Origin of the sequence: Arcanobacterium hippocoleae (assembly GCF_040360365.1) — a bacterium.
Classification (GTDB): domain Bacteria; phylum Actinomycetota; class Actinomycetes; order Actinomycetales; family Actinomycetaceae; genus Arcanobacterium_A; species Arcanobacterium_A hippocoleae_A.
Map to the genome: position 1 here is coordinate 1671511 of NZ_CP136412.1, position 57671 is coordinate 1729181.

40 protein-coding genes, 2 tRNA genes, 1 other RNA gene and 3 pseudogenes (2 of these 46 only partly in view) are annotated in these 57671 nt (G+C 49.5%); 32 read left to right on the forward strand and 14 right to left on the reverse strand.

All coding sequences use genetic code 11. The features are described 5' to 3' along the window. From RQN30_RS08705 to RQN30_RS08735, 7 genes are all read left to right on the forward strand, one after another. A protein-coding gene (locus tag RQN30_RS08705) for a hypothetical protein (protein ID WP_353060140.1) crosses the window boundary here: on the forward strand, positions 1 to 8 show its end. It extends 295 nt beyond the left edge of the window; only the last 8 of its 303 coding nucleotides appear in the window; its start codon lies beyond the left edge, outside the window; its stop codon occupies positions 6 to 8. An 84-nt stretch (positions 9 to 92) separates the two neighbouring features. Then, the gene (locus tag RQN30_RS08710) at positions 93 to 866 is read left to right on the forward strand and encodes a CAT RNA binding domain-containing protein (protein ID WP_353060141.1); all 774 of its coding nucleotides are present in this window, start codon (positions 93 to 95) and stop codon (positions 864 to 866) included. Between the two features lie 59 nt (positions 867 to 925). Continuing rightward, positions 926 to 2521 carry an N-acetylglucosamine-specific PTS transporter subunit IIBC gene (gene nagE, locus RQN30_RS08715; protein ID WP_353060142.1) on the forward strand — a complete coding sequence of 532 codons (1596 nt, stop codon included), beginning with the start codon at positions 926 to 928 and terminating at the stop codon, positions 2519 to 2521. 181 nt (positions 2522 to 2702) lie between these two features. After that, positions 2703 to 3161: a PTS sugar transporter subunit IIA gene (locus RQN30_RS08720; RefSeq protein ID WP_353061822.1), complete on the forward strand. Its 459-nt coding sequence runs from the start codon at positions 2703 to 2705 to the stop codon at positions 3159 to 3161. A 21-nt stretch (positions 3162 to 3182) separates the two neighbouring features. Beyond that, positions 3183 to 3437, forward strand: a complete 255-nt coding sequence (locus RQN30_RS08725; RefSeq protein WP_353060143.1) for an HPr family phosphocarrier protein — start codon at positions 3183 to 3185, stop codon at positions 3435 to 3437. A 5-nt stretch (positions 3438 to 3442) separates the two neighbouring features. After that, positions 3443 to 4711 carry a putative PEP-binding protein gene (locus RQN30_RS08730; protein ID WP_353061823.1) on the forward strand — a complete coding sequence of 423 codons (1269 nt, stop codon included), beginning with the start codon at positions 3443 to 3445 and terminating at the stop codon, positions 4709 to 4711. After that, the gene (locus RQN30_RS08735) at positions 4669 to 5124 is read left to right on the forward strand and encodes a putative PEP-binding protein (protein ID WP_353060144.1); all 456 of its coding nucleotides are present in this window, start codon (positions 4669 to 4671) and stop codon (positions 5122 to 5124) included. Before RQN30_RS08730 ends, RQN30_RS08735 begins: the two co-directional genes overlap by 43 nt. Positions 5125 to 5629: 505 nt before the next feature. Here RQN30_RS08735 and RQN30_RS08740 read toward each other — a convergent pair. The 5 genes from RQN30_RS08740 to RQN30_RS08760 form a co-directional block, all read right to left on the reverse strand. Then, a complete protein-coding gene (locus tag RQN30_RS08740; protein WP_353060145.1) occupies positions 5630 to 5905 on the reverse strand; it encodes a hypothetical protein in 276 nt (91 codons plus the stop codon). 32 nt (positions 5906 to 5937) lie between these two features. Then, the gene (locus RQN30_RS08745; RefSeq protein WP_353060146.1) at positions 5938 to 6273 is read right to left on the reverse strand and encodes a hypothetical protein; all 336 of its coding nucleotides are present in this window, start codon (positions 6271 to 6273) and stop codon (positions 5938 to 5940) included. Between the two features lie 867 nt (positions 6274 to 7140). Then, entirely contained in the window at positions 7141 to 9090 is a 1950-nt protein-coding gene (locus RQN30_RS08750; protein WP_353060147.1) for an HtaA domain-containing protein, read from the reverse strand. Beyond that, positions 9006 to 10139 (reverse strand): HtaA domain-containing protein, encoded by a 1134-nt coding sequence (locus RQN30_RS08755; protein WP_353060148.1) that lies wholly within the window; start codon positions 10137 to 10139, stop codon positions 9006 to 9008. The genes RQN30_RS08750 and RQN30_RS08755 overlap by 85 nt, the downstream gene beginning before the upstream one ends. Beyond that, positions 10034 to 10438 (reverse strand): hypothetical protein, encoded by a 405-nt coding sequence (locus RQN30_RS08760; protein WP_353060149.1) that lies wholly within the window; start codon positions 10436 to 10438, stop codon positions 10034 to 10036. Before RQN30_RS08760 ends, RQN30_RS08755 begins: the two co-directional genes overlap by 106 nt. 585 nt (positions 10439 to 11023) lie before the next feature. Here RQN30_RS08760 and RQN30_RS08765 point away from each other — a divergent pair. Continuing rightward, positions 11024 to 11467 carry a type III secretion system chaperone family protein gene (locus RQN30_RS08765; protein ID WP_353060150.1) on the forward strand — a complete coding sequence of 148 codons (444 nt, stop codon included), beginning with the start codon at positions 11024 to 11026 and terminating at the stop codon, positions 11465 to 11467. Beyond that, positions 11460 to 12014 carry a type III secretion system chaperone family protein gene (locus RQN30_RS08770; protein WP_353060151.1) on the forward strand — a complete coding sequence of 185 codons (555 nt, stop codon included), beginning with the start codon at positions 11460 to 11462 and terminating at the stop codon, positions 12012 to 12014. The genes RQN30_RS08765 and RQN30_RS08770 overlap by 8 nt, the downstream gene beginning before the upstream one ends. A gap of 128 nt (positions 12015 to 12142) precedes the next feature. On the opposite strand, the pseudogene RQN30_RS08775 reads toward RQN30_RS08770, so the two are convergent. Then, positions 12143 to 13822 (reverse strand): annotated as a pseudogene (locus RQN30_RS08775) (BCCT family transporter). A 734-nt stretch (positions 13823 to 14556) separates the two neighbouring features. Between RQN30_RS08775 and RQN30_RS08780 the strand changes: the two are divergent. Beyond that, positions 14557 to 16122, forward strand: a complete 1566-nt coding sequence (locus tag RQN30_RS08780; protein ID WP_353060152.1) for an LPXTG cell wall anchor domain-containing protein — start codon at positions 14557 to 14559, stop codon at positions 16120 to 16122. A gap of 223 nt (positions 16123 to 16345) precedes the next feature. Here RQN30_RS08780 and ahpF read toward each other — a convergent pair whose 3' ends face one another. After that, on the reverse strand, positions 16346 to 17899 hold the full coding sequence (gene ahpF / locus RQN30_RS08785) for an alkyl hydroperoxide reductase subunit F (protein WP_353060153.1): 1554 nt from the start codon (positions 17897 to 17899) through the stop codon (positions 16346 to 16348). Positions 17900 to 18004: 105 nt separating this feature from the next. Beyond that, positions 18005 to 18568, reverse strand: a complete 564-nt coding sequence (gene ahpC / locus RQN30_RS08790) for an alkyl hydroperoxide reductase subunit C (RefSeq protein WP_353060154.1) — start codon at positions 18566 to 18568, stop codon at positions 18005 to 18007. A gap of 932 nt (positions 18569 to 19500) precedes the next feature. On the opposite strand from ahpC, the gene RQN30_RS08795 reads away from it, so the two are divergent. From RQN30_RS08795 to RQN30_RS08805, 3 genes are all read left to right on the forward strand, one after another. Beyond that, complete coding sequence (locus tag RQN30_RS08795; protein WP_353060155.1) at positions 19501 to 20301, forward strand: S8 family serine peptidase; 801 nt, start codon at positions 19501 to 19503, stop codon at positions 20299 to 20301. Next, positions 20298 to 25070, forward strand: a complete 4773-nt coding sequence (locus RQN30_RS08800) for a S8 family serine peptidase (RefSeq protein WP_353060156.1) — start codon at positions 20298 to 20300, stop codon at positions 25068 to 25070. The genes RQN30_RS08795 and RQN30_RS08800 overlap by 4 nt, the downstream gene beginning before the upstream one ends. 547 nt (positions 25071 to 25617) lie before the next feature. Further along, positions 25618 to 26697 (forward strand): phosphotransferase enzyme family protein, encoded by a 1080-nt coding sequence (locus RQN30_RS08805; protein ID WP_353060157.1) that lies wholly within the window; start codon positions 25618 to 25620, stop codon positions 26695 to 26697. A gap of 488 nt (positions 26698 to 27185) precedes the next feature. Here the strand turns inward: RQN30_RS08805 and RQN30_RS08810 are convergent, their stop codons facing one another. After that, on the reverse strand, positions 27186 to 30086 hold the full coding sequence (locus RQN30_RS08810) for an exo-alpha-sialidase (protein ID WP_353060158.1): 2901 nt from the start codon (positions 30084 to 30086) through the stop codon (positions 27186 to 27188). 90 nt (positions 30087 to 30176) lie between these two features. Then, a complete protein-coding gene (locus tag RQN30_RS08815; RefSeq protein ID WP_353060159.1) occupies positions 30177 to 30527 on the reverse strand; it encodes a hypothetical protein in 351 nt (116 codons plus the stop codon). 35 nt (positions 30528 to 30562) lie between these two features. Between RQN30_RS08815 and RQN30_RS08820 the strand changes: the two genes are divergently transcribed. From RQN30_RS08820 to RQN30_RS08830, 3 genes and pseudogenes are all read left to right on the forward strand, one after another. Further along, the gene (locus RQN30_RS08820) at positions 30563 to 30910 is read left to right on the forward strand and encodes a hypothetical protein (protein WP_353060160.1); all 348 of its coding nucleotides are present in this window, start codon (positions 30563 to 30565) and stop codon (positions 30908 to 30910) included. Between the two features lie 41 nt (positions 30911 to 30951). Next, entirely contained in the window at positions 30952 to 34968 is a 4017-nt protein-coding gene (locus RQN30_RS08825; RefSeq protein ID WP_353060161.1) for an alpha-L-fucosidase, read from the forward strand. A gap of 567 nt (positions 34969 to 35535) precedes the next feature. After that, positions 35536 to 37571, forward strand: a pseudogene (locus RQN30_RS08830) (OPT family oligopeptide transporter). Positions 37572 to 38501: 930 nt separating this feature from the next. On the opposite strand, the gene RQN30_RS08835 reads toward RQN30_RS08830, so the two are convergent. Beyond that, positions 38502 to 38585, reverse strand: a tRNA-Ser gene (locus RQN30_RS08835). A 186-nt stretch (positions 38586 to 38771) separates the two neighbouring features. Between RQN30_RS08835 and ffs the strand changes: the two genes are divergently transcribed. Further along, positions 38772 to 38865: signal recognition particle sRNA small type (ffs, locus tag RQN30_RS08840), an RNA gene on the forward strand. Between the two features lie 431 nt (positions 38866 to 39296). Here the strand turns inward: ffs and RQN30_RS08845 are convergent. Further along, complete coding sequence (locus RQN30_RS08845) at positions 39297 to 39485, reverse strand: hypothetical protein (RefSeq protein ID WP_353060162.1); 189 nt, start codon at positions 39483 to 39485, stop codon at positions 39297 to 39299. A 409-nt stretch (positions 39486 to 39894) separates the two neighbouring features. Here RQN30_RS08845 and RQN30_RS08850 point away from each other — a divergent pair, with 409 nt between their 5' ends. The 8 genes and pseudogenes from RQN30_RS08850 to recR all read left to right on the forward strand — a co-directional run bounded on the left by RQN30_RS08850 (position 39895) and on the right by recR (position 47535). Then, positions 39895 to 40329, forward strand: coding sequence for a GntR family transcriptional regulator (locus RQN30_RS08850; protein ID WP_353060163.1), 435 nt, complete (start codon positions 39895 to 39897; stop codon positions 40327 to 40329). A gap of 11 nt (positions 40330 to 40340) precedes the next feature. Next, positions 40341 to 41138 carry an ABC transporter ATP-binding protein gene (locus RQN30_RS08855; protein ID WP_491608726.1) on the forward strand — a complete coding sequence of 266 codons (798 nt, stop codon included), beginning with the start codon at positions 40341 to 40343 and terminating at the stop codon, positions 41136 to 41138. After that, on the forward strand, positions 41128 to 42057 hold the full coding sequence (locus RQN30_RS08860) for a hypothetical protein (protein ID WP_353060164.1): 930 nt from the start codon (positions 41128 to 41130) through the stop codon (positions 42055 to 42057). Before RQN30_RS08855 ends, RQN30_RS08860 begins: the two co-directional genes overlap by 11 nt. 152 nt (positions 42058 to 42209) lie before the next feature. Then, entirely contained in the window at positions 42210 to 43262 is a 1053-nt protein-coding gene (gene tsaD, locus RQN30_RS08865; protein WP_353060165.1) for a tRNA (adenosine(37)-N6)-threonylcarbamoyltransferase complex transferase subunit TsaD, read from the forward strand. A gap of 437 nt (positions 43263 to 43699) precedes the next feature. Beyond that, positions 43700 to 45376: a DNA polymerase III subunit gamma and tau gene (locus RQN30_RS08870; RefSeq protein WP_491608665.1), complete on the forward strand. Its 1677-nt coding sequence runs from the start codon at positions 43700 to 43702 to the stop codon at positions 45374 to 45376. A gap of 11 nt (positions 45377 to 45387) precedes the next feature. Beyond that, entirely contained in the window at positions 45388 to 45639 is a 252-nt protein-coding gene (locus RQN30_RS08875) for a hypothetical protein (protein WP_353060166.1), read from the forward strand. 65 nt (positions 45640 to 45704) lie between these two features. Next, complete coding sequence (locus RQN30_RS08880) at positions 45705 to 46751, forward strand: hypothetical protein (RefSeq protein ID WP_353060167.1); 1047 nt, start codon at positions 45705 to 45707, stop codon at positions 46749 to 46751. A 161-nt stretch (positions 46752 to 46912) separates the two neighbouring features. Next, positions 46913 to 47535 (forward strand): annotated as a pseudogene (gene recR / locus RQN30_RS08885) (recombination mediator RecR). Between the two features lie 17 nt (positions 47536 to 47552). Here the strand turns inward: recR and RQN30_RS08890 are convergent. Continuing rightward, complete coding sequence (locus RQN30_RS08890; protein ID WP_353060168.1) at positions 47553 to 48824, reverse strand: DUF4032 domain-containing protein; 1272 nt, start codon at positions 48822 to 48824, stop codon at positions 47553 to 47555. Positions 48825 to 49130: 306 nt separating this feature from the next. Further along, positions 49131 to 50255: an ABC transporter ATP-binding protein gene (locus RQN30_RS08895; RefSeq protein WP_353060169.1), complete on the reverse strand. Its 1125-nt coding sequence runs from the start codon at positions 50253 to 50255 to the stop codon at positions 49131 to 49133. A 247-nt stretch (positions 50256 to 50502) separates the two neighbouring features. On the opposite strand from RQN30_RS08895, the gene RQN30_RS12595 reads away from it, so the two are divergent. The 7 genes from RQN30_RS12595 to RQN30_RS08925 form a co-directional block, all read left to right on the forward strand. Continuing rightward, positions 50503 to 50805, forward strand: a complete 303-nt coding sequence (locus RQN30_RS12595; protein ID WP_491608666.1) for a protein kinase domain-containing protein — start codon at positions 50503 to 50505, stop codon at positions 50803 to 50805. A gap of 26 nt (positions 50806 to 50831) precedes the next feature. Then, on the forward strand, positions 50832 to 51131 hold the full coding sequence (locus RQN30_RS12600; protein ID WP_491608667.1) for a protein kinase domain-containing protein: 300 nt from the start codon (positions 50832 to 50834) through the stop codon (positions 51129 to 51131). Then, a complete protein-coding gene (locus RQN30_RS08905) occupies positions 51074 to 52114 on the forward strand; it encodes a hypothetical protein (protein ID WP_353060170.1) in 1041 nt (346 codons plus the stop codon). The genes RQN30_RS12600 and RQN30_RS08905 overlap by 58 nt, the downstream gene beginning before the upstream one ends. After that, a complete protein-coding gene (locus RQN30_RS08910; RefSeq protein ID WP_353060171.1) occupies positions 52111 to 52458 on the forward strand; it encodes a hypothetical protein in 348 nt (115 codons plus the stop codon). The genes RQN30_RS08905 and RQN30_RS08910 overlap by 4 nt, the downstream gene beginning before the upstream one ends. Positions 52459 to 52849: 391 nt before the next feature. Further along, a complete protein-coding gene (locus tag RQN30_RS08915) occupies positions 52850 to 53581 on the forward strand; it encodes a DsbA family protein (RefSeq protein WP_353060172.1) in 732 nt (243 codons plus the stop codon). Between the two features lie 441 nt (positions 53582 to 54022). Further along, a tRNA-Thr gene (locus tag RQN30_RS08920) sits at positions 54023 to 54094 on the forward strand. Positions 54095 to 54460: 366 nt separating this feature from the next. Further along, positions 54461 to 57671, forward strand: partial view of a beta-N-acetylglucosaminidase domain-containing protein gene (locus tag RQN30_RS08925; protein ID WP_353060173.1) — the 5' portion only. 401 nt of this gene lie beyond the right edge of the window; only the first 3211 of its 3612 coding nucleotides appear in the window; it begins with the start codon at positions 54461 to 54463; the stop codon falls past the right edge of the window.

Here is a 57671-nt window from a genome sequence, read left to right on the forward strand (position 1 = left end):
AGGCATGACTGAAGATTTCGGGTTTTCGTTATTCCGATAGTTCACAAGTGCGTGTTCGGGCGTGCTAGTGTGCTCAAAGGAGAGCTCAGGTCGTGCAAGATTTACCTCGCATCATTCGTGTGTTGTCAAACAACGCGGTTGTCGCTCGCTCGCGCGATTCAGAAATGGTTCTCGTTGGGCGGGGTATTGGTTTTGCGCGAAAACCCGGCGACCTCATCAATAAAGAAACCATTCAGCATCGTTTCGTAGAAGTGAGTCCCGATCGGGCAGCGTTTATGCAGTCAGCATCAAACCTTTCCCCGATTATTCTCACTACGATTAACGCCGCGCTTGATCTCGCTGGAGATTTGCTCGGCGAGTTGCATCCTTCGGTTTACCTAGTACTTGCTGATCATATTGCGTTCGCTGTGCAGCGGCACAGCAAAGGGCAGCTAATCAAATCGAAAGTACTTGGTGAAGTGAAGGCTGCCTTTCCGGCAGAATTTGCGGCGGCGGAACTGATGGTGACTTACCTGAATGCGCATCTAGATTCTGCGCTGCCAATTGATGAAGCCGCATTCATCGCCCTCCACCTCAACGCTGCGATTACTGGTAAAACGGTGAAAGCTCCGCTTGAGCAGACGAATTTGCTCTCTGAGCTGGTCGAATTTCTCGAAGACGAGCTGGGAATTGCGCGCGGCGGAGCCGATGACGACATGATTACAAGCCTGATGCGTCTCTCACGGCGTGTTCGTAATGGTCAATTCCGTCGTAATGATGCGAAAATGTGTATAACGACGGCAATCCCGCACGAAACTGCTGCTGCACGTCAGGTGATAAAAAACTTGCTGGCGGTGAGATTCCGAAACAGGCGGAAGGAGAAGTAGCCTATTTCGCAATGAAACTCCACGGCTGGCTTGATACACACAATGAAAGGAATTGAATCGTGAAGGGTTCATTTATGGAGAGCCTCCAACGGCTCGGTAAGGCGCTCATGGGTGCAGTGGCAGTGATGCCAGTGGCTGCAATCCTCATGGGTGTTGGTTACTGGATTGATCCGAGTGGCTGGGGCGCCAACAACGTTGCTGCTGCAGTCCTAATTAAAGCTGGCGCAGCAGTTCTTGATAATCTTGGCTGGATTTTCGCAGTCGCAATCGCTTTCGGTCTTGCAAAAGATTCAAACGGCGCTGCTGCACTTTCCGGTTTCCTTGGTTACGCTACTGTAAAGCTGCTGTTGGGCGAAAGCACCGTTGCCGGCTACCAGGGTGTAGATTTAGCAAAACTGAAGGAAGAGGGCGGCCAGGCGCTGCTCGACTGGAACTCCCATGGCTGGGCTGCAATCAACGATAAGAACGTGCTTATCGGAATCCTCGTCGGTATCCTCGCAGCTTGGGTTTACAACCGTTTCCACCGCACCAAGCTTCCGGATTTCCTAGCATTCTTCTCCGGCCGCCGTCTCGTGCCGATTATGACCTCGATTCTGGCAATCGCACTTTCCGGCATTCTCTACATTGTCTGGCCGCTCGTTTACGGTGCGCTTTTCTCATTCGGTCAGTGGATTTACGGCTTGGGTGCTGCAGGCGCCGGTCTTTACGGTGTCGCTAACCGGCTCCTGATTCCAACCGGCCTGCACCACGCACTGAATCAGATTTTCTGGTTCAACGTTATCGGCATTGACGATATCAACAAGTTCCTCGGCGGCGGGCAAACCATTGAAGCTGCAAAGGCTGCTACTGACGCTGCTTCCTGCCCAGGAGTTTGGGCAGACGGTGTTTGTACCGTAATCGGTGAAGTTGGCCGTTACCAGGGCGGTTTCTTCCCAGTAATGATGTTCGGCCTCCCAGCTGCAGCACTTGCAATCTACCTGCGTGCAGATAAGAGCAAGAAGAAGGCAATCGGTTCGCTGATGGCTGCCGGCGCACTTGCTTCAATCTTCACCGGCGTTACCGAACCGCTCGAATTCTCCTTCATGTTCGTTGCTCCGCTGCTCTACGGAATTCACGCAATCCTCACCGGCCTTGCAGTATTCATTGCAGCAACCTTCAAGTGGACTGCCGGCTTCGGCTTCTCCGCTGGTTTCGTTGATTTCTTGCTCTCCACCCAGAACCCGATTGCAAATCAGTGGTGGATGCTCCTCCTGCAAGGTCTCATCTTCGCGGTAATCTACTTCGTAATCTTCTACTTCCTCATTGGCGCACTTAACCTGAAGACCCCAGGCCGCGGCAATGATGATGATGCAAGCGCACAGCTCAGTTCGGATGCTCCGCTTTCCGATACAGCTTCAAAGATTATTTCTGGTCTCGGCGGTATCGAAAACGTTGATACACTCGACTACTGCGCTACCCGTCTGCGGACAATCGTGAAGGATTACACCAAGGTTAATGAAAAGACCATCAAAGATGCCGGTGTTGCTGGTGTGATTCGCCCGTCGCAGAAGTCAGTGCAAATAGTTATCGGTCCGAAAGTCCAATTCATGTACGATGAAGTGGCTGATCAGCTGCGTGCAAGCGACGCAAAACTAAATGGTGAGCAGGAAGTCTAATTTGACTCATGCTGATTCAGTTAGCGAAACAGCTGTTTCACTAACTCACATTTAGGCATAATAGCCGCTAAAATTCAGAGTAATATTTCCGGGTTGAGCTTGTCTTTTCGGCAGAGCGTCACAGCGAGCCTTGATGAGCTCAACCCGAAATAACCTCGCAAATCGAAAGGGGACATTAGCGATGTTGTTTGGTCGGAGCAAAAAAGTACAGTTAATCCAGCCTTTCGCAGGCAAAATCGTGGGCTTGAGTGAAGTCCCGGACGAAATGTTTGCGCAAAAGATGCTTGGCGACGGTTTCGCAGTAGAACCAAGTGAAGATTCATTTAACGTGGTAGCGCCGGTTTCCGGCACATTACTGAAGGTGTTCGGCACGCTTCATGCTTTCGCAATGAAGAGCGACGAAGGTCTTGAGATTCTCGTGCATATTGGTCTCGAAACCGTTGAACTCAAAGGCGACGGCTTTACTGAGCTTACACACACAGGCGATCACGTCGAAGCGGGAACCCCGGTAGTGGGTGTAGATGCAGCAAAAGTAAAAGCTGCCGGATACAATCTCGTGACTCCAGTGGTACTTACAAACCCAGGGCAAGTAAAGAGTATCAATATCAATTCTCAGGGTGCCGAAGTGGTGCTCGCATAATTTTTTTGAAGGGAAACATCTATGTTTTCAAAGCAAGCAACCGTTGCAGCAAAACTTGGGCTTCACGCACGCCCGGCAGCGGCATTTTCACGTACCGCTGCTGAAACAGGCAAGGATATTACGATCAGCCTTGGCGATAACTCGGCAGATGCGGCAAGCCTGCTTGAAGTAATGACGCTTGGTGCGAACTGCGGTGACGTGGTAACTCTTTCGGGTGATGACGATGCCGCACAGGCAATCGAAGCACTAGTTGAATTTATTGAGAATCAGGAGTGAATGAAATGGGCAGCGGCGAACTAGCAGCAGATTTTCGCGGTATTGGTGTATCTCCGGGCACAAAGTTTGGCCCTGCCTACTTGGTTTCTGAGCCTGCAGGCGTAGACCCAAATGAGCCTGCAGGCAGTGCGCAGGATGCGCCGCGAGTAAAAGCGGCTTTCGATACTGTAGCTGACGAACTTTCTGCCCTTGCAGCGAATCGTGAGGGAGAATTTTCGGAAATTTTGGCAATGACTGCCGACCTTGCACGTGATAAAGGGCTAATCAAAGCGACTTTAAAGAAACTTGAGCAGGGTCTTGGGGTAACTGCTGCAGTGCAGGCAGCCGTCGGTGATTATGCGATGATGCTTGAAAGCCTTGGCGGATACATGGCTGAACGCGTGACCGATTTGGAGTCGATTCGAGATCGGGTGATTGCGAAGCTTCGCGGCGTGCCTGCCCCCGGTGTTGCTGTTTTTAATGAACCAGGTGTGGTGGTAGCGAAAGATCTTTCTCCGGCGCAGACTGCAGATTTCGATCTTTCGAAAGTGCTTGCAATAGTTACTGAACTGGGAGGGCCGACTTCACACACCGCAATTTTAGCGGCGACTCTTGGGATTCCGGCGGTGGTGGCCGCTTCCGGGATTTCGGATGTGCATGAAGGGCAGCAAATTCTGATTGACGGACGCACGGGATCGATTTGGGTTGATCCGGCGGATGACTTTGTGGAAGCCGAATTAGCTTCAGCTGCAAAACGTGAAAAGTTCTTGGCGTCTACAAGCGGTGCAGGAAAAACTGCCGACGGTGTGCCGATTGCGTTGAAAGCCAATATTGGCACACTGGCAGATGCGCAAAAGCTGCATGAAGCTGATCTTGAAGGTGTCGGACTGCTGCGCACAGAGTTCATGTTCTTAAACGGCGCTGAAGCTCCGACAGAAGCAGAGCAGGAAGCGAACTTTCGCGGCATTATTGAGGCTTTCGACGGAAAATCTGTTACAGTGCGCACTCTCGATATTGGGGCAGATAAACCAGTACCATTTATTGATCAGAGCGGTGAAGAAAACCCGGCACTCGGGCAGCGCGGGATTCGGCTGTGCCAGGCACATGAAGAATTGCTGGACACACAGCTTGCAGCGCTGGGTGCAGCAGCAAAACCAGATACGCGTGTGATGGCGCCGATGATTGCGACTGTGGCGGAAGCAAAATGGTTCGCTGATCTTGCTCGGTCAAAGGGATATCAAATGTGGGAATCATGGTGGAGACGCCAGCTGCTGCGATTCATGCGCGCCGGCTGATTGAAGGAGCTGCGCTCGATTTTGTTTCGATTGGTACCAATGATTTGACCCAGTATGTGATGGCAGCTGATCGGTTACATCCGGCACTTACAGATTTGAACAATCCGTGGCAGGTTGCAGTGCTTGAATTGATTAAAGATGTTTGTGAAGCTGGGAAAGCTGCGGGAGCAAATGTTGGGGTTTGCGGTGAAGCTGGCGGGCATCCGCTTCTTGCCCTGGTGCTTGTCGGGCTTGGCGTAGATTCACTTTCAATGTCAGCTGCAAAAGTGCCGGCTGTGCGGGCAGCTCTCGCGCGCCATACTTTTGCAGAGTGTCAAGAGCTGGCGCAGATTGCGCTCGCTGCTGACTCTGCGGAAGAAGCAAGAGCAGCAGTGTTTGCAAAAATTCCGGAAACTGCAGATCTTTGCGGGTAAGCCGCGGATTTTGCGGTGAGACTGCGGATTTTTGCTGGCAGCTGCGGATTTTGCCGCCAGTTACGTAAGTTCGCAGGCATTATGCCATCACTTACGTGCGCTGGCGCGAACTTTGCCGCCAGTTACGTAAACTGATACCCCGGCACAAGCAAAATGTGCAGAGCCTTTTTGGTTGGGTTTAGTTTTGCCGGTTCCAAGCGGTGTTTTTGCATAGCGGTCAGGATTGATCTATGCAAAAACGCCGCTTTCCACCCGAACAGCTACCGGCTTTTTATTCCACTAAGCCAAACAAAAATACGAAGAGCTGTCAAAGCCGATTCTGCCACCAGTTATGTTAGTCCACGAGCACTTTGCCGCCAGTTACGTTACTTCGCGCCCGTTATGCTACCGACTTACACACTCTCACAGCTCAAGTAGCCCAGCCGCTTGCAATCCTTTACTGGAAAACTTCTCCGGATTCCGCATAATTGCGGATACCCGATACTCAGTTCTCATCTCGAAAAGCTCAGATTTTTGAGATTTGCACATAGACTTGATGACTGCGCGGAAATTCTCGCGCACACGCATCTTTCAACTCACGTTTGAGTGAATCGGTACAGCTGCTCAGCGTAATATCGCGGTTTTCATACCCGTCTTCGCGCAAATGAATCGTCCCGCCTTGAATAACGATACTCACTGACCGGTCACGCTTCCATGTAAGCAGAGTGACTTTTGTGTCGTGTCTGCGCTGCACTGCAGTGATAAGAGTTTGCTGTGCCTGCTTCAAGGGAAGTAATTTCATGCGGTTACCTCAAACACTTCAGATAGAAAACTTTAGGACAAGAATTTGTCGATTGCACGGGAAAAATCTGATTTTTGAATTTGATTCGACATAAAAACCACAGTCACCCGCTGATTTTGCACAATGAATCCCACCCGTACCGGAGGTAACAGTCCGAGATTTACTCGACATTCATAGACTTTACATCCAGCAAACAACAGTCGGCTGGCAATTTTCGTCTTTGAAAAATTATTCGCAAGCTGTTCTGCTAACTGCGACTCCACAGCCCGACGGATTTCAGTAATCTGTTTTGGATATTTTCGCAATAACTTCCGCGTGCCTGCCTCATGGTAAACCACCTCCATATTGCCGGCTGCTATATTACGCATTATCGGCACCCTACACCTTCATTAGAAACCCGCTATCTGCAGAAAATGTTAGCGCGGATAGTTTCATAAAGCTATCGCAGTTTCATAAAGCTATCAGTATCGGTTTTGCGGAAATATTTACATTCCTGATAATTTCAGGAGCAAAATGCGCACATTTTCGTTGGCTCGGGTACTTGCCGTGTATTGAAGTATTGCTGCAGAGATTAAATTCTTTGGAGATGCTGCTCGGTGGGCTTAGTAAATTCCTATTATCTTCGATATTACTTAATGCTAATTTTGCAAATTCGTTTTGCGCAGGTTTCGTGCATGCCGTTTGTGTACTGCCGTGTACCGTTCGTGTACTGCCGTCTGCCGTGCGCCATGTAATTGCGTGCTGAACATTTTGTATTGCGTGCTGAGCATTGAATATTGGTTAAGGCGGGATACGCTTGCTTCGCAGTACGAGATATTTATTTTCCGCTTTTTCCTTTTCGCTTTGTTATTTTCCATTTCCAGCTTTCCAGCTTTTCAGTTTTCCGGCGTTCCGCATTTCTCTTCCGAAGTTCCGGCGTTCCAGCTTCCGGCGTTCCGCATTTCTCTTCCGAAGTTCCGGCGTTCCAGCTTCCGGCGTTCCGCATTTCTCTTCCGAAGTTCCGGCGTTCCAGCTTCCGGCGTTCCGCATTTCTCTTCCGAAGTTCCGGCGTTCCAGCTTCCGGCGTTCCGTGTTCCGGAGGCAGAAAACGGCGGCTGCAGAACATTAATAATATTCTCAGCCGCCGTAATAAGCGGGCGATACCGCCGTTGTTTGCATAATCAGCAGCAACAGCACCACGGCAAGCCCCGAAATATGCGGGCGATACCGCCGTTATCTGCAATCAGTTGTGATGTTTAGGCGTTTTCCGCTTGGTATATGTTCTTGCGGCGGCGGTATGCCGGAGTAAGAATCCCTGCACCCATAAGCGCAATCAGGAGCGACCAGATAATCAAATTTCCTGCAGCAGCGCCGGTACGGGCAAGTGTGTTGCCGAAAGCGTCATATTCAACCAAATTGCCGTCCTTATCGCACGTAGTTGCCGAAACTAGAGCAACGGAGGAAGACATCGGCGCTAATTTTTCACCTGCTTTGTAGAAGCCGGCAAATGCTTTTGCACCGTCAGCGGTGAGTCTGACTGCTGCTCCAGAGAAGCTCAGGCGGGAATCGGTAACTTTAATTCCGTTGAAAGTAACGGTTGCGAAATTGACTCGGCCCAGGCTGAACTTATTTCCGCTCATATCGGATCCGGAAACATTCATATAGAGGCTTGCGGTGTTTCCGTTAATAACGAGAGCCGGGCTGCTGATACGGATGTCGAGAACGCCGTTATGGCCGGTAAAGTGAACTGAACCGCTGTAGTAAATTTTACCGGTGCGGGTTGCGGTGTTGTAGAGTCCGCCGGTTGCCGGGAAGCTGAACTGCGCCCCGTCCCAGGAAGCGCCAGCGAGATCCCATTTACCATGCGCAATCGGGCCGCGCAGGTAGGATGTGAAAGAGGAGCGCAGCGCCCAGCTTAGCGATCCGTTGGTAATGCGCTTCTTGTGCGGGTCAGCTTCGCACTTCTGAAGCTGTTCATGCTGCGTCGGCGGTTGAGGCTGAAGCTGCGGTTGAGGCGGAGCCTGCGGTTGGGGCTGAATTTGCTTTTCAGATTCGCCATTCTCTGTGCGGTTCGGCTTTTCGCCTCCAGCGGTGAAAGTGATCGTAATCGGATCCAGTGCCTGCCCCTCATCGTAGAAGTTAGCAAATGCTTTCGCGCCGTCGGCAGTGAGGTTCACATCAGCAAAGTGAATCTTCTTTGCTGCGCCTTCGCCGGTGATTTGCGGTTCGGAAAGCTCTGCGAGAGCTACGGTGGCAGTTACCCGCTTGCTCTCATCTGCAGCCGGATTTTGCTTGCCGGAGAGGATTGCGTGGATGTTTTTCTGGTCGAATGGCAGGTAGGACATAGTTGCAATTAGCTGCCGCCCCTGATTGTTATTTACGATACGCGGATTCGAGATGGTCATATCAAGCAATCCGTTGTGGGCGGTGAAGTGCACTTTTCCGGCGAACTGGAGATCTTGCAGCTTGTTCAGATCGAAAGCTGCCGCATCCTTGATTGGGAAGGTAAATTCGCCTGCAGCGCCTTCAGAAAGCTCCCATTTGCCGTGAGCGAAATTGCCTGAAACGTATTTCCGGAAGCTCGCTTTCAGACCCCAGTTCAGCATTGGAACGAGAGTGTTCTGCTTCGGATTGTCTTTCTTTGCGTCGTTTTGTTTCGGGTCGTCTTTCTTTGCGTCGTTTTGTTTCGGGTCATCTTTCTTTGCGTCGTTCTGCTGCTTTAACTGCGCAAAGAAATCGGTAACGTTCTTGTCGAGCTGATTATTTTCAGCACGAACCTGCTCGATCGTCTTCGGGTTTAGCAGAGTCTGAGCTTCGGCTGCGTCTGCTGGGAAGTGCCTGATAATTTTCCCTAATCTTTCGCTGCTGTATCCGTTATCATCAAACTCTTTATCAAACTTTTCTTTTAACGCCGACCAGTCGGTGAATGAGTTGTAATTGATTTTCAAAGAACGAAGCAGTGCGGTAATAGCGCCTGCTGTTAGCGGATTCGGATCTTTGATGAAGTTATGTTCAAGATTGAGTTTGTGAACTGCGTTCTTTTGCGGGAGCGTGCCAAGATCTTCAATCAGGTTATGCGAGAGATTAAGATCCAGCATAATCGGAAGATCTTTCATGACGCTTAAATCAGCAATTCGGTTATGGGAAAGATCAATTTTATGAATATTTTCTTTCTCCACTCCCGTTTTTCGATTTCCCGATCCCACTTCAACTGGGAAAGATTGGAGATCCGGTTATTAGTTAAAATCAGCTTGTCGATTTTTGGGAGAACGCCGACGGCAGAGATGTCTGTGATCCAGTTATCTTCTGCTTCAATCGTTTCGATCTTCGGTGACTTTTCGAGTCCTTTCAGCGAAACAAGCTTGTTTTTGCCGAAAATTACTTCGCGCAGTTTCGGCAATCCGGTTAACGGAGTTAAATCGGTAATTTGATTGTTATAAAAATCGACGGTGTTCAAGTTTAATCCATGCTGCAGGCCTTCAAGATTTTTAATCCCTCTTGAAGCGCATTTGAGAGTAAAAATTCCTTCGATGGTTTTATTGGTAATCGGAAGCCCGGCAACCAGATCTGTTTCAAAGCGGATACACTTTTCTAATTCTTTATCCGGGATTTGCAGCACCTGTATCGGTGCGTCGCTGTATTCCGGTGCTACTTTCGGGTTCTTGAAATTTTCCGGGAAAAGCTCCCAGAGAACCGGCATCTGCACATTTTCCGCATTTCCATCCGCTGGAATCGTCATGGCAAACGGGGCGCCTGGTTCGTTCTCGTAAAAACCAACTAAGGATTTAACATTGCTCGAAAGTACGGTCTTTAAAGCGGAAACAATAACTGTATTGTTTTTGCGTTCAATCTTGAGGTCTTTTAACTCAGCGATTTCTTTTTGCTTGAATTCAACTTTTCCTTCTTTTGCCATCGTTCCGGCAGTGTAGCCGTCGGCAAGTAAAAGGCCTTTCTTAAAGTCAATGGTCGGGTTGGCAATCCATAAATCAAGAATTCCGCCATATTTCCGCCAGCTAACTTTCCCCTGCAGCTTCAGCATTCCGGTTTTACCTGTTAGGTCAAGAGTTTGCCCTGGAACCGGCGACCAGAGAAGTTCATTATTTCCAGAAGTGAGAACTTTAACATGCTCGCCTCGGTTTTCACCTTCTTTTAGCGCCGTATTCCAGGTGCGGCCGACGTAATCGCGGAATGAACGGCGGAAATCCCAGTTAGCGAAACCGGTATTGACGGTAAGAACATTGCTGTTATTTTGCACGGCAGCTGTTTCAGTTTTTCATTCCTGGTTTCCGGCTTTGGCTCGGCAGCCTTATTTGCCGTATCTGCTGCAGATTTCGCAGCTCTTTCAGACTGAGGTCCTGCAGTTTCGTGAACCGATCCAGCTGCTTTCGCGCCGGAATCAGGTTTCTGTTCTGTTTTCGCTGCAGGTGTTTCGGCACTAATTTCTGCTGCGGCAGAATCGGCGCCCTCGATGCTGAATGCTGGTGTGATTCCTCCGAGCAGTAATGCTGATACTGCTATTGCGGAGGTAAGCACCTTAATTAATGATTTCCTCATAGTTCTCCGAATCAAATAATCTGATAAATATCAGACTTAGGCTACCCTAACTTAATGGATGAAAACAATATGCTTTCCGTTCGAATCGAGATTGGGAAGCGGCTGATCTTCGGAGACGTTTCGTGGAAGCATAATCTTGGGCGGTGACAGCAAAAGGTTTACGCGAAATGAGCATAGAATATCTTTGGCGTGAGATTTTATCCGGAAACTGAAAAGTTTACGCAAATACAATCTTTACGACGGCAGATATGCAATGCCCTGTCTCTATCAGTGATTTCCGCAGCGTATAGTTAAATCTCTTAGATAAGAACGGTTGCAGGAATTACCTTATCAGAATATATGTTTTGTGAGGAGATTTTATTTTGCTATGTCGCTAACATGCGGAGTGTTGTGAGATGTTTCAGGTAACTGCGGGATGATTCAATATCGAGCATTTTGCGAAACGCCGGAAAAGGAAATGAAAAGAAACCGGAAAGGCGGGGAAATTTTCGGGGTAGGGGCATGTAAAGTTGCATTAAAGGCAAATTTTCAGATTTTCATGGAGAATAGGAATATCTCTCCTGATACGCAAGAGCAAGGAAAACAATGGATACATTATTTCAACGGGTTGCTCCGCTATCGCAAGAGCGCATAATCGAAGCGTTGAAACGGATGGACGTGGTTTATCATGTCGATTCTGCCGGCGATTTAGGAATGTTCTTCAACGAGTGTGTGATTTGGTTCGATATCGCTGGTACGGATGAAGATGTTTTGATGATTCATGCCGATCCTTTCCGCGATATCCCAATGGAAGAAATAATGCCATTCCGAAAGTTTATTAACTATTGGAATGCAACGAGTTTCTGGCCGCGGGTCTATCCGTCAATTAATGATGACGGTATTGTGCGTGCGCACTGCGACCACGCCGTGAACTGTATTAATGGAATTACTGATGCGCAGCTTGAAGCAAATATCGTACTGTTTATCTCGATGATTCGAGATTTTTATACCGAACTTGATAAAAAAGAAAGCATGGCTGGCAATGAATGATTTAGAATTTTCGAACGCCTCCGGAGATAAGCCGGATTCGGGAAATTCCGCTGCCCCGCAGCAGAAAGAAAATAGTTCTGGGCGCGGAAAAAACAATCTAAAGTACGGCGAAATTACTGCACCGGTTTCAATCGAACGTATCTGTGCAATATTTGACGCGGCAGGGTGGAAATATAATTTAGCAGATTCAGAACTCCAAAGCGGTTTTGGTGGAAAACCTTTTATCATCACCTACAATACGGAAAGTAATTGCCTTGATTTAACTTCACTGCTGATTTCCGGTGTGTCTGAGATACCTGAAAATGACGTACTTGGTTTTATTGAAGAATGGCACCACACAAAAATCTTGCCAAAAGCATATCTTTTCCGCACTGAAGATGGGGAAGCGTTAATTCGCCTTGAACATATGCTATTGTTCGCAGATGCGGAAGAGCGGATTTTCGGTGCGACTGATGCGCAATTAGCTGGCTATCTGGAACAGTTCATTTTTTCCGCACTCGCGTTCTTTGAAGAATTTAATAACTTTTTCGGGAAAGGCGAGATTTAATGCGGCAGGCAGCGCTGTTCCGCATGGAAACAGCGCAGGTGAGAAAGATTCCCTGTGCTTGTTCTTCGGTGCTCCTGGTTCGGCTCGGCTGCTTTCCCGCTATTGAGTCCGTGATTTCGCTATTGAGTCTATAATTTCGCTGGCGGTCTCGTGCGCTTCCAAATCTTTTTGATTCGTTTCGCTTTTGTTTTATTTATCCGTCGGCGTTTGAAAATCTGGCGGTGCTGCGTCCTGCTAGTGCGGGGAAGCGAATCAAGATGTACTGTCGGCAGAATATCTTCCTCGGCAAGCTCGTGATCCGTCGTTCGCAGCTCCTTTACGAAACCGTACATTGCCAGTGCAAGCACAAAAGCAAACGGCAGCCCCATAATCACTGCCGCATGTTGGAGTGCTGGGATTCCGCCGACAAGCAGCATTCCAACAGTCAAGACTCCCGTAACACTCGCCCAAAAACCCGCAGCCACGGACGCCCGTCTTGCGCCGGATCGTCAAAACGCGAACAAAGATTTGCCATCACCAACGCGCCAGAATCTGCAGAAGTTACATAGAACAATAATCCGATAACCGTCGCCAAAACAATCACGACGGGTGCCAATGGAAGCTGTGCCAGCAGCGAATAAAATCCCATCTCGGGGGACGCCAGGGTGAGCTCTCCAAATTCTGTTCCGCTCAGTCCGCCGTTATTCGCTGTATTGCTGCGGATATAGTCGATTGCGGCATTGCCGAAAATTGAGATCCATAAAACAATATAGAAAAGCGGAATTGATACGGCACCGAGTACAAACTGGCGAATCGTGCGTCCGTAGGAAATCCGGGCAAGAAACATTCCCACAAACGATGCCCAGGCAACCCACCACGCCCAGAAGAAAAGCGTCCAGGAATTCTTCCAAATATCCGCATCGGCATAAGTCATTGTGTCCATCGTCATCGACGGAAACATTGCAGCTAAATCCCCAATATTCATTACAATCGCGTTAAGCAGCAAATCCGTGCGGGAAAAAGTAAAACCCAAACGAGCAGCGCAAAAGCGCCGTAAACGTTCAAATTAGAAATTAACTTCATTCCGCGCGAGATTCCGATAAACGCCGATGCCGTCGCCATAATAATTGCCAATGCAATCAATAAAACCTGTACTGGTAAGCCTTGCGCAACGCCGAAAATCAGGTTTAGACCAACATTGATTTGCACCACGCCAATCCCGAGAGTGGCAGCAACCCCGAATACTGCTCCGATAATCGCGGCGCTATCTACCAAATCGCCGGCAAACCCGGCCATGCGCTCTTTCCCGAAAATCGGCTCAAGCGTGGTGCGGGCGGCAATCGGGCGGTGGCGGCGATAAGTGTAATACCCCAGAGCCATACCCATTAGTGCATACATTGCCCAGCCGGTTATCCCATAATGGAAAATTGCCCAGATGGGTGCCTGCTTTGCCGCTAAATCAGTGCCTCCGGAAATCAGCGGCGGCCGTAAATATTGTGCTACTGGTTCGGCGACGGCAAAAACATTAAATCTGTGCCGATACCGGCGGCAAAAAGCATTGCTCCCCAAGAGAGGTTCGAATATTCCGGTTTTGCATTTTCCGGACCAAAGCGAAGCCGGCCGTACTTTGAAAACGCAACTGCAAACACAAATATTACAATTACGGTGCCGAGCAGAATGTAGAACCAGCCAAACCATTTCCCAATCCATGCCGTTACAATCTGCAGCAGACCGGCAGCTGCGGCGGGGCTGATTAAAGTCCACAGTGCCAGCGCAATAATAAATGTGCCAGCGCTGATGAAAACTGTCTTGCGAAGTGATCCGGGCAATTAGTTTCCTTAAATTGGGTGCGGATTCGTCAATCTGCTTAAACCGCGTTATACGGAGGCCTGCAACAAACTGTCAGGTAAAAATACTGCAAGAATCGACGAAAATAACATCATGAGTCTACAGTAAACCTTACTGCGTACGTAGTATGTTGGTGTGTTTTTGCGGGAAAAGGTGCGTTCAGTGCTGTTCCCGGTGCGGGATACTTCCGGTTATTCCGGTTGGAATATTTAATATTTTTCCTCCGCTCTCACCGCTATTGCGGCGGCGGAATATTTTGCAGCACCGGCAGTGGGATAGGAAAAAGCCCTAGATACTGAAAAGCGTTCTGAATAATATTTTCGTGATATATCTACTGGTAAAAGAGTTGTCTGTAAAATTTTGGCAAAGTTAATTAGTGGCACTTAGGAAAAAGACCTATTTGAAAAGTGTAAGGGGAGAGGTATACAGTTGTGCTGTGTTCCCCAGCGGGAATGCTGATGTTGCGAGATATCGAGCGGTGTGAATCAAAAATAACCGCCGATTGAAAAATACGGCGGGGGCACGGCAAGAGCCTGCTCCTCGTTCCTTGTTTGTTTCGGTTATAAAAGCAACAAAACGGAGGAGTCCGGATGTTTGAAAAAACAAGCAAAAAGAAACACTGAATCGAGTGCGCCGACTGCAGGAAATTCACTGCGCTGCCAATAAGCGTTTTGCGTTTGGGATAGCGGCGGTGATGGTGGGAAGCATATCTGTATTGGGGATTCCGACTGCGCCGATTAGTGCTGCAGAAGAATCGGCAGCAGCGGCTGGATCCGCTGCGAATACTGCTGTTAACGCCAGTGATTATGAACTGATGTGGGATGCGGAGAGCGGCGGAAAATCCGCAGCTTCCGCAGCTTCCGCAGCGCAAAACGGCAGAAAAGATCCGGGGTTCAAGCAAATCGATGATCGTAACTATGTGTATTATTACGATTTTGGCGGTACGTCGAGCTTTGATTTTGGGGAGATGATGAAACATCTCAAAGCGGTTCCGAAAGATCCGGCTCGTAAATTGCCAACGTGCTACGGGAAAAATTTTTCGATAAATGAAGAATCTTCCGGGAGTAATGCGGATTCGCACGGAACTTCCTGCGAAATTTACCTTGATCGCGACGGTATTAAAAACGGAATAATGCCGGTAGTCGGTACCGCTTCCGGGCATTACGATTCGATCTTTAATGACCGGACCAAAGACGGCAGCACAATTAAGGCTGTGAATGGCGCGACTTACGGCGGAAAAATCGTGCTTCGCGCCAGTGCTGCGAAGCACGGGAAAAAGTCCGGAGGTGTTGCTCTGAGCAAGAACGCAGAACAAAGCTGGAAGTTTAGGCTGCAAGGCGCCGATGTCCGCCCGCCGAAAGTTGATGCGGAGAAAACAAAACAGAAGCTGCAGCTAACGGACTTGCATATCGCCTCGCCGGAATCTCTTCGCGCACAATTCGCTGCAGCAAAAATCGTTGCAAGCGATAATGTCACGCCGGCAGATAAGCTGAAAAAGAAAATCAAGTTTACTAATTTACGGGTAAAGCGGGAATTGACTCTAGAGCAAATTCAAGCAAGTGCGAAAACCGGCGGACCGAAGCTGTATAGTGTACAGCTGGAAGTGAAAGACGAAGCCGGTTTAACGGCGAAAGAAATCATTAAGCAAACGCTGATTGTGGCGCCGGAAATCAAAACTCCGAATCCGGTTCTAAAAGAAATCGTGCAGGATTTGCAGAACTTAACGCTGGCAGAAAAAGCGAAAATCCGTACTTTGCTGCAGAAAGTCAACCCGGAAAACACGCTGCTCGGATCGCCGGGAACGAAAGTAGATATCGATTCAAAGAGCGGAATTATTACGGTCACTTATCCAAACGGATCCGTCGCTGTGAAGCTGAAAGTTGCAGATTTCGCGGGAGTAGCGAAACGGGCGAAAGATTCGGCAGATGACGCTGCAGATATTAATAATATCGGCACTGAAACTCCGAAACGTGATCCGCTGGTGAATAATGACGCTGCGGATATCGGCAATATCGGCGATGAGACCCCAGGGCGGGAACCGTTGAATCGCAATATGCGGGGAGAACAAGATTCGAACAAAACAAAAGCAGACCAGGATTCTGCAGTGTCAACGCCGCAGACGCCGCGTCTCAATTCGGCAGGAGCTGCGCCGGCAGCTGAAGCTGCTTTGCCGCAAACAGGAGCAGACTCTTTCGCTGTTGCCGCGGTTGCAGTACTGGCAATTTTGGCAGGGTTGGGTATTGTGGTCATTAATCAGCGGCGCAAAGACCGAACCAAGTAAGCTGATTTACAGATTAGCGTGTTCTCGCCGGTCTGGTTTTTACAGTGCCGGGATGTGACTGCTTAATCTTAATCGCTGCTAAGTGCAGCTGCAGCTTTCGGGCAGGTTTGATGAAAAGGATTTCTTTCGTTGGATTCATCTGCAGCTGCAGAATGTGCGGGGAGTTCTAACCGTTTGCAGTTAGAACTCCCCATTCTGATTTAATTGTAATCCTGCAGCTAAATCACTGCCGGATTGCGTAATCAAAAGCGCCGATTGCTGCTTTTGCTCCAGATCCGAGCGCTACTACCACTTGTTTGTATGGCGTATCGGTAACATCACCAGCAGCAAAGACTCCCGGCACGGAAGTCATTCCAGCCGCATCAACGGCAATTCCGCCGCGATTGAGCGTGAGTGTTTCCGCTACCCATTCAGAGTTCGGGACCAGCCCGATTTGGACAAAAATCCCATTAACAGCCAGCGAATGTGCATTCCCGGCGGAATCTTCATACTCCAGGGCGGTAACTTCGGTGCCGTCGCCGCTTACTCCGGATACTTTCGCGGAAGTAATCACAGTGGTGTTCGGCAATGACGCGAGTTTCTGCTGGAGAACCTCATCGGCTTTCAGCTCGGGCATCATTTCCACGACGGTCACATGAGTTGCGAGACCGGCTAAATCAATTGCGGCTTCGATTGCTGAATTTCCGCCGCCAATTACAGCAACAGGTTTTCCCTTAAAAAGCGGTCCGTCGCAATGCGGGCAGAAAGATACGCCGCGGTTGCGGTACTCATCTTCACCTGGCACGCCAGTGACCCGGTAGCGGGCGCCGGTTGCGATAATCACTTGCTTTGCTTGGAGCGTCACGCTGCCGAAATCGACAGCAAAAAGACCGTCGCTGTTCTTTTCGTGCAGTTTTTCGGCAAGCAAACCGGTGATAATCTCCACGCCGTAGTGACGCATTGATTCTTCCAGTTCGCCGGCGAGAGCTGGCCCGGAAACCGACTTGGTTACGGCAAGATTTTCAATCGTCGCTGTATCGAGCACTTGACCGCCGACACGTTCACCGGCCATTGCCACCCGTAAACCTTTGCGGGCAGAATAGATTGCGGCGGTTGCGCCTGCTGGTCCGCCCCCGACCACGAGCACGTCGAATGGTGCAAGCGCGTTCAAACGCTGTGCACGCTTCGTCTCTGATCCGGTGTCGAGTTTGCCGATGATTTGGGCAAGATCCATTCGTCCTTGTCCGAAAAGCTCGCCGTCAAGATATACGGTCGGTACAGCTTTGATTCCAAGGCGGTTAATTTCTTCCTGGTTCGCGCTGCCCTCGACGGCGGTGTGTGTAATCAGCGGATTAAGCACGGCAAGCGCATTTAGCGCCTGCACTACAGTCGGGCAGTTTTGGCAGGTCAGAGACATGTAGGTTACGAAATCGTGCGGCTGATCAATTGCGGCAGCCGCTGCAAGCACTTCCTGATCGGCACGTACCGGGTGCCCGCCTACCTGCACGAGTGCAAGCACGAAGCTCGTGAACTCTTCACCCATCGGGATACCGGCAAAGTTCACTGCTGCTTCCGGTGCGTTTTCGCGCTCAATCGTAAACGACGGCACTCGCGCGCCGTCTTCAGCGGGGATTTCCAAATAGGTAACCAGTTCGGAAAGCTCTGCGGTTTGCTGGAGCATTTCCCGCATTTGGCTTGCACGTTTTGAATCGTCGAGCCGAGCTTTCAGCAGAATTGGAAGTTTGATATTCGTCATCACTGCGCCGAGCTGGCTCAATGTGGCTGTATCGAGAATCATGTGGTTCCTTTAAGAGCTTGCGGAAATCGATTCTGCGGAAATCAATTCTGTGAAAAAGATTCCGTGAGTGAAAATCGATTCCGGCTTGACTAAAGATTTACTGAATTAGAGTTTTCCGGAGAGGTCGAACGACGGAGCAAGAGTTTCTTCGCCTTCTTCCCACTTTGCCGGGCAAACTTCACCTGGATGGTTGTAAATGTACTGCGCTGCTTTTACCTTGCGCAGCAGTTCGGAAGCGTTGCGTCCCACACCTTCGGAAGTGGTTTCCACGTACTGAATTACCCCTTCCGGGTCAATCAAAATCGTGGAACGGTCGGCTGCGCCTTCACCTGGGCGGAGTGTGTCGAAAGCTGCCGAGATTTCACAGGTCGGATCGCCGACCATTGCAAACTTAATTTTGCCGATACGTTCGGAAGAATCGTGCCATGCCTTGTGGGAGAAGTGCTTATCGGTGGAGAAAGAGTATACTTCTACGCCAAGCTGCTGGAATTCTTCATAGTTTTCAGCCATGTCTTCGAGTTCGGTGGGGCAGACGAAAGTGAAATCGGCTGGGTAGAAGAAAAGAATTGCCCATTTTCCGGCGTAGTCTGCGGAGGAAACTTCGGTAAAACTGCCGTTGTGGTATGCGGCTGCTTTCCATTCGGCAGCTTTCGTGTTGATCAGTGACATAATCGTCCTCTCTGCTGATATTTGTTTATTTTTTGAATTTTAGGCTTAGCGGTTTGTGAACCTTTGCAGTTCATGAACCGGATGGTTTGTGAACGTGTTCTGCGTTGGTTTGTATTGCCGTCGCTTTGCGGTTCTGCAGCGGAGTGCCGATTGAACAAGTTCAGCACGCCCGCTGTGAGCTTTTGGAGCATTTGCAGCTGCTGAAAACAACTAAATTCGCTGGTGGGAAGCTGAATTGCAGCAGTTGGCGCAGGCTCGGAAGCTCACAGCAACACTTTAGCTCTTTTGGAACGATTCCAGAAATGGATTTTGCCGGTTTTTTGATTTATGAACATTTATTCCGTTGGCCGGGCTGCTGATTTTCCTTGGAATTGCTGATGTTTTCGCTGTTTTCTGTATTTCGCAAGCCGAGAGTGCTGTTTTTCACTCTTCGAGTGTTTATCGTGAATCGATGAGTGTTTATGGTGAATCGGTAAGGCGTTTTACCGCAGAGTTGCTGCAAAGTTACTGCAGAGTTGCTGCGGGCGATGTGCGCGGCAGCCGGCTGACGTGCTTGAAATATCGGATAAAAAGCATGAACCAAACGGTAAACTGGAGGTTAATACCGCAAATTTCGCAGAGTTGTTAATTATGTAAAGTGAGATATTGCATAGGTGCCCGGATTTTCGCAGAAAAAGCCGCTTTTACAGCAAGAATGTCTAGGTATATTCAGGAAAAAGTAAGATTTGTTTATTGGTAAACTTTTAATTTTCACTGCTCCAAATTATGGACGCATAAATATATTTCGCAGTTTCTTTCTTACCCTAGCTAACAAACATCTTTCGGCATCTAAGCATATTAGATGTTCACACAATAAAATACGCAGCTAATAGTTATTAACCCACAGCTAATAGTTATCGAATGGAAACACAATATAACAAGGAAGGTAAATAATGCGCTTTAGAGTCATCTCGCCCATTGCTGGCGCGCTTATTGCTTTCTCTCCGCTTGCAGCACCCGCTGCTGCTGCAGCTGAAACAGGTGCGCCTGCGCGCGAAGCAAACGTAAACGCTTCCGCTGCAGACGCGCTTATCTCAGCCGGAATGAAAGCTGACATCGCAAAAATACCGCAATTGCGTAATGCGAACACTGAACGGGTTCGCGTGATTGTGACGATGAAATCTCAGCCTGCACTGCCGTCGAAATCGGTGGAAAACACGAATAAAACCGAACAGGCGAATCTGCTTGCAAGCTGGAAAGAGCGGTACGGTCTGCAGCTCGACCGGCAGTTCGGGTATTTAGTAAACGGTTTTTCGGCTTCAATCCCGGAAGATAAAATCGCTGATCTCCTCGCTGAGCCTGCTGTTTCTTCGGTGAAACGTGAGCGCATTTATTATCCGACTGAGAATTTCGCGCGTAATCTTGAAGGAGTTGCAAACGCCGAGAAAGACTATGGAGTCGACGGCACCGGCATGGTCGTATCCATTATCGATTCCGGTATCGACCCGTCGCATCGTGATTTAACCCTCGATAATTGTGACGCTGCTGCAATCCAGACAATCAATACCAGCGGCGGAAAATTCACCTGCAAAGTTCCGAATGGGTACAACTATGCGGATGAAAACTATGAAATCGTTGACGCAACCGCAGATCAGCACGGTCAGCATGTAGCTGGGATTGTGGCTGCAAACGGAAAAGAAGGCACTGCAAACGCGGTGCGGGGTGCGGCTCGAACGCGCAGCTTTTGGCAATGAAAGTGTTCTCGAACAAAGGCGGCGGAGCGCAAGATTCCGATATTATTGCGGCAATTGAAGATTCGGTAAAGCTCGGCGCAGACGTGATTAACATGTCGCTCGGCTCGACGAACGGGATTACAGATATTTCCGACGGTTCCTACCGTGCAATTGAAAAAGCGCGGGAAGCTGGGGTGCTTGTTGTTATCTCTGCAGGTAATGACGGAAAGAATTTCGATCTTAAAGGCGGATTAGCAGACGTTCAGGGATACTATGACGACGGCACGATCGGTTCTCCGGCTGTGCAGGGCGGATTTGCTGTCGCGTCGGTGGAAAACGATCATGTAACCCAGGCTTCCGGTTTCTATAACGACGGTGAAGACCACGGCTTTGCGTTTTCGCTTGCCAGCGGCGAACCCGACGGTAAAAATCATCAAATTTATGATGCGGGAGTCGGCAAACCAAATGAGTTTCCAAAGGAAGCAAAAGGAAACTTTGTTCTGATTAAACGCGGTGAACTCACTTTTACCGATAAATACAAAAACGCCCAAAATGCGGGTGCTGCCGGTGTGATTGTGTGGAATCACGAAGAAGGCGGCGAAGAATTCGTGGGAATGGCTGGAATTGAAGAATTTAAATTCCTCTCAGCTTCCGTGAAAAACTCCACCGGAAAGAAAATTTTAGCCGCAATCAATAAGGCGAAGAACACTAATAAACCAGTAACCGTTCGGTTAACAGAAAACTGGGTATCAGAAAAGAACCCGACGGCACTGGAACCGTCAAGTTTCACCTCATGGGGAACAACCCCGGCGCTTGATTTCACCCCGGATATTGCCGGTATCGGCGGCAGCGTGTACTCACTGCAAAACAATAATAAGTATGCAACAAAGTCTGGAACGTCAATGGCGGCGCCGAATATTTCCGGCCTTTCCGCACTCGTGCTGCAAAAATACAAGCAGCTCTATCCGCAGCTTTCCAGGGTCGAGCTGCTCAACCGCGTACAGATTGCACTTTCGAACACGGCAACAATTCTGGAGAAAAACGGAATTCCATACTCTCCGCGGCAAATCGGTGCCGGACTTGCGCAGGTAGATCAGGCGATTGCAACTTCCGTATTCGCCACTGTGAACGGCAAACCGTCGGCCGCATTGAAAGAAGTTTCCGGCGCCCGGAAAGTAACCGTCGATCTTGTAAACGTCGGGAAAGAACCAGCTGTATATTCAGTTCCGGCACAGCAGGTAATTCGGGAAACAAACGGTGTTGAAAAGAGCACCCGCACGTCAATTTCCGGTGAAACCGTAACTGCCGATAAACAGCAGATACAAGTGCCGGCAGGCGGGAAAGCGAAGATTACTTTCACAATCCAGCCAGACACTTCCAAAGAAGGCTTTATACTCGGCTGGCTGAAGTTAAAAGCAGCCGGGAAGCAGCCGAATCTTGCGATTCCATATCTTGGGTTCGTCGGAGACTGGAACAAAGAACAAATCGTGGCGGCCCCAGGCACCGGTTTGCCGGAAAAAATGCTTCCGGCGGGCATGAAATCGCCAGTTACCGCTTTGACCACTTCGGAAGTTTCCGTATCAAGTAAGCCGCTTGGCAATGCGGGAGAAAAAGAAATCGGCTGGATTTCTCCAAACGGAGATAAGCAGCTTGACACAGTGAACGCTGATCTTGTGCTTTTGCGCAACGCTTTCGACGCACGCTACTCAATTCGGCAGGGCGAAAATCTGATTGCAGAACTTGGGCAAGCAAGCGATGTGCGCCGAATATCCGGGCTTGGATTGTCGCAAATTCAAAATCCGGCACAGATAAAAACTACTGCGGCAAAATTCGACGGGAAAATCTACGATCCGGCACAAACGCAATTCGTTCCAGTTGCTGACGGTATTTACACTTACCGTGTCGAAACCCGTTTGAGTGAAGAATTCAAATGGCAAACCACTGATATGAAATTCGGTGTCGACAATACCGCGCCGGAAATAACCATCGGTGATTTGCAGGACGGCACAGTTACCGTGAAAGCTGCAGACTGTACAAATCCAGGTACGGGATGCGCTGGAATCGCAGAGATTACGGCAACGAATCCTGATGGCGCTGAACTTGATGTCGCCGAAAATAATGACGGTACATACAGCATTAGCGGCGCCGATTTGCGTGACGCTACTGCGGTCCTTGTGACTGCCGTCGACGCTGCACAAAATATTGCGCAAAAGAGCAAATCACTCGCAGCAGCGAAACTCACAGTGTTCAATGCAGGAAAATACAATAATCCGCAATTCGTTTTCGGCAACGCGGCTACGGAAAAATTTGCAGACGGAGTGCTGGTTCTCGACGGTGTATATCCGGAAAAGATCAAACAGATTACCGTAAACGGGAAGAAACTTTCAGCACAAGAGCAGGCTGACGGGCAATTCTCCACACAGCTTACACTCCAGCCAGGCCCGGTAAAGATTGAGATTGTCGGATCTGACGAGACAGGCGAAGTTGTCGATACAGTCAAAATTGAGTCGGTTTACGATAACCAGCCGCCGGTACTGAATATTACCGAGATTAAACTTGACGAAAACGGCTATGCCGTGCCAGTTGTTTCGGAAGAACTCGGTATCGGATTTGTACACGTGAAAGGAACCGTGACTGATAACCGTAAAGATGCAAAACTCACTGTGAAAGGGCTGCTGAATGATGTTGCAGTAGAATCCGACGGCAGTTTTGAAGGCGATTTTTATGTGATGCCCGAAGCGGTGAATCTGCTTTTGCTTTCCGCATTCGACGGCGGAAATATTAGCGAACCGAAAGGATATCAGCTCTCCGGATACACAGATGCGCCGAGCACTGAACCGAATGCAGCTTCACTGAAGTGGGATAACGTCGAATGTATTTCGGGATATCAGATGTGTCTCGTTAGCGGCACAAAGAATAAAGATGTTAAGAAAAACAGCGACGGCACAAAGAGCTTCACGCTGCGCGGCAGCGGCGGAGAGCCGGGATCAATGGTTGTATTTACACCGCAGCCGAAGCTTAACGCTGCAGGCAGCAACTATGAACCGCTTGCCCCGATTAACGCACTCGTAAAGCAAGACGGAAGTTTTGCAGTTGAGCTGCCCGTCGTTACCGGAAATAATCACTTCGCCTATATTTTGAAAGATAAATACGGGAAAACACTTGCGGATGCTCCGGCAAGCTTCTGGGTTGATGTAAACCTGCCGACTTTGCGTTTCGATGAGCCGAAGCTCATCGGCGGCACGCTTTACACGAATCAAGACGAAGTGCGGTTTAAAGGTACAGCTTCCGACGACGGTTGGGGCTATACGCTCTCAATCAATAATTTCGTACCAGCTGATGAATTCTATGAATCCGGCATCGGTGCGCCATCCAACGAACGCAGTTTTGATCGAAAAGTAGCGGTAAAGAATGGTGACAATATTCTGCTGCAGGCTGCTGATTCGCTTGGGAACGGTGCGCTTAGTGTGATTCCGGTGGTGGTCGATAAAGAAAATCCAACACTGAAAATCAACGAAGAATATATCGACGGCGGTGTGCAGCAAAAGAGTGTCGGCAATCTTGCATGGGTTGCGAAAGGTGAAGCTGCGAACTTCTCGGCAAGTGTTGCCGATGAGAACATTGCTGCGCTCACTGTTTCGGTAGATGAGAAAGTGTTGGGAACAAAGTATTCGGAATTAAAGACAACATCCGTCGATGGGCCGAAGAAAGTTGAAGAAACATTTATCGACTCAAACGAACTGGCAGCCGATGATACTGAAGCTGCTAATCGGGAAGCAGACGCTGCTGAAGCTGCTGCAGATCCGAACACAGATGATGCTGTGAGTGAGCCTGCTGCTGATAATGCAGCCGGATCCGGTACCCTTACCGCGAACACTGATACGCAGCTGACGCTTGCTGTTTCCGTTGCCGACCTTGAACCAGGCACACACACCTTTGTTGCTACCGGTTATGATCTTGCCGGAAACGCGGTTAGTGTTACCCGCACATTCTTTGTTTACGCGCCAACTAAAGTAACTGTTGACGGGGAGCAGCCGTTTGAGTTCGAAATCGACCGTGCCGATTTAAATCCAGGCGGTGCGGCGAAGCTGCTGCTGCCGAAGCTGCAGATTGATCCGGGAACAACAATCGATGAAACCGGTGCTGCAAAGCCGATTAATGTGACGGCAAAGATTGCGGAAGATCAGATTGTGCTCGCAGGTGCCAATACACTCAAGGTGCTATTCGTCGATTCTGCTGGTGAACAGGCTGCTGCGCCGGTAACAGTGCAGGTTAACCTGAAACTGAAGCAGAATCCGCTTGAGAGCAACGGCGTGCGTGCTGCGGGTTCATTCCGCGGTGACGATATGCTGTATGCAGAGTGGAGCGAAGACGGAGATTCGAAGCTGGTAAAGATTTCGAATCGTCCTGAGTTCAAGGCGCCAATTAACGCTCCGGAGACGGCGCTGATTTCGATTCCGGCTGCGCCGAATTGGTCGCTCTGGGTGCGCAATGCCGACGGTTCGCTTTCGAAAGCTGTTGCAGACTACGCGGATGGAAAGTTTGTGGTTCTTGGATCATACAATGCGACGTACGTGCTCCAGCCGCCGGCGAAACCAATTATTCCGCGTCCGGCTTTCACTGTGGACACTGCGCCGAATGCCGGCAGAGTGAATCCGGCTGCGATTGATCGTGAAGGTGTGCTATCGCGTACTGGCGCCGGTCTGGGAGTAACGCTTCTGATTGGTGCGGCAGCAGGAATTGCTGGTGCAGTTCTCCGGCGGAAAGGAGTGCACGGGCGCAGCGAATAGTGCTTGGCAGCATTTTAGTGCTGAGATAGTGCTGGATTGAGATTCGATTGGTGCTGGATTGGCACTGGATTGGTACTCGATTAGCACTTGATTAGTACTTGATTAGCAGTGGATTAAACGCGCCGGTGTTCCGATTCGGGATTTCTCTCGACTAATTGGAGCAGGCAAAGCGCAATCAAAGTAAACAGCAGATGCGTGCCGCGAGAGTTCGATTTTCACTCTCAGGCGCGCATCTGTTTATTTTCTGCTGAATTTAGCTGTGTTTATTCGGATGCTGCTGAATTTGCCGCACTTTCAGCAATAATTGCGGTAAATGTGCGAAATCACTTTGGGAAAAACAGGAAAAATGATAAATGTCCGCAGTTACATTGCCAAGTGCGGTATCTTATTTAAGTTACTAGGTTTTAACCTGAACCTGTCCGCGGCCTGTCCGCTCGCAATGCTGCGTTAAGTCAGGAATTATTATTCAGCCCGGCTTTGCTTTTTACTCCAGATGTTGCGGCAGTTTTGGAAGTTAGAATGCCCGAGCCGATGAGAGAAGGAAAAAATGTCCGCTGAACTTTTTGAGATTGCGCGTCAGTTTCGCTTAAAAGGCGAACCGACTTCGGTAGTGCCTTATGGTGAAGGGCATATTAACCGCACTTACTGTGTGGCTACTGATCAGAAAAACTATATTCTGCAGCAAATATCGACTAATACTTTCAAAGATATCGATAGTCTGATGCGTAACGTCGTTTTAGTCACGAAATTCCTCCGTGAACGCGGTCAAGAGACGCTGCGCTTCCGGCCGGTTCCGGAAACCGGAAATTACTATTTGAAAACTGACGACGGTAAGGTTTTCCGACTCTACGAAATGATTGAGGGAGCGCTTTCTTATAACTTAGTTTCAGATGCGTCGATTTTTGAAAAGACGGGGAAAGCTTTCGGCGCATTTCAGAAAGAGCTGGCAGACTTTGATGCGAGCCAGTTAACTGAAACCATTCCGCACTTCCATGACACTCCAAAACGTTTCCAGGATTTTCAGGAAGCCGTCGCCCGCAACACATCAGGGCGGGCAGATACGTGCCGTGAAGAAATCGCATATTTTCTGGAAAACGCTGATCGGTATGCGCTGGTAATGGATGCGCTGGCTGCGGGAGAAGTACCGCTGCATGTCACACACAATGATACAAAACTAAATAATGTGCTTATCGACGAAGAAACCGGAGATGTGCGGGCAATTATTGATCTTGATACGGTAATGCCGGGTTCGCTGCTTTTCGATTTCGGTGATTCACTGCGGTTCGGCGCTTCGAGCGCGCTAGAAGACGAACCTGATGTTTCAAAAGTGCATTTCGTTCCGGAACTTTACCACGCATATACCCGCGGGTTCCTCTCGGAGATGGCGAAATCGCTTACCGAGCGGGAAATCGAACTGCTGCCGTTCTCGGCTTGGTTGATGACCGCTGAATGCGGGATGCGGTTCCTCGCTGATTATTTGGATGGCGATATTTATTTTGCAACGAAGTATCCGGAACACAATCTTGTGCGTGCCCGAACCCAGATTGCACTTGCGAAAGAAATGGCTGCACGGGAAGAACAGACACTTGCGGAGACGCAGGCGCTTGCAGCAGACTTTCTTAAGTAACACGGTTTTAGTGCCGGCAGTGCATTCTCCGTAACTGACGGCAAGAAGTCGGTTACGCTGCGTAAACCGATACCCCGGCATAAACAAGATATATAGCGCCTTTTTGCTTGGGTCTGGTTTGGCCGGTTCCAAGCGGTGTTTTTGTATAGCGGTCAGGCTTGATCTATGCAAAAACACCGCTTTCCACCCAAATAACCACCAGTTTTTTATTCCGCTAATACAAAGAAAAGTGCAGCGTTGTCAAAGCCGATTTCGCCGTCAGTTGCGTTAGTTTGGCCGGTTCCAAGCGGTGTTTTAGCGGCAGTCAAACACCGCTAGAACAAACACCGTTAGAACAAACACCAGCTTTATTGCGTTTAGACAAAAGAAAAATGCGAAGAGCCAAATAAATACTCCCTGAAGTTTGGGCTTATTTCGGAAGCTTAGTTTCAGGGAGTATTCGTTATTATTTTATTTTCGCGCTGAACGCGGTTCAGCATTGTGAATTTTTAGTTTTTCCGCCGACGGTTTGCTGCCATTCCAGTGCCGAGTGCTGCTAGGAGCAAGGCAATGATTGTGAGGCTGGAGATTGCGGCGCCGGTCTTTGCGAGAGCTGCTTTTTCGGGTGTTGTTTCGGCGCCGGCTGTTTGATCAGCTTGGGTATGATCCGGAGCGAGATCTGGTGTTGGTGCAGCTGGCTGCTCCGGCTGTGCCGGTTTTTCATCAGCTGCGGGATCCGTCGGTGTGCTCGGATCCGGATCGGCCGGTGTCGGATCAGCCGGTGTCGGATCAGCCGGTGTTGGGTCAGCCGGTGTTGGGTCAGCCGGTGTCGGATCAGCCGGTGTCGGATCAGCCGGTGTCGGATCAGCCGGTGTCGGATCAGCCGGTGTCGGATCAGCCGGTGTCGGATCAGCCGGTGTCGGATCAGCCGGCTTTGGTTCTTCCGGTGTTGGGGCTGCGTCGGTAAAGTTCGCCGTCAATTTCACTGCCGAATTTGGCATTGCAAACTTTGCAGTTCCATCTTCAGCTGCGGTGAGTTTGAGATTGGCAGGATCGGTGCTCCAGCCAGTGAACTTCTTCCCTTCCGGAACTATTGGCTGTACAGCCACGTTGTCGCCCTCATGCGCAACTTTGCCGGCATTGATTGCGGAAGTAATTTCTCCGCCTTCAACGGTCACTTTATGACAGCCTGCCGGGTAACCTGCTTTCGTTAATTCGATTTCAGCCAGCGAAGCAAACTTTATGCTTGCGTTGTTTCCATAGGTGTCACTTACTTCAATCTGAATTTTCTCAATCGGTTCCGTCAGCTTAATCACAGTCGGTTCGCCATTATTCGGGTTATTAGTGTAAGTGCCGAGAGTCTTGAGCTGATCGCCGACCCCGCCCTTTACCGTGAAGTTCTTGAAACGGCCGTTTTCAGAATCAGTGCGGTGACGCAAAATCAGTTTATCTGCAGTTACTGCGCCGCCGGCTGCTGTAAAGTCAATCGTAACCGGTAACTGGATGGAGGTGTTCCACTTCGAATGCCAAATTGTTGCCGGATTGCCGTCGGTCATATTTGCACGGCCCTCTGCCGCGTTCTGCTCCGGTAAATCGGTGGTTTGCAGAGTTAGTCCGGCAGCTTTCTGGTCGCCAAGGAAGCAGCGTTCGAATGTTAAATCATCACGCAATCCCAGCCAGTTCAGGTCAATCATCTTGTAAACAATAGTGTTTCCGGCACCCTCATAGAGCAAACCGTACTTACCAGCCCATTCTTTACCTTTATATTCGAGCGGAGTAAGCGTGGAATACTGCATTGCGCCCGGTTCGAAAACTTTCTTGATTGCCCAGGTTTCACCGTTATCAAGCGATACTGAAATTGTGCCGTTCGAGCGCCCGCCAGCGTTGCGTGCATTCGAGAAAAGCAGAACTTGCGACTTTGGATCGTTCGCAGAAGCAAACGGGAATGCGCGGATAATTGAAGCGTTATTGTTCGGATCAATCAGTTCGTTATCGATTTTGACTTCGCCCCATGTTTCACCGCCATTTTCCGAGATTGCAATCTTGCGGGCTTTTGTGCCGTCGGAAGCACGGGAATTCAGCATGAGTTTTCCGCCGGCAAGTTCGACGACCTTGTTTTCATCCATACCGGTACCGATCGGTGCGCCGGCTTTCCAGGTTTTACCGTGGTCATCGGAGTAAACAGAGACGCTCTGCTGCTTGTAGTTTGCGGAGCTGCCGATTCGGAAAGTGTACTGCTGGACGAGACGGCCTTTCTTTGCTCCTTCACGAATCTGAATCCCCTCACCGGAAGCAGCAAAACGGCTGTAACCATTAGCCGGGTTAATATCTGCCGTAATCACGCGCGGCTCGCTCCAATTAACACCGTTATCGGTTGATTCAGTGACGGCTGCGTGCAGTACGTTGCGGTTAGTAATTTCTGTTCCTGCCTGTGAGTGTGCAAAACCTTGCTCGAAAGACTTTACAAAGAATGCGAAAATCTTATTTTTCTCACGGTCTACCACATACGACGGGTCAGAGTAGCCGTACTTTGGAGCTGGAATTTTTCCGGCAGCGATATATGTCGGTTTGCCCCAGGTCTTGCCGCCGTCGGCGGATCGGCGCTGAATAATTGAATTTGCCTGCGGAGCGTCGGTGCATGTGCTTGGCCGTCCGTCCCAAGCTGCGAGAATATCACCATTCGGAGCGACGGTTAGTGCCGGAATGCGGTGGCAGTTAAAACCGGCGTAGTTTGCGCGGGAAAGTTCAACTTTCTGCCCGATTTCCAGTGTTTCCAAACCTTGCGATGCCGGATCATCTGCAGCGGTCAAAGTTGGCGGAACATACGGAGCTGCAGGGCGGGGAGCTGGGTTTACTGATGTAATTGCAGCCGGCAAAGTGGCTGCAGAAACATTTTCGCCGCCTTGCACCGGGGTGTTGCCGTTGCGGTCGGATGTGCCTTTCCAAAATGAAGTGAAAGTAATACCGTTTTCTACATCAGATTCTTTCACTGTGTATGTTCCAAAGTTGCAGTTTGCAGACTTTCCGGGAGCGAGATCACGCCAACGGCAGCCGCCGTAAGAACCATTAACTTTCACCTTGTCAATATTTGTTTCTCCCGGAACCATAGTGATATTTGCGGAAGTTTTATTGGTATATGTGATGCGGAATGTCAGTACATCGCCCACATGGACGTTAGCGCCGAAATTGTCGGTACGGGTAACTTCCACGGTGAACGGCGGATTCGCGTTCGGAACAGCTGTTTCGTTCGCGGCAGCAGTGCTTTCAACAGCACTTCCGACGGCAGCGCTTCCCGAATTTGCAGTTTCGGAAGGTGCGGCAGCAGAAATGGCTGGATTTACTAAAGCTAATGCAGCTGTGCATAGCAGGGCTGATAGAGCTCGCCCTTGAGCCTTAAATTTGTCAGTCATATTACAAATATTAAATTAGGCGTTAACAGCTTGCTGCCATTTGGGAAATCGTGCACTAACCTCTGACTATTTTTCGGATTACTTGCATGGTCAGAGCTGGTTTTTAGGATTTACGGCATATGTTTTGTGTTTACTTTTTGTTAACATCAAATCGGATTGCTTAATTTCATCCAGCTGCTGCTCGCGTAATGAGGCGCAAGCAGCAGTGAAGAAGCAGACAATTTTCCGCAATTGACGGCAAAATGCGATTTCCGTACGTAACTGGCGGCAAGAAGTCTCGCTGCGATTTCTGCTGCCGGAAGCTTTCGCATTAGCGCTGGTCGCAGGCTTGTGGGAACGGCGGAATTTCCGTCGGAAAATCAAATCACCCGCTTTGCCGTCAGCTGCGTTAAAAATACGGATTTCGCGGATCGTGCGCCAATCAAATACTAAATGCGGCATACATCTGATTCGCAATAATTAAATTAAGGACGGCAATGAGGACGGCAGACGCGCAAAAAATACGATGGATTGCATTCATCGTCACTTTTATTTTCAGCCTTACAGCTTTCATCTCTGCTCCGCAGCTCGCTAATGCTGCTGGGAAAGAGTACTTAAATGTTGATTTTGGCGGCACATTCACACCGCAAAATGGATACACTACCGGAGGAGATGAGATTGTCAGCGGCGGCGCTCTTAGCTGGAGCGGCGAAAATGCTCCCGCTAAGGCGGACGGCGGAGGTGTAAATCTCGCGGGCGGTCCGGCAGGTATCACCTACACGGCAAATAGTTCTTTCGGCACTGCTGCCGTCGAAAAGGATTTATCTCCGAACTTGAATACCTGAGCGCAGCAGCGCCAAAAAACCTCGACACGCTCCTATCTGCAATGGGTAATATCTTTGTGCGGGCGGAAAGCGGAAAACTCGTTTACGGATTTTCCGTAAAGACGGCTGCCGGCACTTGGAAAGACTACAAAGAACATGTAAATCTTCCAGAAGTAAATCAGCGGCACGTCATCCAGATGAAATATGAAGCAGCAGAATCGGCAAAACTTACCGTCTGGATTGACGGCGTACAAGGTCCGAGCGCGATCTCTGCTGCAGGTGAAAAAGCTGCAATCTCGAATGGGAAAGATAAAATATTCGGGATTGGATCTGAAGTGAATCCGGATCCGGCTGCTGCAGCCCGCGGCTGGGCTGGTAATTTCTCCCGTGCCCGCATTGCTGATGCTGATGCGTCCTGGAAGTTCCGGAGCCAAAATCAACTTTTGCACATTGATTTCCGCGGCACGCTCCGCGGTGTAAATTATATAGCTGCCGCTGCGGAAGATAATACCGGCACGCTTTCCGCCCGCACCCCGGCGCCGGCCGTAGAAAATTCGTTTGCAGTTTTCACCGGCAGGACAAGCGGATTTGATTTCACTGCTCCGGATTTCTCCCTCGGTACCGGCAAAGTAACGACTGGTTTTGCAGCTGAAATGAAGTTTACTCCGGCGGAAACGGGTGTATTGCAAACGCTCTTTGCTGCCGGCGGAAACATCTTCCTCCGTTACAATGCGGCTGGTCAGCTTGAATTCGGGATTTCATATCAAGAGAACGGAAAGTGGGCTGATCAGAAGATTACTGCCGCTGCTCCTGCCGGCGCGCAGCATACGGTTTCCGTAGCGTACGTACCAAATTCTGCCGGAACCGCTGCCGTGCTGCAGATGCGTGTCGACGGTACAGATCAGGCTCCAGTTACTGCTTCCAGCCTCGCAGCATTAGAGAACCCGATTGCAGCTAAGGTAAGTTTCGCGAATGAGGTCCACCCGGCGGCGTTGGATCGTGGTTTCACCGGAAAGATTGACGAGATTCGTTTTGCCCGGACGGATGCGAAATTCACGCCGGATGATTTCAAGCTCACCTATGTGAGTGATATCTGTGATACCTCCGGTGTGCTGCCGGCAAATACGATTGAAGTTACTTCCAACGAATGTGCGGACCTGATTAAGGCAAAGTTATCAGCACTCCGTCCAACGGAAAAGCAGGCCGATTATCTCGATTGGGGGCAGATTGGATTCGTGCACTTCAATGTGAATACTTTTACTGGAAATAGTTGGGGGCATGGGACGGAAGATCCGGCTGTAATCAATGCGGAAACTATCGACACTGATCAATGGGCGCGCACTTTCGCGGACGCGGGTTTTAAGATGATTATGGTGACGGTGAAACATCACGACGGCTTTGAACTTTTCGATTCGCGTTACAACCGCAAACACGATTGGCCGAGCACCGCCACAGCGAAGAATGGCGGTCCAAAGGATTTATTTGCACAAATCGTGAAATCTGCACGGAAACACGGTTTGAAAGTTGGGGTCTACTATTCGCCGGCTGATTCGTATATGCAGCTGCAGAATGTGTTTGCAAACGGCTCGCCGAAGTCTGAACGTACAATCCCGACACTCACTGCGGATGACGATCGTGCAGCGCGTGTAGCTTCCGGTGAACTTCCGACTTTCAAATATCAGGCGACAGATTACGGTGAATATATGCTGAACCAGCTTTACGAGCTGCTTACAGATTACGGTGCAATTGACGAAGTTTGGTTCGACGGTGCCCAGGGCAATACGACAAAACCTGAATACTATGATTATGCGGCATTTTACGATCTCATCGGTAAGCTCCAGCCGCAGGCAATTCAGGCAAATGCAGCTCCGGATGCGCGTTGGATTGGGAACGAATCTGGTTGGGCGCGCACTTCTGAATGGAGCCCGCAGGGTGTGAGCTTTGATCAGTATGGCAAGATTATGATTTATCCGCGGCAGACAGCTGCCGACGGCGTGCTCGGCTCAATCGAATCCGTAATCGACGGTGTGCGGACTGGCGCGATTACAAAACTGCATTGGTATCCGGGAGAAGTTGATGCGAAGAATGGTCCGGAATGGTTTAATAATTCCGGCAAGCGCGGGCCGAATAAGCCGAAATCAATGTCGGAAATTGTGACTTTCTATGAACAGTCAACTGGCCGTAATGCACAGTTTCTGCTGAATATGCCGCCGCATACCGACGGCCGCCTGCCGCAGGATGACGCAGATATTATGCGCGCTTACCGTGAAGAGCTGCTGCGCCGTTATGGTACGGATTTGGCTCTCGGTAAGGAATCTTCCGTGGCTGCTTCTGCTGCGGCTGCGGCTGTGCCTGCACCGAAACTCACCGACGGATCGAAACTTTCTGCGGATCCGGCTGCCGGAAATACACCGATTTATACGGTGAAGTTTGGTGCGCCCACTAAAGTCGATGCGGTAATTCTCGGTGAGGATGTGCGCAGCTCCGGACAGCAGGTGGAACGTTTCAAGGTGCAGGGCCGTGACTCTGCCGGCATGTGGCGGGACCTCACTGCGGGGACGACAATTGGGCAGCAGCGGAATCTCCGTTTCGCTGAAAGTTTGGTGAGTGAAATTCGCTTGGAAGTCACTAGCTCACGCGGTCCGGTACAGATGGCTCGAATCGAGGTCTATCATTCTGAGTCGGAAATTCAAGATGGTCCGCGTGCATACTTTATTGATCCGAGCGCTGTGAAAGCCGGCGACGGAAAAACTGCTGACACTCCGATGAATTCTATTGAAGCATTGCATGATATTTCCCTTGTTCCTGGTTCCGTGATTCTTGTGAAGAACGGGACGGCACTCACTGGAGATTTTGCAGTTTTCGGATACGGCACGGCTGATCAGCCAATAACTGTTACCACTTACGGCGACGGAGCTGCGCCTGCCGTCGCTCTCAACGGGATAAAAGCAACTACGCTTGAAGCGCTGCTTACCGAGCTTGCGAAAGATCAGGCCGGCTGGAAATTTGCTGCTGCTATTGAGCAGCTCCCGGCGCTGCGGAATTATATCCCGCAAGAAGACTTACAGCCGGCGGCAAGCTCGCAGAATGCGGACGCTGTTGCCGAAAGTGCTTTTGACGGCAAGTCGGATACGATATGGCATAATCAGTGGGAGCCAAGTGCTGCAGCTGGTCCGCATTCCCTCACCATTGATTTGGGTAAGCGGTATGAAGATATTTCTTATGTGGATTACCTTGGGCGTGTCACCGCAAATCGCAATGGTACGGCGAAGAATTATCGGATTTATACGGGTGATTCGGCTGAGAACCTCACGCTTGCGCAGGAGGGAGTGCTGGAAGATAAACCATATACGCACCGCATTGCGCTTGGCGCTCCAGCAGCCGGCAGGTTCGTAAAGTTCGAAATCGTCTCGTCTTACGGCGATAATGTGAGCGGATCGGCTGCCGAAATCAATGTTGAAACAGCTGCGATAATACCGGAAGTGCCGGGCGCCTCGGTTCATCCGGAAGAAAAGACGTACACCGTGACGGTAAAGTCTGCCAATCCGAATCAAGGCACAGCAGCGATATCTGCTGCCGGCCCGTTCAAATCTGGTGATAAAGTGAAGCTCACGGCAGCTCCAAATGCTGGTTTTGAGTTCGTGAACTGGGTGAACGCTGACGGGAAGGAAGTTTCGAAAGACGCTGTTCTTGTTGTAACCGTCGGTGAGGCTAATGCAGCATATACGGCAAACTTTCAGGCGGGGAGTCACAAGCCGGCAGAGCCAGTAGATCCGGTTGCGCCAGTAGAGCCAGCAGATCCAGTAGATCCGGTTGAACCTAAGCCTGGAGATCCGGTTCAGCCGGCAGATCCAAGCAGCCCATCTCAGCCGAATCAACCCGGCGGTACTGGCGAAACTGACGCTGAATCGGGCAAAGAGCCGGTATCTGATTTTGGCAGTGATTCAGACACGAATAGCGGTGAAATCCTAGCAAAGACGGGAGCTGGCATCGCCGGTGCTCTCGGCATTGCAGCATTATTCGGTGTGATGGGAATTTCGCTCATAACTCGCCGTCGTAATCGCGAAACAAGTTTATAACTGAATCATCAATACTTGACATTTGGCGGCGGAGATTGGCTAAGATTTTAGCCGGTTCCGCCGCCAGTTTCAGCTATGCCGAATCTTAATATCATGCCGAATCCTGATATCAGAATTCGGATTTTAGATAATTTTTTTGGATTTTGTGCGGGGGCGGCAGGAAGCGGATAATTTTCCGGAACCCCGCAGCCATTCCGCCGCTCGCAGCTCGCTGCCGTTACATATGAAAACAGCAATTTTTATTCAGCAAGCAGTAAATAATTGGCAAACGTGTCACCTTTTGACCGCAAATTAAAGTTAACGCTCCAAATTTAAGCCAATAAATGAGAGACTAAACCAGTAAAGTAAATTGACGCACCTTTACCGGCTGCTGATGTGCAGCGGATAACAACTGTGGTTCTCGGCGCTCACTTTCTTAGATACTCGCGGTCTTAAATAATCAGAGCGGAACACAAAGCGTATCCGGCGCAGCATTAAACAGCTGAAAGTGCGCAGACCTGCCGATAAAATCTGTGCCGCTTTTTGAACCTAATATCGGAGAAAACTAAAGTACTATCGGAGAAACTTATGTCTTCACATGCAACCATAAACGCAAAGAAGAGATCGGGAGCGATTAAGGAACTTACAATCCGCGGAATTATCCTCGGCGGCTTAATCACTCTTGTATTTACTGCAGCTAATGTGTACCTTGGTCTGAAAGTTGGTTTAACTTTTGCGACCTCAATTCCGGCAGCCGTAATCTCAATGGCGATTCTGCGCAAATTCAGCGACCATACCGTAGTTGAAAACAATATCGTGCAAACCATCGCATCTGCAGCCGGCACTCTCTCGGCAATCATTTTCGTACTTCCGGGTTTGATTATGATTGGCTATTGGACCGGATTCAACTATTGGGAAACCGCATTAGTCTGTGCAATCGGCGGTATTCTCGGCGTTACCTATTCGATTCCGCTCCGCCGGGCACTAGTTACCGGATCTGATTTGCCGTATCCCGAAGGCGTGGCTGCAGCTGAAGTGCTGAAAGTTGGAGACACTCACGGTTCAGCTGAAAATAACAAACGCGGATTGAAAGTAATTATTGGCGGCGCAATCGTTTCTGCTGGTTACCAGCTGCTCGTTTCGCTCAAAATCACAGCCGGGTCGCTCACTAAATACCTGAAAGTTGGGTCAGGCGGAACTATGGCGGCGACCAGCCTTTCACTTGCGTTAATCGGTGTCGGGCACCTTGTGGGTATCGCCGTCGGCATTGCAATGATAGTTGGCGTGATTATCTCGTTCGGTTTCCTGCTCCCAATTTTCAGCCAGGGAGGTGCTGGTCTTGGAGCGGATATTGCCGCTGATTTACCGACACTTGTCGACACAGTTTTTGCAAATAATGTGCGCTTCGTCGGAGCGGGCGCGATGGCAGTTGCGGCAGTGTGGACGCTGCTAAAAATCATCGTCCCGATTATTAAGGGGATTAAAGATTCAATTGCTTCTGCGCAAAAACGCAATGCCGGTGTAGAACTGCCGATAACTGAACGTGATATTCCATTCTCGATAGTTGCCGGTGTTACTCTTGCTTCAATGATTCCGGTAGGAATTCTGCTGTGGCTATTTGTAAAAGACACACCAATCTCGCATCATACAGGGACTTTAATCGCCCTCTCGATTATTTTCGTACTGCTTATCGGCCTAATCGTGGCCTCAATTTGCGGATACATGGCAGGCTTAATCGGTGCATCAAACAGCCCGATTTCTGGTGTGGGCGTAATCGTGGTGCTTGCTGCGGCACTGCTGGTAAAAGTAGTAACAGGAAACGAAGCCGAAACTAATGCCGACGCATTGATTGCCTACACGCTTTTCACTGCAGCCGTCGTCTTCGGTATCGCAACTATTTCCAACGATAATCTGCAAGATTTGAAAACAGGGCAGCTCGTCGGGGCAACCCCGTGGAAACAGCAGGTTGCGCTGATTATTGGTGTGATTTTTGGTTCGTTAATTATTCCGCCGGTATTGCACTTGATGCACACCGCATTCGGTTTTGCCGGTGCGCCCGGAGCTGGCGAAAACGCGCTTGCGGCGCCGCAGGCTGGCTGCTTTCTTCGATTGCAAAAGGAGTGCTTTCGAATGATTTACGTTGGGATCTTGTTGGAATCGGTGCGTTAATTGGTTTGGTTATCTGTGTTGTAAACGAAGTCTTAATCGCTGTTACAAAACACTCGCAACGAAAGATGAGTCTCCCGCCGCTTGCCGTCGGCATGGGAATGTACTTACCGATTTCACTTACGCTATTGATTTCTGTAGGCGCATTCATTGGGCTTGCTTACGATAAATGGGCGATGCGGAAAAAGAACGCGGAAGCAAAGAAGCGTCTTGGTATTTTGCTTGCAACCGGTCTGATTGTGGGCGAGTCCCTCTACGGGGTGTTAAATGCCGGAATTATCGCTGGTACTGGTAAGGAATCACCGCTTGCAATCATGCCGGAAGCTTTTGCTGGTTGGGATCAGCTCGCGGGAACACTTGTATTTATCGTGCTGGTGGTACTTAGCTATAAGTGGGTGCAGCAGCTTTCCCAGAATGCTAACGCTGCTGATACCGCTGCTCATGCGGAAACGGAATAATATCGCGGCTGGTTTGCAGATAGGCATGAAGCATAAGCAGCAGATATTCGCCGTCGGGTGCAGTTCTGCAGCTTGGATAACTCGCCCGCACTGCACATTTAATAGCGAGACCAGTTTCCCTTTACGTAGCTGGCGGCAAAAGGAGAAAACTTTACGTAACTGGTGGCAGGAACTTAGTCTTGTTACGTAAGTGGCGGCAAGAACTCGGGCTGCGATTATTGCTGTCAGAAGTGCTTGTGTTTGTGCTGGTCGTAGGGTCGTGATAACGACGGCTTTCTCGTCGTTAATCAAAATTGCTTATTTTGCCGCCAGTTACGTTTAATAATGCAGATTTTGCCACCACTTGCGTTAGTTTGGTCCAGTTTGGCTGGTTCCAAGCGGTGTTTTTGCATAGCGGTCAGGCTTGATCTATGCAAAAACACCGCTTTCCATCCGAATAAACACCGGCTTTTTATTTCACTAAGCCAAACAAAAAATACGAAAAGTCTTTTAAATCTAGCTGTCTAAATCTGTGCCGGTATGCGGTCGGGATTGAGCTGGAAATATGAATATTTCTATATGGATATTTAGATTTCGCACTATGCGCGGATATCGAGAAAACGGCTCACACAAAGGGAAACCTCAGCAGCGGACGATTGTGTACTATCTGGCTTCATTGTATTTCATAATCTTGCATAAACTGCCGCTTCGGTGCGGGACGGTTAATCGTAGTGCGGCAGGGAAAACCGGAAACAAAATCAATAACTATTGTTCAACCAAAAACTCAACTCGAAACGAGTTTTCATCCAGAAAAGCCCGCCATACCAACGAAAACACGAAAACATCAATGACTTTTGTCCGCTAGCCCTCTTAACGGCTTAGCCCTTGCGGGTTCGATTCCTGCTGTGTTTATAAAAACTCCCAAAGCGGGAGAGCTTCGGGAGTTTTTCGCGGAGATAGGGGGATTCGAACCCCGAGGGCTTGCACCCAACACGCTTTCCAAGCGTGCGCCATAGGCCACTAGGCGATATCTCCTAAATATCTGCGTCACGATGAAACTACTCGAAAGCAGCTGCAAGCGTGAACACAGTAAAACATTCTATCGGTAAAAGTAATGAAAACGAAAGCTGATTATCTGGCTATTGAGGTGTCTTTGCTCTCACGAACCTGTAGTTTTGGAATATAGCTTTCCTAAAATCTGAATTTTCACGTAATATGGTTTATGGCTCCCCGCGTGGCGTCATCTTCGGAACTCCCCAGGGCAGGAATGCAGCAAGGGTACGGAGCTCTGGCGGGTGCGTGGGGAGTCTTTTATAAAATTGCTGACCGCAAAATTATTTCTCCAGCGCGGTATTTTGCATTTAATAAATTCTCGTTATCTGCGCAGATGAAGATGGCTGATTTTCCTCTTGATGCCTGCGGTTTGAACGTCGAGTATATGCTTTGAGGGCGCGCAGTTTTTGATGCAAGGGAATTACGTATTTTGCTTTTATGTTTGTGCGGGGTGTTTTATGTGAAAAGTTTTTTAATGGTACTGCGTGGTCTTGTTCTGGTTTTGTCCCAGTTTATGTTCAATCTGCTTGAGTTTGATTGGTTAGGTGTATCCGGATTGTGTCAGGCTGGTGCGTGTTTCCCGGTTTGCTAAGCCGACGGATTTAGTCCCGCAGCTTGAACAGTCCGCCTGTCTTATGTTTTTAATAGCAGGGCTAGCTTCCCGGTATGTAAGTGGTGGCAAAGGAGAAAACTTTACGTAACTGGCGGCGGGAACTTATTTTCGTCACGTAAGTGGCGGCAAGGACTCGGGCTGCGATTATTGCCGTCGGAAGCGTTTGTATTTGTGCTGGTCATAGGATTGTAGTAACGACGGCTCTCCCGTCGGGAATCAAAACCATCCATTTCGCCGCCAGTTACGTTGAAAAGTGTGGATTTTGCCATCAGTTACGTAAGCCCGCAAGCATTTCGCCATCACTTCCGCGGACGTATAAGCATTTTGCCGCCGGTTACGTCATCTCGCAATGCTCCCGCCATCAGTTGTGTTAGCTAAAGCGGATCCCGTTGCCAGTTGCGTAAACCGATATCTGCGGCGCGAGCAAAAATGCGAAGATTCCTTAAGCTAATACCTGCAGCGCAAACAAAAAACAAAAATACGAAAAGCCGAGTTAATACAATCATTTCACCTGTAACTCAATAAATCGTCTGTAACTCAATCATTTCGTCTGTAACTCGATAAATTTCATTTGACATTCGCTCCCGCAAACCTTTACTGTATTAGTGTAGTAATACAGTAAAGGTCGGTAAATCGTGTTACTCGCACAAAACAAAACTAACTAAAGGCAAGGTGGAAGTGGACTTTAATAAAAATGCTCCAATTTGGCGGCAGCTGCGAAATCTCTTTGCCATTTCGATTGCAAACGGGGTGTGGATGTTAGGTGCGCAAATTCCTTCAGTGCGGGAGTTAGCCGCTGAATATGGGGTGAATCCAAATACGATTCAAAAAGCGCTTTCCGAGCTTGAAGCGGAAGGATGTTTGGAAACCAGGCGCGGTTTAGGGCGGTATGTAACTGAAAATAAAGTTCTTGTAAGCAGGCTGCGTTTCGAAGTTGCAGCGGAAGCCGCAGAAAAATATGTAGAAAAAATGCATGCCCTAGGGTTAACGGAAAAGGATGCTTGTGAGTTGATAGCCAAAGAGTGGCAAAAGAAAAATGATTTTCAACGAATGTTTTCGCAAATATTTCGGCGAAACGAAAATGAAAAAATGAAAAGGAAGGTGAGACTGTGATGGGTCGGCAAATGGCGGATTTTGAAACTCTTGTCCAAATTCAAGATTTAACAAAAATATATGGCGTGCGGCAAAAGGTAAATAAAGTTAATAAGAATAAAAAAGCCGAGCGCGGGCAGTACGGTGATGGAGATTCACTGGAAATATCAAGCAAAACAGCTCTCGACTCAGTTAATTTAAATATCGAGAGCGGCAGAATAATCGGTTTGCTTGGTGAAAATGGCTGCGGGAAAACAACTTTGCTGAAAATTCTTGCGGGAGTGCTGCAGCCAAGTGCAGGTTCAGTAAAGATTGCGGGTGCAGAAATTGGTGCACAAACCAAAGCAATTACATCTTTTTTACCGGACGCAGATTTTCTTGATAAAGCAATTACGCCAGCAAAGGCATTTCATTTATATCAAGACTTCTTCCCTGATTTTGATATTGAAAAAGCGCGGGAGCTTCTTGCTTTTCTCGGTTTGCACGAAAATCAGCGCTATCAAACAATGTCAAAAGGAATGCGGGAAAAGCTCAAGCTCATCTTGATTATGAGCCGTGAAGCAAAACTTTATTTACTTGATGAACCAATTTCTGGTGTAGATCCGGCAGCGCGGCAGGCTTTGCTTGACACAATCTTGCGCGGCTGGAACCCAGATTCCACGTTAATCATCTCCACGCATCTAATTACTGACATTGAAGCAATCCTTGATCAGGCAATTTTGATGCGCGGCGGAAAAATCTTGATGTATCGAAATGTTGATGAACTACGTGAAGAATATGGCAGTTCCCTAGATCAATTGTTCCGAAAGGAGTACGCAAATGTTCGTTAAAATCTTCAAACAAGAGTTCCGTGAGACGGCGAAACTTATTGGCTTCGGGTTGGGGCTGGCGATTGTGCTTGACGTGATGAGCCTATTTATGATTCTCAGTCCGTATACGGCGTTGCAGATTACGGGAAATATAATGGGGGTAATGGTCCCATTCGCACTTCTCATTAGCATATTTTTCTACTTAGCCAATCGTTACTGGAAAACTATGTATGGCCAGCGTGCGTATTTTACCCACGCATTACCAGTGAATTCTGCTGTAATTTTGCGCGCAAAGTTTCTTTGGTTCTATCTGGTTCACCTCTTAGCTGCTGTGGTTTCGGTTATTGGTTTTACGTTTTTCTCACTGGCGAGCGTTTCGTCGTATCGCGGCCTTTCGGGTTGGATTAATTCCGCTGGCGTCGTCGTCCGCCCTGAACCGAGCATTTGGGTAAAAATGGGAGATTTGTGTGCGCTGTTTGCGCAGACTATCGCGAACCTAGATTTGATTAAAATAGCTGCAATTGCGGCGCTGATTCTTGGGTGTGAGCTATTGGCAGTAGTCTGGGTGTTAGCGTCTTCTGCTTTGGCAAATCATCGAATTTTTAGCCGTTTATCTGAGAATTGGGCGCTCGCAATTTCAATCGTGTCCACCTATCTGGTGTATCAGACTGTGACCGTAGTGTCGATTTTCGCAATTCCACTTCACTTGGTGCTAAGAGAAACTGCTGATGGCAGATGGAGTTCGACACAGTTTGTAGCAGGAGGAATCATGGATGTGGTTACTCGTGAGGGAAATTCAGAGGTGATTTCAAAAGCTGAGTTTAGTTCTTCCAGCTATTCTGTGATTCCGCTTGGGATGTTTCTAGTGATAGTCTTGCTTTTATTACTCGGATACTGGATTTCACATCAAATGCTTAAAAAGCAGCTAAATCTGCGCTGAAATATCTGCGAATTAGGCTGAATACTGCGGTTAATTTTGCGTAGTTACAGGGTAATTGCCGTGTAGCTGTCCTGTCAGCCAAATCAGATTTTTCGCTCCGTCGCCGAAACCACGCTTCTTGCCTTTGAGCGGTGTGGCTTCGCGCGACTACAATGGCAGACGTGAATGAACTAATCCTCGGTATTGAAACTTCTTGCGATGAAACAGGCGTGGCTCTTGTGCGCGACGGCGAACTGCTTGCCGATGTCACTGCCACCTCGATGGATGAATATGCGCGCTATGGCGGAATCATCCCGGAAATCGCATCTCGGGCACATCTTGAATCTTTTGTTCCAACCCTAAATGCGGCTCTCGAGAAAGCTGGTGTGAAGCTTGAAGATGTAGACGCGGTAGCGGCGACGGCAGGGCCGGGGCTTGTCGGTCCGCTTATTGTCGGAGTGAGTGCGGCGAAAGCGCTTGCACTCGCGCTTAACAAACCGTTCTATGGGGTAAATCATATCGTTGGACATATCGCCGTCGATCAGCTTGTGCATGGGCAGTTCCCGGAAAAATTTATTGGTTTAGCGGTTTCCGGCGGACATTCGCATCTGATGCTGATTCGCAATATTGCAACCGATATTTCGGAGCTTGGCGGAACTCTAGACGATGCCGCCGGCGAAGCTTTCGATAAAGTCGGGCGGTTACTTGGTTTGCCGTATCCGGGAGGTCCGCACTTGGATCGGCTTGCGCGTGATGGCGACGTAAACGCAATTCGCTTCCCGCGGGCCTTGCGTTCGGGGAAAAATAAGGCGGAACATAAGTTTGATTATTCTTTCTCAGGATTGAAGACCGCCGTCGCGCGGCATATTGAAGGTTTGGAAGCACGCGGTGCAGAAATTCCGAAAGCTGATATTGCGGCTGGTTTCCAGGAAGCCGTAACTGGCGCATTGATGGAAAAGGCGATTGTTGCTTGCCATGAAAATGAGTGCGATACGCTCGTGATTGGCGGCGGTTTTTCTGCTAATTCCCGCTTGCGGGCGCTTGCTGCAGAAGAAGCCGCACGTTCGGGGTTAAAAGTGCGAATCCCGCCGATTCGTTACTGCACCGATAATGGCGCAATGATTGCAGCGCTTGGCTGGGAGATGGTGCGCAGCGGTGTGGATCCGTCGCCGCTTGATATTTCTGTGAATACCAGTCTTCCGCGGGAAATTACAATCGTGAGGTAAGTGAAGAACTGCTGCTTTAGGTGTGTGCGAGATTCTTCGAACATGCTGATAACGTTTATGCGGGTGAATTTGAATTAGTTGTTTGCGTCTTTGGAGGAAGCGGCAGTGGATGCTTTTAGTGCAGAGATCAAAATACAAACCGAGCAGTGCGCCAACCGCTGTGAGGATAACTAACAGGATTGCGCTCACGTACAGTACTTTTTGGTTAGCATTTCAATTGGGAATAAACCATATCCGGCATCTTTTTATCGTACAGAGTTCAGGCTGGTTTCGTCATATAAAAGTGCAGTCGAATCGGGACCGCCGGAAAATAGGAGCACCACTTCGTTATTATGCGCGTTTTCACGCAAATGTGATAACACGCATATGCGAAATGTATAAAACTGTTCTTCTGAATCCGGCAGTATTAAGTATTTGTTTGTCCACTGTGTGAAAAAGTGCGGGCACAATTCACAGCTTTCCGTGAAACTTCGAAACCGCACGTCGGATTGCGTAAACTAGAGAACGTGAGTATTGCCTTATATCGCCGCTACCGGCCAGAAATTTTTGAAGAAGTAATCGGTCAAGACCATGTGATCGAGCCGTTAATGGCGGCTTTAGAAGCTGGGCGGACAACTCACGCCTACCTTTTCTCAGGTCCGCGCGGATGCGGCAAGACTACCTCAGCGCGGATTCTCGCGCGTGCGCTGAACTGCGCTGAATATCCAACCCCCACTCCATGCGGCGAATGTGAATCTTGCCGGGAACTCGCACGTGACGGCTCGGGTTCACTCGATGTGGTCGAGCTCGATGCGGCTTCGCACGGCGGTGTAGATGACGCTCGTGAGCTGCGCGAGCAGGCGAGTTTTGCTCCAGTGCGTGACCGTTTCAAAATTTTTATTATCGACGAAGCGCACATGGTCACCACGCAGGGTTTTAACGCTTTGCTCAAACTTGTTGAAGAACCGCCGGCGCATGTGAAATTTATTTTCGCCACCACAGAACCGGAAAAAGTTATTGGTACGATTCGTTCCCGTACGCATCACTATCCGTTTCGGCTTGTTCCTCCGCCGCTGCTTGAAGAATATTTGGGAGAGATTTGCCATGACGAAGGGATTGACGCTCCGCGCGAAGTACTTTCGCTGGTAGTGCGGGCGGGAACCGGTTCAGTGCGCGATACGCTCTCAGTCTTAGACCAGATTATTGGCGGTTCCGACGGAGTCAGCCTTGACTATGATCGTGCCGTCGCTTTGCTTGGATATACTTCTGCGCATTTACTTGACGATACGATAATTGCTATTTCGCATAACGACGGGCCGGCACTCTTTCAGGTCGTCGATTCAATTGTGGCTTCCGGTCATGATCCGCGGCGATTCGTGGAAGATCTATTACAGCGGCTGCGCGATTTAGTAATTCTTTCACTTGCAGGGGAGTCTGCACGGGAAGTGTTTGTTCAAGTACCTGATGATCAATTCGCCGCGATGATTGCGCAGGCTGGTTTGATTGGGGCAAAACGGGCGTCATTGTGTGCTGATTTTGCAAATGAAACACTTACGACGATGGTGGGGGCGACGGCTCCGCGGCTGCAGCTTGAATTATTGTGCGCCCGGCTATTAGTACAGACGGTTCCAAATGCGGGTGCTGGTACTGGTTCGGGTGTTGGCGCTGGCAATGCTGCAGATACTGCCGTTAGCGGGAGTGCGCCGAATCCGAATCAGATTCGATTCGCGGAAAATGGCCGCAGCACGGAAAACAAAACTGGTGCGGGTGTGCAAACTGCGATGGCGAAGAACACTGTATCTGCTGCTCATATGCCGGGTACACATCATGTTTCCGAGAATCCGTTATCCGCACCGATGCCTGGAATTAACGGCAATCCGCTGAATGTTGGAAAAGCGGATGCTGCGGTGCAAAGTACTGCAGTACAGAGTGCCGGCGCTGCAGAGAACTTGCGAAAACGGCGAACGCCGGCAGGGAAGCGGAGCAGAAAGCACGAATACCGGCAGTTCCGGATTTTGCGGCACTGCCCGGTGCAAACAGGGCAGCATTGCAGCCGAATACGCCACAGCCAGCTGCTGCCGAAAATTTTTCATCGCCAGATTTTGCGAAAGTTGTACAAAATTGGGGTGAAATAATGCAGCTCGCGATGAGTAAATCCAGTGCGGTTGCCGCAATTCTCGAACATGCTGCAGGAGCGGCAGCACTTGAACGAAATGTGCTTTCAATTTATTTTGCGAATGAAAAACAGGCGGCAAACTTCAATCAAACAATTCCGGCACTCGATGTAGTAGCGCGTGCGGTATATGCAAAAACGGGATTGAAAACCCGAGTGCAAGGAGTAGTTGCGCGTGCCGAAAGTAAAGGCGGCAGCATAAACCCAAAGTTGAAGCTCCGCTAGAGCGCGCGGAGCTATTACGAAACCAAGATGATAATCCGCTGCAGGAATTTTCAATACCGCAATCAGTGCAGCATGGCAGCAAAGCTGATGAAAAGGCAGAGCAAAATTCCGCAGCTTCGGAAACGAGTGCAAAAACATCTCCAGATTCGCAGCCGGAAATACAAGCGGAAAATTCAGAAACTGTTCATTACACAGAAAATCCAAAAGAATTAACAAAATTAAACCGCCCTGAGAACAATGATCCGGTCGGTGTGTTGCGTCCGCTGCTGAATGAAGTGCGCGGATTAGCTTTGGAAAAGAAAACAAGCAGCGAATCCGGTATCGCCTCAGAACCTGGAAAACCTGGAAAACCTGCGGAAACTCCGGATTCTGCAGAAAATACGGCGCCTGGCATATCCGCGCAGTCTGGAACAATACCGCAAAATGCAGAAACTTCTGCACCGGCGGAATCAACATCAGCTGCACATGCACCGGAACCAGTGCAAGCGCAGCCGCCAAGGCTGCAGATATCAACGCAAACACAAGCGGCAGCATCACAGAATCAAATGCCGGCAGCTGCGGATTCGCAGCCATTTTATCGGCAGAATCTGCCGCATATTCCGCCGGCAGACCTTCCGAAAACACCTGCCGCAAAAGCGGAAAATATGCCGGCAGCTGTGCAGAATCCAACAGCAGAGCGCACGAATACATCACAGGGCCCAAATATACCTTTTTCAGCAAATCGCAGTGCGAATCCTGCTGGCGCTGCTGCTTTGCCCGCTGCCGCCGCGATAGGCGGCGGGATGCATAATTTCAGTACCGAAGCGTTTACCGGATTAACAAGTAAAGCGCCAATCTCTGATGGGAAGAAAAATAGTGCCGGACCGTCGCTCTCTGCACGCCTCGCAGCGCATATCGATGCTTCTGTTGGCGAGACGGTTGATCCGTTTGCCGCGCTCAATGCGCAAGAACCTGCAGATGACGGCGAATTTACCGGCGACGAATGGGACGAAGTCTCAATTTATGATCCGTCGGTTTCAGAATCTGCTTTTGTAGGCGTAAACGTGATTTTAGAAGAACTCGGCGGGAAAATCATTGAAGAGATTCCGCATGGAAAACAAAACCGGCAGTAACAGGCGGACTTCAGCGCAGAAAGCGTTTTAATGCGAATTTACAGCTTTAATGTGAACTTATCAGCGGAGTCATTAATCAGATGCGTCAGGCAATCCGAATCGTGTACCGTTTACGTGGGTTGCTGCAGGTTTTAACGATGAGCTGCTTGGAAAGGTGAACAATGGCTGGTGTCTATGATGGAGCAGTGCAAGAGCTGATTGACGAACTGGGAAGATTGCCGGGGTTGGGCCGAAGAGTGCGCAGCGGATTGCATTTCACCTGCTTGAAGCGGACGATTTAGAAGTGAAAGCGCTTATTAACGCACTTGAAGCCGTGAAAGAAAAAGTGAAATATTGCCAGATTTGCGGAAACGTTACCGAAGATGAAATCTGCAAAATTTGTGCTGATACCCGTCGGCTTGACACGGTTATCTGCGTGGTTGAAGAATCACGCGACATCGTAGCGATTGAACGGACGCGTGAATATCGCGGCCGGTATCACGTGCTTGGCGGCGTAATCGATCCGATTGGCGGAATCGGGCCTGAAGATTTACGGATTCGTGAGCTGTATAAGCGTCTTGCGAACGGGCAAGTGCAGGAAATTATTCTCGCAATGAACCCGAATGTGGAAGGTGAAGCTACTGCCACATATCTATCAATGAATCTCGCCCAAATGGGTGTGGCCGTTTCACGTCTTGCATCAGGTCTGCCCGTCGGCGGAGATCTCGAATATGCCGACGAAATCACCCTTTCGCGCGCACTTGAGGGGCGTCAGCGGATCCACACCCCGAATGCGGGAATTTAGTTTTCGAAACTCGAAATTTATGCCATATATCCAGACCAGTCTTCTTCAACAAAATCTGCGTCTTCAATCTCGTCACGCTCAAGCAGTGTTTTTTCATCTGGGCGGGTGGCGAGAATCTGCTCGATATAAGACTGTGTAGCTTCACGCATCAGAATTTCGGTGCCCGCCTTCTCCGACATAAACCAGCGGTGGTCGAGAATTTCATGAAAAATTTGGGCAGGTTCGAGCTTTTCACGCAGTTCGCGCGGCACGGCACGGATTGTCGGCTCGTACACGTCAGTCATCCACTCGTGTGCGGTTAATGAAATCGGTTCATCAGCTTTATCGCGCAAGGTTTGATATTGCTGAATGTCATTAATCATCCGCCGGGCTTGCTGTTCCTGCGCATCAAGTCCGGTGAGTTTCATCAGCAGCCGCGAATAATGCCCGGCATCGACAACTTTCGGACGGATTTTCAATTCTGTACCTGCGGTATCTTTCCGCATCAAAAGTTCACTCACATCAAATCCGAGTTCATTCAAACGCCGGACACGGTTATCCATATGCCAGCGTTCGTCAATTGAGAAGCTTTCTTCACTTGTCAGTTCATGCCAGAGCTGGCAGTAGCGTTCCGCGAAACGGTTTCCAATCTCGATTGCATTATATTCATCGGAAAGAATCCCGCCGGCTTGCAAATCAAAAAGTTCACCGATGATATTTGTGCGGGCAACATCAATATCGTATTCGCGTTTTAATGATGAAATTTTTTCGTAACGTTCACCGGTTTCCGCGTCTACAAGATAAGCGGCAAATTCACTGGCATCGCGCCGAAATAGCGTATTCGAAAGTGAGACGTCGCCCCAAAAGAAACCGAGTAGGTGCAGTCTTACCATTAGTACAGTGAGTGCGTCAATGAGCCGATTAATCGTATCCGGGCGCATCCCTTCGTGGCTGAAAACGGCACGATAGGGAAGTGAGAAAGAAAGGTGGCGGGTAATTAGCGCCGAGTTGAGCGGTGTTCCGTCGTCGCTGAAACGATTGGTAATTACGGCAAGCGGTTCTACGCATGGCGCGTCAAGACGTTTCAACTCGCGTAAAGTCTCATATTCAGCATGTGCGACCTCATGGCTGATCTCCTTTATCGCAATAATCTGACCGTTTAATTTCACGAATCTCACCACATGGCGGGAAATACCGCGCGGAAGTGCAGCGATAATCGAATCCGGCCATTCGCGCAGCGGAATATTCCAGGGCAAATCGATAAGTGCTGGTTCTACTTGCGCTGACGAGATTTCAAGTGCTGTTTTCATAGTTTTACCCTACTTGGAGTTTCTGAGATTTGCGAGAAAATCGACGGCGAAAAGAAACACAGAATCTATTTTTGCGAGCGGAAAGCAGTAAAACAGGGCTGAATCCGGTTTTCAAATTCAGCCCTGCTAATTACTATTCAGTTTATCCGCCGATTTTCGTTTTCACGACGACGGCACAGCCAGCGCAGCCTGCAAAACAGCTGCAACCTCCAAGGCGCAGCGCAGCCTGCAAAGCAAGTAAACCAATTACGGAAACCGTCTTGATGTAAAACGATTTCAGAATTAGCCGGCCGCCGCAATCGAGGATTATTCCTCAATCCGTTTGCCTGTGCTTGGGGAGAAGAAATGAACATATCCGGCACGCGGATTCAAATGCATTACCGCGCCTGGATTTACGCGGCGCTCCGGCGGGACGCGAACAGTCATTGTGTCAGAGTTATCGCCTGATCCGAAGCGCTCAGATTCGTTTTCTGCCCCGACGACTGTTCCATAGAGGTAGGAATCGGAACCAAGATTTTCAATGAAAGTAACTTTCAATGGAATCGAGTTGCCTGATCCGTCGGATCCGTCGAAATTCTCAGGGCGTACGCCGATGGTGACGGTTGAAGCGTTTTCGGATTTCAAAGCTGCGAGCACTGCCGGCGGGAGAGTGAAGCGGGCTTCGCCGAACACTGCGTCAGTGCCGTCAATCCGCCATACGCCAAGATTCATCGCCGGGGAGCCAATGAATCCTGCCACAAAAGCATTTGCCGGCTTAGCAAACATTTCTTCCGGCGAAGCAACCTGCTGCAGAATTCCATCTTTCAGGACAGCGATTCGGTCGCCCATTGTGAGTGCCTCGGTTTGATCGTGGGTCACGTACAGTGTGGTAACGCCGAGTTTCCGCTGCAGGGAAGCAATCTGGGTGCGGGTTTGGACCCGCAGTTTCGCATCCAAATTTGAAAGCGGTTCATCCATCAGGAAGACTTTCGGCTTCCGCACAATTGCGCGTCCCATTGCAACACGCTGCCGCTGGCCGCCGGAAAGTGCTTTCGGTTTCCGGTCAAGGTATTCGGTTAAATCGAGAATCTTTGCAGCTTCCTCAACACGCCGCCGGATTTCAGCTTTATCCACTCCGGCAATCTTAAGGGCAAAACCCATATTGTCTGCCACAGTCATGTGCGGGTAGAGCGCATAATTCTGGAACACCATTGCGATATCCCGGTCTTTTGGCGTTACGTCGGTAACGTCGCGTTCGCCAATGAAAATACGGCCCGAATTAACATCTTCGAGACCTGCGAGCATTCGCAGTGAAGTAGATTTGCCGCAGCCGGACGGGCCGACGAGAACCAAGAATTCGCCGTCTGCAATCTGGAGGTTGAGCTGATCTACTGCAGGTTTATCTGCGCCTGGATATACGCGGGTAGCGTCTTTGAAAGTAACGTTTGCCATAATGGTATATTCCCTTCACCGGCAGGTACGTGCCGGACGATCCGTAGTGAAAGGTGTTTCCGGAGAAGAAACACAGCAAATACGTCGGTGTATTTGCTGTCTCTCATTATTGCATAAATCACCCTGATTTTCCCCTGAACCTGCGATAAGTGAGCCGGAACGCAAAAATATCTTAGGATATCGTTGAAAGCAGCAGAATTACGATTTGAAAAGTTAACCATGTTCGTGTTTTGAAAGGAGGGCGGGGGTGGAATTTACTGCAGCGAATTCAGATTTTCACCGAGATTTGCGGACGCCGCGAAATGTTGAAGGATACGAGCTTGTACAGAAAATCGGCGCAGGAGGAATGTCGGCGGTTTATGAGGCGATTAGCCCTAACGGATCGCATGTGGCGCTGAAACTGCTCCACCCGGCTCTTGCTGATACGGATTTGGCACGCCAGCGGCTGCGCAGAGAAGTGGCAATGCTCCAGCGGGTGCAGGGGAAGCATGTGGCGCAGATTCTTGATGCAGAGCTTGATGGAGAAAATCTTTTATCGTTACAGAATTAATCGCCGGTCCGACACTGGAAACAGATGTGCGGAAAGACGGACGCTACACGCAGGAAGATTTGTATCAGCTCGGAGTGAAACTCGGCGAAGCCCTGGAGTCGATTCATCTTGCAGGGGTGCTGCATCGTGATTTAAAACCTTCAAATGTGATGCTTGCCAATGGTGAACCTGTGCTGATTGATTTTGGAATTTCACAAATGGGTGCAGATTCGCGGCTTACACAGACGGGTTTCCTCACACACACGCCAGGTTTTGTGATCCGCGGGTATTGCGCGGAACAGAGCCTGATGCGGCTGCAGACTGGTGGGCGATGGCTGCGGTATTAGCTTACGCGGCTACCGGTACGCACCCATTCGGCAGCGGGCTTCCTGCCGTCGTAATGAATCGTGTTCTCAATGCGAATCCGGATCTTCCGCTGCTTTCTTCGGATCTTGCCGCAGTTTTTACACAGGCGCTGGCAAAAGATTTGCGGAATCGGCTGAAATATTCTGAATTGCTTGCGGCAGTTAATGATTCGGGAGCTGCTGCAAAAATCGCTGCAGATTCGGTGTTTGAAAGCGGCGGAGCTGAACAGGGAAATAGTTTTGCTCCGGAAAATAACGGGGATACTGGCGGCGCAGAGACTGCGGAAATTCAGCGTCATCGTGAGTATGAAGATGAGCATGAGTATGAAACGCTGCGGTTTGCTGAATTTCCTGCGCATTACGACGGCAATGGGGAAGCAACTGCGGTTTTTCCAGTCAGTGCAAAGAATGATTTACCGCAAACGCAAATATTAAAACCGGCAGTATTTCCGCCGGTTGCCGGTTTTCCGCAGGCAGCATCGCCGCCGCTGAACTTTCCGTCTGATAACGTTTCGTCTGAGCTGCCGGATACGGCGGCGCCTGCTTTCGCTTATCCGGTTTCGCGGCCGGCAGGTGCATACGTTCCGGCAGGTGCATACGTTCCGGCAGGTGAATATAGAACAGCAGGGGAGTATAGGGCAGAGAGCGGAGTACAAAATGCGGCAGCCGGATATTCGGTTCCGCATTTGCAGAACCATCCGTCGCTGATTTTACTTCTTGGGGCTGTGCTGATTTCTTTTGGGATGAGTGCGCCGATTTTCGTCTACCTGCTGGCGGTTGCTGCCGGTGTGGTGTTAGACGCGGTTGGTGCGATGCGTGAAAAGCTGGTTGCCCGGCGGGTTCGGCGCGGACGTGCCGGCGGTTCAGATTCCGGAGTGCTGCTTGCGTTTTTACCGGTTGCGCTGCTTCGCGGGTTTTTCAGAAGTGTTTTTCGGGTGTTCTTGGTGCGCTTGGCGGATTTATGATTTTGCTTGTCGCTGCGCGGATTTTCGGGGAAGCACCGATTTATGATTCGGATTCTGGAGTTGGTTTCGCTGCAGTTTTAAAGCAAAATTTACAAGAAATTTCTGCTGGCAATCCGGCGGCGGTGTTAATTGGAATCAGTGCCGCACTTCTGATTTACTGGATTTTTCCATCATCGCGGGAAATTCGGATGGGAACGAAAGTAGTGTTCACTAAACTTGCGCCGGCGAATTCTCTTTATGTTTTCTGGCTGCTGCTGTTTTTCGCAATGGCACTGTGCGGATTGTGGTTAAACTCGCTGGGCGGAGCGGTAAGTTGGAATCCGTTGCTTGTGCCGGGCGGATAACCGGATTGAAAACAATAGCTGAGTCAAAACCTGGTAACCGATCTGTTAACCGGAGGGCAAAATTGTTTGAATGCTCAACTGAAATCCGGGAATTTGAAATTACGCCGACGGCTTGCAGCTTTGGAAATAATACGTGTTGGAGTGGAAGACCGCCGGTGATAGCGCATAAAATCAAGATGAATTTTAAACCGCTTTGCATGCTGTTTCCGCCTGTTGATAATGGTGATTACAGCTGTTCCGAGAAATGAAATAAAAGAGGATTAATGGGTTCGAAGCAAACGCCGGGCATGACAGGCAACAGGTTAAGCAAAGAAGAACGGCGCAGCGCGGCGCGTGAAAAGCACGGCTGCTGCGCGAACAGGAAGAAAAGCGCGCGAAGCGTAATCGGATTTTGGCGATTGCAGGCGTACTGATTGCAGTTGCGCTTGTATCGTTAGTGATTTTCAAAATTGTCACTTCCGGATCAGCCGGAGATACCGGCAGCTATACGGGTCAGGCGCGTGCAGCTGAGTTGAAGAATGTCAGCGCTGATTTCGGTATTGCCGTCGATAAAGATGGGCAGGCGATTGCCGCCCCCGATGAAAACTTGGCGAATGTTGGTGTTTTCTCCGATTTGATGTGCCCGCATTGCGTGAGCCTGGATCATGCTTCACGTGCAGACTATGAGAAGTACCTTTCGGAAGGGAAAATTCAAATAGTCGAGTATCCAGTGCAAATTATGGGTACAGACTACTCAAAGTATGGTAATGCGGCATTGTTTTACGTAGCTACTTATGCTCCGGAGCATTTCTCGAAATTCCATGCAGCACTTTTTGAACGTTCCTACAAAATTATTGTTGAACGTAGCGGACAAATGCCGACTGCAGCAGAAATTGCTGATATTGCGAAAGGCGTGGGAGTTCCGGAAGATGTTGTGAATGATTTGCCTGCTTCGATTATTTCTGCGGATTGGCAAAAGAAAGTCGAAGCAGCCACCGAGAAATTCCGTGAAGCTGGATGGACCGGTACGCCGACAGTTACAATCAATGGTACTGAAGATAAAAGCTGGGGTGAGGGCAGCTTAGGCGCAGCGTTCGCGAATGCGGTGAAAGCTGGTCCGAAGAGCAGCGCAGCTGCGAAGTGAGAGCGGAATTACAGCGCGGGATAGCTCGGCGGCGGGATTGCGCTGTAATGTTTCCTTCTTGGCAGGTTTGGTGAGCGAATCTGATTAGAATCTGCATTATCGGCTCGGTCTGGATAAAACAGGCCGAGCCGATTTATTTTCCGTCGTTACCCTGCGGATATGGGCTTATTGGATTTGTTTGCTTTGCTGGCTTACAGAGTTCGTTTTTGCTGCGGTCGTTTTGCTTGGTTGGTTTAACGAATAACGGATACGGATTTGCGGTCTGCGGGTTCGGGTATGGAATGGGTTTGTGTGCGGATTGCGAAATATCGGCCGATCTGAATCGGAAATGTGAAATGCGTGGTTGAGTGCAATTTGAGTTGGCGCTCAGACCCTGGTTTCTGGCATGATATAACTCGCTACAGTTTGCAGCGAAAGATGAGTCGCACAAATTATAGCAATGCCTCCTTAGCTCAGTTGGTAGAGCGCCGCTCTTGTAAAGCGAAGGTCGTCAGTTCGAGTCTGACAGGGGCTCCGCTATTAGCGCAGCTGCAAAGCCGGCAGATTCTGTGTTCCGCCTTATCGGGTCACTGTGCCTTTTCCTGTTTTTGAATGCCTGTCGGCTGCCTGCGTTGAACTTGATATTGCGGGTAAAACTATCGGAAACGCTCATCTGCGGTAACAGTGCGTGAAAACTTTTCCTTAAAAGAGTTAGGGAATCAAAGATTCAGGCAAGATTGTAAACTAACAATGTTTCGGTACTTTCCAAAATAGCAGGATTTTGAAAGCGGCGGATAAGATAAAAGTTTTATTCACTTAACGAAAGTCCTATACGTATTTGTTAATTTTCGGTAAAATTGGGAAGTCACCCTTCAATGAGGAAGAAAATAGGGGTATTTAATGAAATCACAGAAATTATTCTCACCTCATCGCGGTTTTAGCATAGCTACGATGATTGCGCTTGTTTTTGGCGCATTTTTGCTGCCGATGGGTGCTTCTGCAGCAGAGGTCGCATATCAGCTGTACCCAACACCGCAGCAGATTTCGTACGGCGATGGCAGTTTCACGCTTGGCGCCAAAGCGAATGTCGTGGTGGAAGATGGAATCGATGCCGAAACAAAAGCCCGGCTTGATGAAGTACTCAAACTGAAGAACATTACGAAAGAAGCATCGAACGCGGCAACAGAGGAAGTTGGGAAGACGCAAATCCTCGTCGGAATCAATGGATCCGATAAAGCGGTTGATAAGTATGTGAAAACGCTGAAGACCACAGCGGGTCTGCGGCTTGCGGATGATCTTTTCACCGGTAAAAACCATAACGATGCTTACCTGCTCGCTGCAGTTCCGGGAGATAGCGCGCGTGCAAACACCATCGTGGTTCTCGGTAAGGATACGGATTCTGCCTTCTACGGTTTGACTACGCTGTATCGGATTTTCCAACAGATGTCTGGTTCCGATATTCGGGTTCTCACTATCCAGGATTATGCCGACGTAATTACCCGCGGTTTCATTGAGGGCTACTACGGCGAGCCATGGAGCACTGAAGATCGGGTAGAGCTAATGCGCTGGGGCGGATACCAGAAGCTGAATGCCTATGTTTATGCTCCGAAAGATGATCCGAAGCACAACGCGAAATGGCGCGAACTCTACACCGAGGAAGAGTTAAAGAGCAAGATTGCTCCGCTTGCAAAGGCGGGAAATGATTCGAAAGTGCGTTTTGTTTACGCATTGCATCCGTATATGCATACTCCGATTACCTCCGGCAACTATAATGAATCCACTGCGATTATGAAGAAAAAGTTTACGCAGGTAATGGATCACGGCGTACGCCAGATTGCAATTCTCGCCGACGATGCGCACAACCAAGGTCCGGCACATTACGCGAAAATGCTGGAAGACATGACTGCATGGCTGAAAGAAAAGCAGGCTGAGAAGAAAACCGACGGCACGCCAAAGTATCCCGGTTTGAAAACAACTTTGATTTTCTGCCCGGTTGCGTACTATGGGAACGGCGAATCTTGGTATAAGACTCTGCCGGAAAATGTGCAAGTAGTTAATACCGGCGGCCGGGTCTGGGGTAAGGTCGATAACAATTTCGTTACCCGTTTCCAACGCAATTCTGGAAACCGTTCCCCGTTCATGTGGATTAACTGGCCGTGTTCAGACAACGATAAAGACGCGCTGCATATGGGCGGGCATAACTCGTTCCTCGGTGCAGATGTGAAGCCGGGATCTGTTGAAGGTGTAGTGCTGAATCCAATGCAGCAGTCGGAGCCGAGCAAGCATGCAATCTTTATGAATGCTGATTTTACGTGGAATCTCTGGAAGTCTGCGAATCACGCTGACAAAGCTTGGGAAGATTCTTTCTCGTACGTCGACCATAATTCGCCGGCAGCAACTGCAGCTTCAAAAGCTTTGCGGAACCTCTCAGAACATATGCGGCGGATTTTCGGCGGCGGAGTTGTGTTTGAAAATGCTGAATCTGCTTCCGTAAAAGATAAGGTAGTTAGCTTCCAGACAAAGGCTGCTGCAGGTACCGCAACAGCTGAAGAAACTGATGCAATTGCTGAGATTTTTGCCGGCCTGGCACAAGATGCAAAGACTTACCGTGCAAATCCTGGTACACCGCGGACGTTTACCCAGATTGAACCATGGATTGGAGCATGGGGAGATTTAACTTCCGCTGCGGATCACTTCCTGAAGTCTTATAAAGCGTCGCTTACCGATGACGCCAAGACTATGGTTGCTGAGTACAATGCAGCGAAAGCTGCGATGGATGCTTACGGCAAGCATAAGTTTAGCTATGTCGATCATATGGAGTACGCAAAAGTCGGGAAAATGTATTTGATGCCGATGGTTGACGTACTTGCAAATAAGCTCGCAGAAAAGGTAGTTCTTGCTGCCGGACCGGAAGCAGATATGACCGCTTATATCACTTCGCGTTCCGATGCTCCGGACGGCGGAACTCCGGTAACTGCTGCATATGACGGATCTGAAGCGACAAAACTGATTTACAAATCGCCAAATAAGATCACCAAGGATACCTACTTTGGTCTGTTGAAGAGCAAGCCGTTCGATTTAACATCAGTAAAGTTCGTTCAGGGCGCCCCGAACGGGAAAGATTTCATTGAACATGCAAAGATTCAAGTTTTCGACGGTAAAGCTTGGATTGATGTAGAGGGGCAAGACAATCTCACCGGTTCGAAAGTAGAAGCATATGACCTCACTGTGAAGAACGTGCATGGCGTGCGGCTAATTGCAACCGCAAATAATTCACGTGATGCGTGGCCGACGATTGCGGAAATTGCAATCAATCCAAAGAAGCCAGTGCCGGCTGTTCCCGGTACAATCAGCTCTGTTGGTACCGCCGTTTATGGGAATAATGTTGCAGCAAATGCACAAGATGGAGACGAGAGCACGCTCTATTGGATTCATAACTCCGGCGGTGATTATGTAAATGCCAATAACCCGGTAGTTCTGACGTTTAATCAGCCCACAGAAATCGACACGGTACTTTTCGTTCAAGGACCAAAAGACAAAATCAGCAGCGGTGTGCTCGAATATTCTGCAGATGGATCTGATAACTGGAACAAGCTGGCAGATGTAACTGGCGATGCAAAGCAGGAGTTTAAATTTAAAGCTGTGACCGCAAAAGCGGTGCGGATTAAACCGGCAGCACAGTACCCGATTTGGTGGCAGATTGGTGAATTCCGTGCTTATGCAGCAGCAGACGCTCCAACGCCTGAACCAGGTGCCGATAATCCAGAACCAAAACCGAGCTTTACGGTTACTGCAGTTGCTGCTGTGCCTGCTCATGGAAAGGTTTCGGTATCTCCTGCGGGTGCGCAGCCAACTGGTACGGAAGTTACTTTAACTGCGAAAGCAAATGCCGGTTTCGAATTTGTAAATTGGGCAGACGCCAGCGGAAAAGCAGTTTCACAGGACGCAGTATTCAAAGTGACTGTGGGAAATGCGGATGCAAAGTACACTGCAGTGTTTAAGCAGATTGAAACTCCTAATCCGGGCGAAGTGCCAGGTGAAGAACCGCAGTCTGCGGAATATAGTTTGGCAGTGAACGGTACCGGCGCTTCTGCTTCCGTGTCCGTCGGAG

Bases quoted from the DNA above. Each gene is read 5' to 3' on its own strand.
- RQN30_RS08800 (WP_353060156.1), top strand. From the start codon at position 20,298: ATGAAAGTGTTCTCGAACAAAGGCGGCGGAGCGCAAGATTCCGATATT.
- RQN30_RS08815 (WP_353060159.1), bottom strand. From the start codon at position 30,527: ATGCCGCATTTAGTATTTGATTGGCGCACGATCCGCGAAATCCGTATT.
- RQN30_RS08725 (WP_353060143.1), top strand. From the start codon at position 3,183: ATGTTTTCAAAGCAAGCAACCGTTGCAGCAAAACTTGGGCTTCACGCA.
- RQN30_RS08740 (WP_353060145.1), bottom strand. From the start codon at position 5,905: ATGAAATTACTTCCCTTGAAGCAGGCACAGCAAACTCTTATCACTGCA.
- RQN30_RS08890 (WP_353060168.1), bottom strand. From the start codon at position 48,824: ATGAAAACAGCACTTGAAATCTCGTCAGCGCAAGTAGAACCAGCACTT.
- RQN30_RS08860 (WP_353060164.1), top strand. From the start codon at position 41,128: ATGTTCGTTAAAATCTTCAAACAAGAGTTCCGTGAGACGGCGAAACTT.
- RQN30_RS08855 (WP_491608726.1), top strand. From the start codon at position 40,341: ATGGCGGATTTTGAAACTCTTGTCCAAATTCAAGATTTAACAAAAATA.
- RQN30_RS08770 (WP_353060151.1), top strand. From the start codon at position 11,460: ATGAATGATTTAGAATTTTCGAACGCCTCCGGAGATAAGCCGGATTCG.
- ahpF (WP_353060153.1), bottom strand. From the start codon at position 17,899: ATGATTCTCGATACAGCCACATTGAGCCAGCTCGGCGCAGTGATGACG.
- RQN30_RS08805 (WP_353060157.1), top strand. From the start codon at position 25,618: ATGTCCGCTGAACTTTTTGAGATTGCGCGTCAGTTTCGCTTAAAAGGC.
- RQN30_RS08845 (WP_353060162.1), bottom strand. From the start codon at position 39,485: ATGGCAAAATCCACACTTTTCAACGTAACTGGCGGCGAAATGGATGGT.
- RQN30_RS08720 (WP_353061822.1), top strand. From the start codon at position 2,703: ATGTTGTTTGGTCGGAGCAAAAAAGTACAGTTAATCCAGCCTTTCGCA.
- RQN30_RS08895 (WP_353060169.1), bottom strand. From the start codon at position 50,255: ATGGCAAACGTTACTTTCAAAGACGCTACCCGCGTATATCCAGGCGCA.
- RQN30_RS08795 (WP_353060155.1), top strand. From the start codon at position 19,501: ATGCGCTTTAGAGTCATCTCGCCCATTGCTGGCGCGCTTATTGCTTTC.
- ahpC (WP_353060154.1), bottom strand. From the start codon at position 18,568: ATGTCACTGATCAACACGAAAGCTGCCGAATGGAAAGCAGCCGCATAC.
- RQN30_RS08735 (WP_353060144.1), top strand. From the start codon at position 4,669: ATGGTGGAGACGCCAGCTGCTGCGATTCATGCGCGCCGGCTGATTGAA.
- RQN30_RS08760 (WP_353060149.1), bottom strand. From the start codon at position 10,438: ATGAGGAAATCATTAATTAAGGTGCTTACCTCCGCAATAGCAGTATCA.
- RQN30_RS08745 (WP_353060146.1), bottom strand. From the start codon at position 6,273: ATGCGTAATATAGCAGCCGGCAATATGGAGGTGGTTTACCATGAGGCA.
- RQN30_RS08825 (WP_353060161.1), top strand. From the start codon at position 30,952: ATGGGTAATATCTTTGTGCGGGCGGAAAGCGGAAAACTCGTTTACGGA.
- RQN30_RS08820 (WP_353060160.1), top strand. From the start codon at position 30,563: ATGAGGACGGCAGACGCGCAAAAAATACGATGGATTGCATTCATCGTC.
- RQN30_RS08765 (WP_353060150.1), top strand. From the start codon at position 11,024: ATGGATACATTATTTCAACGGGTTGCTCCGCTATCGCAAGAGCGCATA.
- RQN30_RS08730 (WP_353061823.1), top strand. From the start codon at position 3,443: ATGGGCAGCGGCGAACTAGCAGCAGATTTTCGCGGTATTGGTGTATCT.
- tsaD (WP_353060165.1), top strand. From the start codon at position 42,210: ATGGCAGACGTGAATGAACTAATCCTCGGTATTGAAACTTCTTGCGAT.
- RQN30_RS08810 (WP_353060158.1), bottom strand. From the start codon at position 30,086: ATGACTGACAAATTTAAGGCTCAAGGGCGAGCTCTATCAGCCCTGCTA.
- RQN30_RS08910 (WP_353060171.1), top strand. From the start codon at position 52,111: ATGATTTTGCTTGTCGCTGCGCGGATTTTCGGGGAAGCACCGATTTAT.
- RQN30_RS08875 (WP_353060166.1), top strand. From the start codon at position 45,388: ATGAGTAAATCCAGTGCGGTTGCCGCAATTCTCGAACATGCTGCAGGA.